The 56,312-nt window shown below is 68.8% G+C and carries 49 protein-coding genes and 1 pseudogene; 21 read left to right on the plus strand and 29 right to left on the minus strand.

The genetic code is table 11. The features are described from left to right. The 9 genes from SGCZBJ_RS06800 to cyoA form a co-directional block, all read right to left on the minus strand. A partial coding sequence (locus tag SGCZBJ_RS06800) for a beta strand repeat-containing protein (RefSeq protein ID WP_117590372.1) occupies nt 1–3,042 on the minus strand: 3,042 nt, incomplete at its 3' end. Nucleotides 3,043–3,459: 417 nt separating this feature from the next. Further along, a complete protein-coding gene (locus SGCZBJ_RS06805) occupies nt 3,460–5,610 on the minus strand; it encodes a TonB-dependent receptor plug domain-containing protein (RefSeq protein ID WP_133149205.1) in 2,151 nt (716 codons plus the stop codon). A 103-nt stretch (nt 5,611–5,713) separates the two neighbouring features. After that, complete coding sequence (locus SGCZBJ_RS06810) at nt 5,714–6,247, minus strand: response regulator transcription factor (RefSeq protein ID WP_101717274.1); 534 nt, start codon at nt 6,245–6,247, stop codon at nt 5,714–5,716. Further along, nucleotides 6,237–7,592: an ATP-binding protein gene (locus SGCZBJ_RS06815; protein WP_101717275.1), complete on the minus strand. Its 1,356-nt coding sequence runs from the start codon at nt 7,590–7,592 to the stop codon at nt 6,237–6,239. The genes SGCZBJ_RS06810 and SGCZBJ_RS06815 overlap by 11 nt, the downstream gene beginning before the upstream one ends. Next, nucleotides 7,589–8,332, minus strand: coding sequence for an SURF1 family protein (locus tag SGCZBJ_RS06820; protein WP_205685334.1), 744 nt, complete (start codon nt 8,330–8,332; stop codon nt 7,589–7,591). The genes SGCZBJ_RS06815 and SGCZBJ_RS06820 overlap by 4 nt, the downstream gene beginning before the upstream one ends. Next, nucleotides 8,329–8,727 (minus strand): cytochrome o ubiquinol oxidase subunit IV, encoded by a 399-nt coding sequence (cyoD, locus tag SGCZBJ_RS06825; protein ID WP_101717276.1) that lies wholly within the window; start codon nt 8,725–8,727, stop codon nt 8,329–8,331. The genes SGCZBJ_RS06820 and cyoD overlap by 4 nt, the downstream gene beginning before the upstream one ends. Continuing rightward, complete coding sequence (cyoC, locus tag SGCZBJ_RS06830; RefSeq protein WP_101717277.1) at nt 8,724–9,347, minus strand: cytochrome o ubiquinol oxidase subunit III; 624 nt, start codon at nt 9,345–9,347, stop codon at nt 8,724–8,726. Before cyoC ends, cyoD begins: the two co-directional genes overlap by 4 nt. Before the next feature lie 3 nt (nt 9,348–9,350). Beyond that, nucleotides 9,351–11,348: a cytochrome o ubiquinol oxidase subunit I gene (gene cyoB, locus SGCZBJ_RS06835; RefSeq protein WP_101717278.1), complete on the minus strand. Its 1,998-nt coding sequence runs from the start codon at nt 11,346–11,348 to the stop codon at nt 9,351–9,353. A 19-nt stretch (nt 11,349–11,367) separates the two neighbouring features. Then, on the minus strand, nt 11,368–12,405 hold the full coding sequence (cyoA, locus tag SGCZBJ_RS06840) for a ubiquinol oxidase subunit II (RefSeq protein ID WP_101717279.1): 1,038 nt from the start codon (nt 12,403–12,405) through the stop codon (nt 11,368–11,370). A 242-nt stretch (nt 12,406–12,647) separates the two neighbouring features. Here cyoA and SGCZBJ_RS06845 point away from each other — a divergent pair, with 242 nt between their 5' ends. Then, nucleotides 12,648–13,997 (plus strand): MFS transporter, encoded by a 1,350-nt coding sequence (locus tag SGCZBJ_RS06845; protein WP_101717280.1) that lies wholly within the window; start codon nt 12,648–12,650, stop codon nt 13,995–13,997. 24 nt (nt 13,998–14,021) lie between these two features. Here SGCZBJ_RS06845 and SGCZBJ_RS06850 read toward each other — a convergent pair whose 3' ends face one another. Next, nucleotides 14,022–14,471 (minus strand): DUF2147 domain-containing protein, encoded by a 450-nt coding sequence (locus tag SGCZBJ_RS06850; protein ID WP_101717281.1) that lies wholly within the window; start codon nt 14,469–14,471, stop codon nt 14,022–14,024. Here SGCZBJ_RS06850 and SGCZBJ_RS25835 point away from each other — a divergent pair. Further along, nucleotides 14,470–14,901, plus strand: a complete 432-nt coding sequence (locus SGCZBJ_RS25835; RefSeq protein ID WP_205685335.1) for a hypothetical protein — start codon at nt 14,470–14,472, stop codon at nt 14,899–14,901. The genes SGCZBJ_RS06850 and SGCZBJ_RS25835 overlap by 2 nt on opposite strands. Before the next feature lie 237 nt (nt 14,902–15,138). Here the strand turns inward: SGCZBJ_RS25835 and SGCZBJ_RS06860 are convergent, their stop codons facing one another. Next, on the minus strand, nt 15,139–15,612 hold the full coding sequence (locus SGCZBJ_RS06860) for a protein activator of alkane oxidation PraB (protein ID WP_101717283.1): 474 nt from the start codon (nt 15,610–15,612) through the stop codon (nt 15,139–15,141). Between the two features lie 207 nt (nt 15,613–15,819). Further along, entirely contained in the window at nt 15,820–18,783 is a 2,964-nt protein-coding gene (locus tag SGCZBJ_RS06865; RefSeq protein WP_101717284.1) for a TonB-dependent receptor, read from the minus strand. 272 nt (nt 18,784–19,055) lie between these two features. Here SGCZBJ_RS06865 and SGCZBJ_RS06870 point away from each other — a divergent pair, with 272 nt between their 5' ends. Further along, nucleotides 19,056–20,732, plus strand: coding sequence for an FAD-binding dehydrogenase (locus SGCZBJ_RS06870; protein ID WP_101717285.1), 1,677 nt, complete (start codon nt 19,056–19,058; stop codon nt 20,730–20,732). A gap of 3 nt (nt 20,733–20,735) precedes the next feature. Beyond that, the gene (locus tag SGCZBJ_RS06875; protein WP_101717286.1) at nt 20,736–21,641 is read left to right on the plus strand and encodes a bile acid:sodium symporter family protein; all 906 of its coding nucleotides are present in this window, start codon (nt 20,736–20,738) and stop codon (nt 21,639–21,641) included. Between the two features lie 72 nt (nt 21,642–21,713). Here SGCZBJ_RS06875 and SGCZBJ_RS06880 read toward each other — a convergent pair whose 3' ends face one another. The 7 genes from SGCZBJ_RS06880 to SGCZBJ_RS06910 all read right to left on the minus strand — a co-directional run bounded on the left by SGCZBJ_RS06880 (nt 21,714) and on the right by SGCZBJ_RS06910 (nt 30,608). Next, on the minus strand, nt 21,714–23,438 hold the full coding sequence (locus tag SGCZBJ_RS06880) for an AMP-binding protein (protein ID WP_101717287.1): 1,725 nt from the start codon (nt 23,436–23,438) through the stop codon (nt 21,714–21,716). Next, nucleotides 23,435–24,721: an acetyl-CoA C-acetyltransferase gene (locus tag SGCZBJ_RS06885; RefSeq protein WP_101717288.1), complete on the minus strand. Its 1,287-nt coding sequence runs from the start codon at nt 24,719–24,721 to the stop codon at nt 23,435–23,437. Before SGCZBJ_RS06885 ends, SGCZBJ_RS06880 begins: the two co-directional genes overlap by 4 nt. Then, nucleotides 24,715–25,575: a MaoC/PaaZ C-terminal domain-containing protein gene (locus tag SGCZBJ_RS06890; RefSeq protein ID WP_101717289.1), complete on the minus strand. Its 861-nt coding sequence runs from the start codon at nt 25,573–25,575 to the stop codon at nt 24,715–24,717. The genes SGCZBJ_RS06885 and SGCZBJ_RS06890 overlap by 7 nt, the downstream gene beginning before the upstream one ends. Before the next feature lie 2 nt (nt 25,576–25,577). After that, nucleotides 25,578–26,906 carry a 3-oxoacyl-ACP reductase gene (locus SGCZBJ_RS06895; RefSeq protein WP_101717290.1) on the minus strand — a complete coding sequence of 443 codons (1,329 nt, stop codon included), beginning with the start codon at nt 26,904–26,906 and terminating at the stop codon, nt 25,578–25,580. Continuing rightward, on the minus strand, nt 26,903–29,386 hold the full coding sequence (locus tag SGCZBJ_RS06900; RefSeq protein ID WP_101717291.1) for an acyl-CoA dehydrogenase: 2,484 nt from the start codon (nt 29,384–29,386) through the stop codon (nt 26,903–26,905). Before SGCZBJ_RS06900 ends, SGCZBJ_RS06895 begins: the two co-directional genes overlap by 4 nt. A 125-nt stretch (nt 29,387–29,511) precedes the next feature. Continuing rightward, nucleotides 29,512–29,940 carry a DUF2147 domain-containing protein gene (locus SGCZBJ_RS06905; RefSeq protein ID WP_101717292.1) on the minus strand — a complete coding sequence of 143 codons (429 nt, stop codon included), beginning with the start codon at nt 29,938–29,940 and terminating at the stop codon, nt 29,512–29,514. Further along, nucleotides 29,937–30,608, minus strand: coding sequence for a Coq4 family protein (locus tag SGCZBJ_RS06910; protein ID WP_240621439.1), 672 nt, complete (start codon nt 30,606–30,608; stop codon nt 29,937–29,939). The genes SGCZBJ_RS06905 and SGCZBJ_RS06910 overlap by 4 nt, the downstream gene beginning before the upstream one ends. Nucleotides 30,609–30,791: 183 nt before the next feature. On the opposite strand from SGCZBJ_RS06910, the gene SGCZBJ_RS06915 reads away from it, so the two are divergent. The 7 genes and pseudogenes from SGCZBJ_RS06915 to SGCZBJ_RS26045 form a co-directional block, all read left to right on the plus strand. Continuing rightward, nucleotides 30,792–31,427 (plus strand): TetR/AcrR family transcriptional regulator, encoded by a 636-nt coding sequence (locus SGCZBJ_RS06915; protein WP_101717294.1) that lies wholly within the window; start codon nt 30,792–30,794, stop codon nt 31,425–31,427. Between the two features lie 109 nt (nt 31,428–31,536). After that, the gene (locus SGCZBJ_RS06920; RefSeq protein WP_133149206.1) at nt 31,537–31,929 is read left to right on the plus strand and encodes a hypothetical protein; all 393 of its coding nucleotides are present in this window, start codon (nt 31,537–31,539) and stop codon (nt 31,927–31,929) included. Nucleotides 31,930–31,980: 51 nt separating this feature from the next. Next, entirely contained in the window at nt 31,981–33,246 is a 1,266-nt protein-coding gene (locus SGCZBJ_RS06925; protein WP_101717296.1) for a TolC family protein, read from the plus strand. After that, a complete protein-coding gene (locus SGCZBJ_RS06930) occupies nt 33,243–34,490 on the plus strand; it encodes an efflux RND transporter periplasmic adaptor subunit (protein WP_101717362.1) in 1,248 nt (415 codons plus the stop codon). The genes SGCZBJ_RS06925 and SGCZBJ_RS06930 overlap by 4 nt, the downstream gene beginning before the upstream one ends. A 14-nt stretch (nt 34,491–34,504) precedes the next feature. Further along, nucleotides 34,505–37,633 (plus strand): efflux RND transporter permease subunit, encoded by a 3,129-nt coding sequence (locus SGCZBJ_RS06935; RefSeq protein WP_133149207.1) that lies wholly within the window; start codon nt 34,505–34,507, stop codon nt 37,631–37,633. Between the two features lie 125 nt (nt 37,634–37,758). Continuing rightward, entirely contained in the window at nt 37,759–37,995 is a 237-nt protein-coding gene (locus tag SGCZBJ_RS06940) for a hypothetical protein (RefSeq protein WP_101717298.1), read from the plus strand. Between the two features lie 31 nt (nt 37,996–38,026). After that, nucleotides 38,027–38,125: pseudogene (locus SGCZBJ_RS26045) on the plus strand (hypothetical protein); the annotation flags it as partial. A gap of 11 nt (nt 38,126–38,136) precedes the next feature. Here SGCZBJ_RS26045 and SGCZBJ_RS25600 read toward each other — a convergent pair. The 3 genes from SGCZBJ_RS25600 to SGCZBJ_RS06955 form a co-directional block, all read right to left on the minus strand. Further along, nucleotides 38,137–38,331, minus strand: a complete 195-nt coding sequence (locus SGCZBJ_RS25600) for a hypothetical protein (RefSeq protein ID WP_165799266.1) — start codon at nt 38,329–38,331, stop codon at nt 38,137–38,139. 74 nt (nt 38,332–38,405) lie between these two features. Further along, nucleotides 38,406–40,853: a TonB-dependent receptor gene (locus SGCZBJ_RS06950; protein WP_101717300.1), complete on the minus strand. Its 2,448-nt coding sequence runs from the start codon at nt 40,851–40,853 to the stop codon at nt 38,406–38,408. Between the two features lie 108 nt (nt 40,854–40,961). Further along, nucleotides 40,962–42,134: an acyl-CoA dehydrogenase family protein gene (locus SGCZBJ_RS06955; RefSeq protein ID WP_101717301.1), complete on the minus strand. Its 1,173-nt coding sequence runs from the start codon at nt 42,132–42,134 to the stop codon at nt 40,962–40,964. An 88-nt stretch (nt 42,135–42,222) separates the two neighbouring features. On the opposite strand from SGCZBJ_RS06955, the gene SGCZBJ_RS06960 reads away from it, so the two are divergent. The 8 genes from SGCZBJ_RS06960 to SGCZBJ_RS06995 all read left to right on the plus strand — a co-directional run bounded on the left by SGCZBJ_RS06960 (nt 42,223) and on the right by SGCZBJ_RS06995 (nt 49,423). Continuing rightward, on the plus strand, nt 42,223–42,975 hold the full coding sequence (locus SGCZBJ_RS06960) for a helix-turn-helix transcriptional regulator (RefSeq protein ID WP_101717302.1): 753 nt from the start codon (nt 42,223–42,225) through the stop codon (nt 42,973–42,975). A gap of 139 nt (nt 42,976–43,114) precedes the next feature. After that, a complete protein-coding gene (locus SGCZBJ_RS06965) occupies nt 43,115–43,762 on the plus strand; it encodes a hypothetical protein (RefSeq protein WP_101717303.1) in 648 nt (215 codons plus the stop codon). Nucleotides 43,763–43,798: 36 nt separating this feature from the next. Further along, nucleotides 43,799–44,110, plus strand: coding sequence for a hypothetical protein (locus SGCZBJ_RS06970; protein WP_101717304.1), 312 nt, complete (start codon nt 43,799–43,801; stop codon nt 44,108–44,110). 235 nt (nt 44,111–44,345) lie between these two features. Beyond that, nucleotides 44,346–45,074 carry a response regulator transcription factor gene (locus SGCZBJ_RS06975; protein ID WP_240621440.1) on the plus strand — a complete coding sequence of 243 codons (729 nt, stop codon included), beginning with the start codon at nt 44,346–44,348 and terminating at the stop codon, nt 45,072–45,074. Further along, entirely contained in the window at nt 45,071–46,393 is a 1,323-nt protein-coding gene (locus tag SGCZBJ_RS06980; protein ID WP_101717306.1) for an ATP-binding protein, read from the plus strand. Before SGCZBJ_RS06975 ends, SGCZBJ_RS06980 begins: the two co-directional genes overlap by 4 nt. A 318-nt stretch (nt 46,394–46,711) precedes the next feature. Then, complete coding sequence (locus tag SGCZBJ_RS06985; RefSeq protein ID WP_101717307.1) at nt 46,712–47,407, plus strand: carbonic anhydrase; 696 nt, start codon at nt 46,712–46,714, stop codon at nt 47,405–47,407. Then, nucleotides 47,404–48,954 carry a SulP family inorganic anion transporter gene (locus tag SGCZBJ_RS06990; protein ID WP_101717308.1) on the plus strand — a complete coding sequence of 517 codons (1,551 nt, stop codon included), beginning with the start codon at nt 47,404–47,406 and terminating at the stop codon, nt 48,952–48,954. Before SGCZBJ_RS06985 ends, SGCZBJ_RS06990 begins: the two co-directional genes overlap by 4 nt. A 76-nt stretch (nt 48,955–49,030) precedes the next feature. Next, the gene (locus SGCZBJ_RS06995) at nt 49,031–49,423 is read left to right on the plus strand and encodes a Ros/MucR family transcriptional regulator (RefSeq protein ID WP_205685336.1); all 393 of its coding nucleotides are present in this window, start codon (nt 49,031–49,033) and stop codon (nt 49,421–49,423) included. 44 nt (nt 49,424–49,467) lie between these two features. Here the strand turns inward: SGCZBJ_RS06995 and gloA are convergent, their stop codons facing one another. From gloA to SGCZBJ_RS07010, 3 genes are read right to left on the minus strand one after another with little or no spacing between them, the layout of a single operon-like run. Then, nucleotides 49,468–49,905, minus strand: coding sequence for a lactoylglutathione lyase (gloA, locus tag SGCZBJ_RS07000; RefSeq protein WP_101717309.1), 438 nt, complete (start codon nt 49,903–49,905; stop codon nt 49,468–49,470). A gap of 42 nt (nt 49,906–49,947) precedes the next feature. Beyond that, the gene (locus SGCZBJ_RS07005) at nt 49,948–51,873 is read right to left on the minus strand and encodes an ABCB family ABC transporter ATP-binding protein/permease (RefSeq protein WP_101717310.1); all 1,926 of its coding nucleotides are present in this window, start codon (nt 51,871–51,873) and stop codon (nt 49,948–49,950) included. After that, a complete protein-coding gene (locus SGCZBJ_RS07010) occupies nt 51,798–52,619 on the minus strand; it encodes a hypothetical protein (protein ID WP_101717311.1) in 822 nt (273 codons plus the stop codon). Before SGCZBJ_RS07010 ends, SGCZBJ_RS07005 begins: the two co-directional genes overlap by 76 nt. Nucleotides 52,620–52,724: 105 nt before the next feature. Between SGCZBJ_RS07010 and SGCZBJ_RS07015 the strand changes: the two genes are divergently transcribed. Next, nucleotides 52,725–53,330, plus strand: a complete 606-nt coding sequence (locus tag SGCZBJ_RS07015; RefSeq protein ID WP_101717312.1) for an LOG family protein — start codon at nt 52,725–52,727, stop codon at nt 53,328–53,330. Nucleotides 53,331–53,398: 68 nt separating this feature from the next. Further along, nucleotides 53,399–53,704: a CC_3452 family protein gene (locus SGCZBJ_RS07020; RefSeq protein WP_101717313.1), complete on the plus strand. Its 306-nt coding sequence runs from the start codon at nt 53,399–53,401 to the stop codon at nt 53,702–53,704. A gap of 67 nt (nt 53,705–53,771) precedes the next feature. Here SGCZBJ_RS07020 and SGCZBJ_RS26050 read toward each other — a convergent pair whose 3' ends face one another. The 4 genes from SGCZBJ_RS26050 to SGCZBJ_RS07035 all read right to left on the minus strand — a co-directional run bounded on the left by SGCZBJ_RS26050 (nt 53,772) and on the right by SGCZBJ_RS07035 (nt 56,310). Then, complete coding sequence (locus tag SGCZBJ_RS26050; RefSeq protein WP_240621441.1) at nt 53,772–53,903, minus strand: hypothetical protein; 132 nt, start codon at nt 53,901–53,903, stop codon at nt 53,772–53,774. Nucleotides 53,904–54,168: 265 nt separating this feature from the next. Continuing rightward, on the minus strand, nt 54,169–54,567 hold the full coding sequence (locus SGCZBJ_RS07025; RefSeq protein WP_240621446.1) for a hypothetical protein: 399 nt from the start codon (nt 54,565–54,567) through the stop codon (nt 54,169–54,171). A 156-nt stretch (nt 54,568–54,723) separates the two neighbouring features. Beyond that, complete coding sequence (locus SGCZBJ_RS07030; RefSeq protein ID WP_101717314.1) at nt 54,724–55,869, minus strand: acyl-CoA dehydrogenase family protein; 1,146 nt, start codon at nt 55,867–55,869, stop codon at nt 54,724–54,726. 15 nt (nt 55,870–55,884) lie between these two features. Next, nucleotides 55,885–56,310 (minus strand): endonuclease domain-containing protein, encoded by a 426-nt coding sequence (locus SGCZBJ_RS07035; RefSeq protein ID WP_338065444.1) that lies wholly within the window; start codon nt 56,308–56,310, stop codon nt 55,885–55,887. Nucleotides 56,311–56,312: the final 2 nt, after the last annotated feature.

Below are 56,312 nucleotides of genomic sequence, written 5' to 3' on the forward strand. Positions count from 1 at the left end.
GTTCTCCAGGGCGCCGTCGCCGCCGCCGTTGGAATCGATCTCGGCCTGGGTGACCGTGTGTTTGGCCGTGTAGCCCCAGGTCTCGCCCACTTCGAGCAGGGCGTCATTGTCGCCCACCACATCAGCGCCGCGCATGATCGAGCCGGCGTCGGCATAGGGATCGGTGACCGTCACGCCGTCCAAGGTGATGTTGCCGGTGTTGGCCACGGTAATGACGTAGCTGATCTGTTCACCGGCTGCGTCGGCGGTTCCTCCGGGGACCGTCGCGTCCTTGGTGATGTTCAGGCTGGGCCGGCGATCGACGGGCACGCTGGCGTCGTCGGTGTCGGGCCCAGTCTGGTTGGAATCGGCCGTGGCCGTGTTCTCCAGGGCGCCGTCGCCGCCGCCGTTGGAATCGATCTCGGCCTGGGTGACCGTGTGTTTGGCCGTGTAGCCCCAGGTCTCGCCCACTTCGAGCAGGGCGTCATTGTCGCCCACCACATCAGCGCCGCGCATGATCGAGCCGGCGTCGGCATAGGGATCGGTGACCGTCACGCCGTCCAAGGTGGTGTTGCCGGTGTTGGCGACGGTGATGACGTAACTGATCTGCTCGCCCGCCGCGTCGGCCGTGCCGCCAGGGACAGTGGCGTCCTTGGTGATGTTGAGGCTGGGCCGCGGGGCGACCGGGACGCTGGCGTCGTCGGTGTCGGGGCCGGTCTGGTTGGAGTCGGCCGTGGCCACATTCTCCAGCAGTCCGTCGCCGCCGCCGTTCGAGTCGAGCTCGGCCTGGGTGACCGTGTGCTTGGCCGTGTAACCCCAGGTTTCGCCGACCTCCAGCAGGCCGTCGTTGTCACCGACGATATCCGCACCGCGCATGATCGAGCCGGCGTCGGCGTAAGGGTCGGTGACCGTCACGCCGTCCAAGGTGGTGTTGCCGGTGTTGGCCACGGTGATGACGTAGCTGATCTGTTCACCGGCCGCATCGGCGGTGCCGCCGGGGACCGTCGCATCCTTGGTGATGTTCAGGCTGGGCCGGCGGTCGACGGGCACGCTGGCGTCGTCGGTGTCGGGTCCGGTCTGGTTGGAGTCGGCCGTGGCCGTGTTTTCCAGCTGCCCATCACCGCCGCCGTTGGAGTCGATCTCGGCTTGCGTGACCGTGTGTTTGGCCGTGTAGCCCCAGGTTTCGCCGACCTCCAGGAGGGCGTCGTTGTCGCCCACGACATCCGCACCGCGCATGATCGAGCCGGCGTCGGCGTAAGGGTCGGTGACCGTCACGCCGTCCAGCGTGGTGTTGCCGGTGTTGGCGACGGTGATGACGTAACTGATCTGCTCGCCCGCCGCGTCGGCGGTGCCGCCAGGGACGGTCGCGTCCTTGGTGATGTTCAGGCTGGGCCGGCGGTCGACGGGCACGCTGGCGTCGTCGGTATCCGGTCCGGTCTGGTTGGAGTCGGCCGTGGCCGTGTTTTCCAGCTGCCCATCACCGCTGCCGTTGGAGTCGATCTCGGCCTGCGTGACCGTGTGCTTGGCCGTGTAGCGCCAGGTTTCACCGACTTCCAGCAGGGCGTCGTTGTCGCCGACCAGGTCAGCGCCGCGCATGATCGAGCCGGCGTCCGCGTAGGGGTCGGTGACGGTGACGCCATCGAGCATCACGTTGCCGGTATTGGCCACGGTGATCGTGTAGCTGATCTGTTCGCCCGCCGCGTCGGCCGTGCCGCCGGGGACGGAAGCGTCCTTGGTGATGTTCAGCGCCGGGTTGCGGGTCAGGGTCACGGTTTCCGGATCGCTGTCCGAGACCGAGATGCCGCTGGCCGACGAGCCCGTGGCCGTGCCGGTGTTGGTGTAGCCGCCGGCCTCGATCTCGGCCTGGGTGAACACGTGCAGCAGGCTGCCGGTCGCCGAGGCGCCGACCGCGAGGTCGTCGGCCTGGCCGTCGCCGTCCTGGTCGGTGAGGCCGGCCAGGACGATCGGGATGTCGTCGGCGGTGTTTCCGGGCGTGCCGTTGTCGTCCACCAGGGTGACGTTCAGCAGCTTGATCGTGCCGGTGTTGGTGACCGTGAAGTTGAACACCTGGGTGTCGCCAGCGTCGTCGCCATTGCCGTCGCCGTCAGTGCGCGTGCCGGCCGTCTTGACCACGTCCACCTGCGGGGGGATCGGCTGGTTGCCGATCTCGACATTGTAGGTCGTGGCCTGGCTGAGAGTGACGGTCTCGAAGGCGCCCGTGGTCTGGGTCCAGCCGTCCTGCAGCACCTCGTCGACCTGCACCGTGCCCAGCGACAGCGGCAGGCCGCCGATCTGGAACGTGCCGTCGGCCTTGGTGACCGTCGAGCGTTCGCCCGCGTCGAGCACGCCGTTCTTGTTTTCGTCGACGAAGATGGTCCAGCCGCCCAGGCCCGCCTCGCCGGCGTCCTTGACCCCGTCGCCGTCGGCGTCGAGGAACTTGACGCCGCTGATGATGGCGGCCTTTTCGGTGTTGAACTCCTCGAAGCCGTCGTCGGCGCCGTAGGCCGTGCCGGGCCGGCCGAATTCGGCGTACATAGTGATGTAGGCGGTGCTCAGGTCAGCGCCGCCGAACAGCGAGACCGGCACATAGAAGATGTAGTCGTCATTGCCGCTGCCCGACGAGAAGGCGTCCATCAGCAGCGTCTTGTCGCCGCCGGCGTCGAGGTCGAAGATTTTGGTGAAGGCCGCGCCCAGTTCCTGCGTACCGGCGTTGAAGTCCGCGCCGACGGCCGCGGCCGACGAATAGTAGATCTTCATCGCGTTCAGAGCGGTCAGCGGATTGGCGTTGGTCTCGTTGAGATCCAGCCGGAATTCCAGGTACTGCACGCCGTTGATCACCCGGATGGGGATCTGGTTGAAGGTCAGGCTGCTGGTCTTGCTCTGGTCGGTGTTCAGCACGCCGTTCGCGTCGGTGTTGAAGCCGTTCTCATTGCCGTCATTGTCGCCGATGGCGAGGAACGGGTCGTAGTTGCCGGTGCCCGAACCGATCGCGTCGCCGCGCGTGATGATCACGCCGTTTACGGTCGTCGAACTGCCTGGTGCGGTGATGTCTATGTCGGCCATGACTTGCTCCCGAACGCTCCGCGCGCGTCCCGTGAGGGCTCGTCCGCGCGATCCAAAACGAAGCCTCGATCACAACGTCGACGGGGGAGACGGATACCGGGTCCGGGGTCGGCGTCGGAGGCGTGCGCGCGGATCGGTGAAGTTTGCGGCCGGTTGTCGGGATGTGGCTTTTCGCCCTTCCCGCCGCCGATCGAAGACATTCCTGGAGCGCGAGGCGCCTACGCGAAGCGAAACAGCGGCTAGCGATCGGCTCAGTTCAGCTTCGCGTCAATCATCCGGCCTTAGCAATGACAAGTCGTCATGCAGAATTCATTATGGTGAATGCCTCAATGGCGGCCGCAATTATGTGATGCGAAGATAATCGTTGAAATTTACTAGGCTTTCGCCAGGGTGGAGCGCCTCGAAAACTCGCTGTGGTCAGAAACGACCGCGCAAGGTGACGCGTATGACCCTGCCGATCGCGTCCTGGTCGTAGCGGCCGTAGCCGGGAGCGGGTCGACCGTCGCCCAGCCTGGCGCGAAGGCGCGCATCCAGCAGGTTCTCGATTTCCAGGCCCAGACGCAGGCCCGAGGCGCGCGGCGTGGTGGCGGCGGCTCCAGTGGACGGGGGCTGTCTGGACGCGGGCGTGGCGAGCATATAGCCGAGCTTGAGGTCGATCCGGGTGAAGTCGGAGACCCGCAGGTCGCTTTGGCCATCGACGCCGGTGTCGCGGCGGGTGCGATAGGCCTGCCGCCACCGCGCGCTGGCGTTCAGCGTCCATTTGTCGCGGCGGGCGTCGAGCGTGGCCGAAAACTCGTTGTGCGCCGTCCCGCCCCCGTCGCCGGCCAGATGGTCCATCACGGGGTAGCCCGCGCGGATCGTGGTCGTCTTCTTCAGCTGCAAGGTGTGGTTCAGCGACGCCCTCAGGCTGGCGGCGCTTGGCGAAGGGGTCTTGCCGCCGAACGGTACATTGAAGTTCACGCCCGAGGCCAGGACCTCCGATCGTGACGACAGCAGGTTGATCGAGCGCTGGTCGATACCGGTCAGCCGCCCGTCGGCGTCCCGCTGGAAGCGTTCGGGAAAGGCCGCTTCGACCGCCGGAGTCACCCCCGGCAGGCTGCTGACGCCGTCGCGGCTGTCGGAGGTGCGGTAGTTGATGTTCCCCGCCAGCCGCCAGGGCGTGAACGGACCTGCCGACAGGCTCAGCGCGAACCGCTCGCTGGTCTGGCCCTTCAGGTTGGGATTGCCGCCGTACATCGGCAGGATCTCGACCGACTGGCCGGTGGCGAAGTCGAACACGACGATGGGGTCGCCGTAATAGGGCGCATCGAAGAGCTGCTGGTCCGACGGCGCGTCGTAGGTTCTCGACCACGAACCGTTCAGCCGCAGCTGCTTGACCGGCGACCACGAGAGCGCGCCGGTCAGGCCCCCTCCTCCGCCCGAGCCGGTCTGCCGGCGCAGGTTGCCGCTTAGGTTCAGCGAGGCGCCGCCAAGGTTGACGCGACCGGCCTCCTCGCCCGGCTGCGGGGCGCGCAGCAACGGGATCGTCAGCCCGCCGCGCATGTCGGCGGTGTCGGCCGTCCGCTCGGTCGAGGTCCCGTCGACGGCGCTGGTCGAGCTGGTCCGCGAGACGCGACCGCTGAGGTCCATGGTCAGCCGGCCGGCCGGCAGGTCGAGCAGGGGCCGGTCGGCCGACAGGTTGAGGGCGATGGTGCGGTTGTCGGTCTTGCGGTCGGTCAGCCCTTCCTGGCTGCCGCGCGAGGCCTGGCCGTCAAGGCCCACGCGTACCGACCAGCCCTTGATCTCGCCGTTGCCGCCGGCGCTGACGGTCACGCCGCGCTGCTGTCCGCGCAGGCGCGCCAGAGTGTCGTCGCGACGCGAGATCGACTGGTCGCTCTGGGCCCGCGCGCTGGCGCTGAACGCGCCCTGCCACTCTCCGAACCGACGATTGACCGACATGTTCGCCGTCACCGAGGTGCTCTCCGGCCTCAGGGTCGCGCCCTGGGCCTGCGGGTTGTCACGCAGGTAGTCCGGACGCTCGTCGGCGCGCAGCGAGGTGTCGCTGCTCAGGCGAACGCCCAGCTGGCTGGTGTTCCCGTTGGCGATCGCCGAGCGCCGAACGTCGGCCATCTGAGACGTGCGGCCGCCGGCCGTCGGGCGCGCATCGGCCAGCTGTCCGTCGCGGCTCTGGAAGTTGCGCTTGAGGACGATGTTGACCACCCGTCGCCCCGGATCGGCGCCGTAGAGCCCGGCGGCCTGCTCGGGCAGCAGCTCGACCCGCGACAGGGCGTCGGGCGGAAAGGTCATGTAGTCGCCGGCGTTCTGCACCCGGCGTCCGTTGACGATCACCACGGGCGGATCGGTCATGCCGTAGGCCGAACTGATGCGATCCAGCGCCTCGCTGATGTCGTAGGCGCCGAGGGCCTCGATGTCGTCGGGGGAGAGTTCGGTCTCGGGCGGCGTCTTCGCCGCGCCACGCCTCGCCTGCACCTCGACGCCGGACAGCCGGACGGCCGCGTCGTCGCCCTCCTCGACCGCGGCGCTCGCCGCGGCGGCGGCCTGCGGCGCGTCGGCAGGCAAGGCGGACATGAGAAGCAGCCAATACATCAAGCGCATCCAGCCGCATCACAGCCGCGAGTTGCAAGCCTCTTATGCACTTTGTTGTAAATAAAAGCGGGGCCGTAATGTGGCCTCAGGTGATCCGGCGCTTCTCCAGCTTGCGCGCCAGGGTCCGGCGATGCATGCCCAGCCGCCGGGCCGTCTCGGAGATGTTGAAGTCGGTCTCGACCAGGGTCTGGTGGATCCGCTCCCATTCCAGGTTCTTGATCGAGGTCGCGCGCTCGCCGATCACCGCGCCGGCGTCGCCCTCGCGCTTGTCGAAGGCGGCCTCGATGTCGTCGGTGTTCGAGGGCTTGGCCAGGTAATGGCAGGCGCCCAGCTTGATGGCCTCGACCGCGGTGGCGATGCTGGCGAAGCCGGTCAGCACCACGATCAGCATCTCCGGATCACGCCCGATCAGCGCCTGCACGCAGGCCAGGCCCGACTCGCCGGCCAGCTTCAGGTCGACCACGGCGTAGCGCGGCGAGAAGGTCTCCAGCGCCACCAGGGCCTCGTCCAGGCCATGCACGTGCACCACCTGATAGCCCCGCCGCTCGAACGACTTCTTGAGCGTGGCGGCGAACTTCTCGTCGTCCTCGACGATGATCAGCTTGCGCTCAGCGGGCATGACGCCTCCCGATCTGCAACGACGCCAGGGGCAGGCTCAGGACCACGCGCGCGCCGCCCTCGGGACGGTTGGCCGCGGCCACCTCGCCGCCCAGCTTGCGCAGCACGTTGACCACCAGGAAGAGGCCTAGACCGCCCCCTGCCCTGCCCTTGGTCGAATTGTAGGGCGTGCCGAGGTTCTCCAGGGTCTCGGCCGTGAAGCCTGGCCCCTGGTCCTCGACCGTGACGACGATCCAGCCGTCGGCGACGTGGGCGCCCATCCGCACCGCGTGGGGCGAGGCGTCCCGCGCGTTGTCGAGCACGTTGTGGATCACCTGCTTGAGCGTCGATTCCGCGACGATCGGCACGACGCCCGAGAGGTCCGGCGCGTAGGTCAGCACCTCGCCGTCGCGGGTGGCGCGCCACTCGTCGACCACCTCGTCGAGGAAGGCGCGCAGGGTGCTGGCGCGCACCTCGCCGCTGCGGGCCTCGCCGGCCGATAGCAGCACGCCGGTGACGATGTCCTTGCAGCGCTTGACCTCGCCACGCATGTCCTCGAGCTCCTGAGCCAGCTCCGGGTGCTTGGCGAACACCTTCATGCGCCGCCAGTCGCCCAGGATGACGTCCAGCGTCGCCAGCGGCGTGCCCAGCTCGTGCGCGGCGCCCGAGGCCAGAAGGCCCATGCGGACGATGTGGGTCTCTTCCGCCGCCCGCTGGCGCAGCTCGGCCAGGTGCGCGTCGTGGCGGCGCAGGTTGCTGTTGATGCGCGAGACGAAGGTCACCAGCAGCACCGCGTCCAGCACGACGCCCATCATCATCCCCATGATGAACAGGCCGAAGAACGCCTGGTCGCTGAGCCCAGTGGCGATCACCGGGCGGTTGGCGGCCACCAGCAGCAGGAAGCAGAAGCTGGTCAGGAACACGATCGCCCAGGTCGCCCAGACCTCGAGCAGAACCACCCCCAGGATCACGTGCAGCAGGTAGAGGGTCGTGAACGGGTTGGTCGCCCCGCCGCTGAAATAGAGCTGGGCCGTCAGGGCCAGGGAATCGAGCGCCAGGGCCAGGAAGAGGTCGTAGGGGCCGATCGGCTTGGCGCTCTTCAGGCGCAGCAGGCTGAAGAGGTTCAGCACCACCAGCGCCGCCAGCACCAGCATCATCGCCGCCAGCGGCAGGTGGAAACCCAGGCTGAAATGCACCGCCAGGATCGTGACCACCTGGCCGACCACGGCGATCCAGCGCAGGTGGATCAGCTGAAGCATGTTCTGGCGGGCGATGGCGTCGGCAGGCCCCGCCGCGTTGTCCGCGGCCCGCGCCCCCGAAAGCCAGCCCGACATGCCGGCGATCAGGATGCGGGCGGTCGGCGTCATGGGGTCTCTTTAACCCGGTTCCGGCGCGCGTCGAGCAGAACATAGACGGCCGCCCCGCCGGTCAGCAGCGCCAGGCCGAACCAGGTGAGCATGTAGACGAGGTGGCTGTTGGGGAACTTCACCACGGTCAGGCCGCCGATCGGCCAGCCGCCGGGATTGGGCGCGGCGTCGGCGTCGACGAAATAGGGCGCGAGGTTCGAAAGCCCCCTCGCCTGCCCGATGGCGGCGACGTCGCGCGAGTACCAGCGGTTCTCGGCCGGAGCGTTGGCGCGCAGGAAACCGCCGTGAGGCTCGGTCAGGCGCAGCAGGCCGACGACGCTCACCGGTCCTTCGACCTGGGCGGCCAGACGCGCAGCCGGCGCGCGGCGCTCGGCCGGGACGAAGCCGCGATTGACCAGGACGTCAAAGCCCCGGTCGGTATGGAGGGGGGTCATGACCCAGAAACCGGGGCCTTCGGTCGTCACGGCCTGGACCAGGGTCTCGCGGTCGTGGGCGAAGCGCCCGGTCAGGCGCAGGCGGCGATAGCCGTCGCTGGCCTGCGAGAGGCCCGCCCAGCGGCCTGGACCAGGCGGCGGGGCGGGCTCTGCGTGGATGCGCTGCTCGACCCGGGCGATCAGGTCGAGCTTCCAGGCCCTGCGCTGGACCTGCCAGCCGCCGAGCGCCAGGAAGATCGCCGTGAAGGCCAGGCAGAGCCCGACCAGGGCGATCGTCCGGGCGGCTCGGCCGCCGGACTTCGTCACGGAACTTCCCGCATGTCGTGCGGCATCGGCGCCATCATGTGGGTGTCGAGGTTGTGCATCACCCACAGCGACCCCGAGAGCGTGATCACCACCACGACCAGGGTGAACACCAGGGCCAGCATGGTCCAGCCGCCTTCCGAACGCGAGTTCATGTGAAGGAAGTAGATCATGTGGACCAGCACCTGGATCACCGCCAGGCCCATGACCGCCAGGGCGGTCATCTGGTGGCTGGGCAGCACGTCGGCCATGACCAGCCAGAACGGGATGGCGGTGAGGATCACCGCCAGCACGAAGCCGATCACATAGTCCTTCAGCGTGCCGTGGGCGCCGCCATCTTCGTGGCCGTGCCCGTGGTCGTCATGCGCTTCGTGCGCGTCGTGGCTGGCCGCGCTCATTTCAGGACTCCGAGCAGGTAGACGAACGAGAAGACGCCGATCCAGATGACGTCGAGGAAGTGCCAGAACATCGACAGGCACATCAGGCGACGCTTCATCTCGACGCCGAGGCCGCGCTTGGCGACCTGGACCATCAGGGTGACCAGCCAGATGCAGCCGAAGGTCACGTGCAGGCCGTGGGTGCCGACGAGCACGAAGAACGACGACAGGAACGCGCTGCGCTGCGGACCGGCGCCCTCATGGATGAGGTGGTTGAACTCGTACAGTTCCAGCGACAGGAACCCGAGACCCAGCAGGCCGGTGACGGCAAGCCAGGCCAGGGTCGGCTTCACCTTCTTGGCCTGGGCCGAGATCATGGCGAAGCCGTAGGTGATCGACGAGAACAGCAGCAGCGCGGTGTTGACCGCCACGATGGGCAGATCGAACAGATCCGCCCCCGAGGGGCCGGCCGCATAGTTGCGGCCGAGCACGGCGTAACAGGCGAAGAGGACCGCGAAGATCAGGCAGTCGCTCATCAGGTAGATCCAGAACCCCAGCAGGGTCCCGTTCTCCGGATGGTGGTCCTCGGTGAGGTAGAAGCGGTCCTTGTCCGCTTCGGTCAGGGCTTGGGCGTGGGCCATGGGTTACGCGAGGCTCCGCAGGGCTTCGGTGCGGGCGTCCTCGACACGGACGACCTCCTCGGCCGGAATGTAGTAGTCACGCTTGAAGTTGAAGGTGTGGATGATCGCCGAGGCCACGAGAGCCACGAACGAGATCACCGCCAGCCACCAGATCTGCCAGATCATCGCGAAGCCGACGACCACCGAGATCCCGGCCAGGACGACGCCCGCGCCGGTGTTCTTCGGCATGTGGATCGGGATGAACCCGGTCGTCGGGCGGACATAGCCGCGCTGCTTCATGTCGTGCCAGGCGTCGATCTCGTGGATGACCGGCGTGAACGCGAAGTTGTAGGCCGGCGGCGGCGACGAGGTCGACCATTCCAGCGTACGGCCGCCCCAGGGGTCGCCCGTCTTGTCGGCGTACTGCTCGCGCTTCATGAAGCCGACGACCATCTGCATCACGAACGAGATGATGCCGAACAGGATCAGCACGGCGCCGAAGGCCGAGATCACGAACCAGATCTGCAGGCTGTGGTCTTCGAAGTGGCTGACGCGGCGCGTCACGCCCATCAGGCCCAGCACGTAGAGCGGCATGAAGGCGAAGAAGAAGCCGATCTGCCAGAACCAGAACGACAGCTTGCCCCAGAACGGATCCAGCTTGAAGCCGAAGGCTTTCGGGAACCAGTACACGATGCCGGCGAACATGCCGAACACCACGCCGCCGATGATCACGTTGTGGAAGTGGGCGATCAGGAACAGCGAGTTATGCAGGACGAAATCGGCGGGCGGGACGGCCAGCAGGACGCCGGTCATGCCGCCGATGACGAAGGTGACCATGAAGCCGACGGTCCACATCATCGGCACTTCGAAGCGGATGCGGCCGCGGTACATCGTGAACAGCCAGTTGAAGATCTTCGCCCCTGTCGGGATCGAGATGATCATCGTCGTGATCCCGAAGAACGAGTTCACGCTGGCGCCCGAGCCCATGGTGAAGAAGTGGTGCAGCCACACGATGTACGACAGGATCGTGATGACGACCGTGGCGTAGACCATCGAGCTGTAACCGAACAGGCGCTTGCTGCAGAAGGTCGAGACGACTTCCGAGAACACGCCGAAGGCCGGCAGCACCAGGATGTAGACCTCGGGGTGACCCCAGATCCAGATGAGGTTCACGTACATCATCGGGTTGCCGCCGAAGTCGTTCGTGAAGAAGTTGGTGCCGAGGTAGCGGTCAGACGACAGCAGGGCCAGGACGGCGGTCAGGATCGGGAAGCTGGCGACGATCAGGACGTTGCTGCACAGCGAGGTCCAGGTGAACACCGGCATCTTCATCAGGCTCATGCCCGGGGCGCGCATCTTCACGATCGTGACGATCAGGTTGATGCCCGACAGGGTGGTGCCCACGCCCGCGATCTGCAGTGACCAGATGTAGTAGTCGACCCCTACGTCTGGACTGTACGCCAACCCAGACAGTGGCGGGTAAGCGAGCCAGCCGGTGCGGGCGAACTCGCCGACGAACAGCGACAGCATCACCGTGATGGCGCCGCCGACCGTCATCCAGAAGCTGAAGTTGTTCAGGAACGGGAAGGCCACGTCGCGGGCGCCGATCTGCAGCGGCACGACGAGGTTCATCAGGCCGGTGATCAGCGGCATCGCCACGAAGAAGATCATGATCACGCCGTGGGCGGTGAAGACCTGGTCGTAGTGGTGCGGCGGCAGGTAGCCGGCCGCGTCGCCGAAGGCGATGGCCTGCTGGGCGCGCATCATCAGGGCGTCGGCGAAGCCGCGTAGCAGCATGATGATGGCCAGGATGATGTACATCACCCCGATCTTCTTGTGGTCGACGCTGGTCAGCCACTCACGCCACAGGTAGCCCCAGACCTTGAAGTAGGTCAGGGCGGCCAGGACGGTGATCCCACCCAGGGCGACCATGGCGAACGTGCCGATCAGGATCGGTTCGTGAAGGGGGATGGCGTCCCATGTGAGACGGCCGAAGATCGTTTTTACGAGGTCCGGGGACATGAATGATCTCTAGGCTTGATCAGCGCGCTTCGGCGGGCGCGGACTTGGGGGCGCAGAGCGCGGCGATGAACGAGCGGATGCCGCCCTCCCCGCGCCGGGTCCGCTTGTCGTATTCGAGCGTGGTGACGTTGTAGACGCCCTCCATGCCCAGGCCGCCCGACTTGTCGATGGCCATCATGTCGTGCTGGCACATCTTGCCCGGCTCGACGCAGCGGTTGACCGCCTTGTCGAACAGGCCGGCCTCGACCGAAGCGAAGCGCTGGGGAGGAACCTTCTCGCTGGGCTTCTCGAGCACCAGGTAGCGGGTCCCGTCGAGGCGGTCGTTGCTCTTGCGAACGTCGTCAGCCCACTTCTGGAATTCCGCGTTGCTCATACCGTGGAACTTGAAGCGCATGTGCGAGAAGCCCTCGCCGCTGTAGTTGGCCGAGAAGCCGTCATAGACGCCCGGCTTGTTGATCACGGCGTGCAGCTTCGTGCGCATGCCCGGCATGGCGTAGATCTGGCCGGCCAGGGCGGGCACGTAGAACGAGTTCATCACCGACGAGGCGGTCAGGTCGAAGTCGATCGGGGTGTCGACCGGCGCAGCCAGTTCGTTGACCGTGGCGATGCCCAGTTCCGGGTAGATGAACATCCACTTCCAGTCGAGGGCGACGACCTGCACCTTCAGCGGCTTGACGCCTTCGGCGGTGCGGCCCGGGGCCAGGCGGTCGAGCGGACGGTACGGGTCCAGCAGGTGGGTGCTGGTCCAGGTCACCGCGCCCAGGATCATGATGATCACCAGCGGGGCGGCCCAGATCACGATCTCGAGCTTGGTCGAGTGGTGCCAGTCGGGATCGTACTTGGCCGCCTTGTTGGACTGCCGGTACTTCCAGGCGAAGAACAGGGTGAGGAAGATCACCGGCACGATGATGATCAGCATCAGCACGGTGGACAGGATGATCAGGTCGCGCTGCTGCGCGGCGATATCACCCGACGGATTCATCACCACCCAGTCGCAGCCGCTCAGCAGGAGCAGCACGGGCAACAGGGCGAGCTTCTTGAAGGAACTCGGTGTCATGAGGGACCTGGACTACGGACGTTGGCGGCGCCGTTAAGCCAGTCCGCCAGTGCGTGACATTGGACCATTTGTCCTAGGGGCAGCCTTAGCACACGAAGCCGTGTTCTCCGAGCGGAGCCGAAGAGGCCTCAAGACGTTTGCCAGAAAGGGTCAGTTGGTCCCATGCTCGGACTCAAGACCGTCGGAAAGGCGGCTTGAAAAGAGTTTGGGACGAAAACAACAGGAACAAGGCGCGTAGCTGCATGAACCAGGATTTTGCAATTCCGACGTCATCGGGCCTAGAGCGCGACGCACGGCGATTGCACGCTGATCACAAGGGCGTGCGCCCCGGCGAGATCGCCATCGGCGTGATCATCGGGCGGACCTCGGAATTCTTCGACTTTTTCGTCTACGCCATCGCTTCGGTGCTGGTGTTCCCGCAGCTCTTCTTCCCCTTCGTCGACCGATTGACGGGGGTGCTCTGCTCCTTCGCCATCTTCTCGCTGGCCTTCGTGGCCCGACCGATCGGCTCGGCGATCTTCGGGGCCATCGACCGCAACTATGGTCGCGGCGTGAAGCTGACCATCGCCCTCTTCCTGCTGGGCGGCTCGACCGCGGCCATCAGCTTCCTGCCCGGCTACGCCGTGGCCGGTCCGCTGGCCATCTGGGCGCTGGCGGCCTTCCGCATCGGCCAGGGCCTGGCGCTGGCCGGCGCCTGGGACGGCATGGCCTCTCTGCTGGCGCTGAACGCGCCTGAAAAGAAGCGCGGCTGGTACGCCATGATCCCGCAGTTGGGCGCGCCCTTCGGCTTCATGCTGGCCAGCGGCCTGTTCGCCTATTTCGTCGCCAGCCTGGGCTCGGCCGACTTCCTCGACTGGGGCTGGCGCTATCCGTTCTTCGCGGCCTTCGCCATCAACGTGGTGGCCCTGTTCGCCCGTCTGCGCATCGTCGCCACCGAGGAGTTCGGCAAGCTGTTCGAGAAGGGCCAGCTCAGCCCCGTTCCGATCACCAGCCTGCTGAAGGCGCAAGGCGGCAACGTGCTGATCGGCGCCTTCGCGCCGCTCGCCACCTTCGCCATGTTCCACCTGGTCACCGTCTTTCCGCTCTCGTGGGTCAGCCTGCATGACGACGGCGGCGAGGCGCTGAACTTCCTGCGCATCGAACTGGCCGGCGCGCTGGTCGGCGTGGTGGGCATCATGGTCTCGGGCTGGATCGCCGACCGCATCAGCCGCCAGAACCAGCTGGCCCTGTCGGCGGTGCTGATCGGCATCTTCAGCCTGGCCGCGCCCTGGCTGCTCGACGCCGGCAGCGTGGGCCAGACCATCTACGTGGTGGCGGGCTTCGCCATCCTGGGCCTGTCGTTCGGCCAGGCCTCGGGCGCGGTCAGTTCGGGCTTCCTGCGCCACTACCGCTATACCGGCTCGGCCGTGGTTTCCGACCTGTCGTGGCTGGTCGGCGCCGGCTTCGCGCCGCTCGCCGCCCTGGCCCTGGCCAGCTACTGGGGCCTTCCGGCCATCGGCCTCTACCTGGCCTCGGGCGCCGTGGCGACCCTGATCGCCCTCAGCCTCGACCGCCGTCGCCGCCTGCGCGCCAAGGCCAAGGCCGGCGCCTGACCAAGACCGTCTCCCCGCGTCGCCTCAGGCGACGCGGGTCCAGACCTGGGTCTTGCAGAGAAAGTTGCCCAGCACGCAGCCCTTGGCCCGCAGCTTGCCGGCGTCCAGCACCAGCACCCGGCCCGAGAACGTCATGTTGACGTCCGGCGCGAAGACCTTGCCGCGCCACTCGCCCTTGTCGCCGGGCGTGAAGTCCCTCAGCAGTTGCCGCCCCAGCAGTTCGCCGCCGGAGCCCTTGCGCGCGTCGGTACGGGCCTCTTCATTGGCCCAGACCACATAGCCGCAGACCTCCGGTCCGCACGGCTTGATCTCCACATGGACGCTGTCCTTGGGATTGCGCCAGACGCCGTAGATGCCGTCGGTCGCCGGCGCCTGCGCCGTGGCCAGGCCAGGACCGGCAGCCGCGATCGCCAGCGCCAACACAGCTGGAGCAGACCACCAGATCCCGCCCTTCCCTCGCGCTGACGACGACATGAACAGAGCCTCCCCCGACTTCGGCGACGACGATCGCCCGGTTTCCGGCGGCGAAGGTCAGCCGCCGGTCGCGCGGCGTCAAGTCGGGCGAGATGGTCAGAAGTTCAGCGTGCCCCAGAAGGTGCAGGCGTTGGGCGTGCCGGGCAGCGTGGCCGGCGCGGTCGACGGGACCACCAGGGACGACGTTGTCAGGCCGGTCGAGGTGAAGCTGCCCGAGCAGGCGCCGAGGATCGTGGTGACCCCGACGCCCGATACGGTGACCGTGCCCGGAGCCGATATCGTGACGCTCCACGGAAAACCGCTCGGCGTCACCAACCATCCGCACTGCCAGTCGCCGGCAGAAAACGACCCGCCGGTGATCACCGCCGATGTCCCGCTCGGCGCGACGATCGCGCGGAGTTGGACGACGCAGGCGACATCCACCGTCTGATGCATCTGCAGCGTGCCGGTGACCGCCACTTGGGCGTCCGCCTGGCCAGGGACCGCGACGATGCTCGCCAGGGCCATCGCCGTAAGCGCTAGACCGCCTTTCAGCATGAAGGCCTCCAAGGAAGGCGCCGCAGCGGCCGATGGCCGGATGCGGCCGTGTTTCCATAAGAAACGCCGGGAGTCCGCAAGGACTCCCGGCGAGAAGAGGGGAAAGGATCTAGGTCCGCTCCCGCGGCTCTTACGAGACCGTCAGCGAGGGGCTGCTGGTCAGGGTGCCGGTGATCGAGCAGGTGCCCGGCGAGCCCGGGATGGTGGCGCCCGAGAAGGTCACGCCGCCGCTCCAGTTGGTGGTGATCGAACCGGCGCAGTTGCCCAGGATCGAGTTGGCGCCGATGCCGCTGATGGTGATCGACGAACCACCGTTGAGCGTGACGCTCCACGGGAAGCTGCTCGGCGTCACCAGCCAGCCGCACTGCCAGTCGCCGGCGGCGAAAGAACCGCCGGTGATCGAGGCGCTGCTGCCGTCGGAGGCGGTCGTGCCGGTCAGGGTCACGGCGCACTCGACGGTCGTCGATTGGCTCATGGTCAGGTCGCCGCTGAGGGTGAAGCCCGTGCCGGCCGGGGTGATCGTGGCGGCCGAGGCGGAGCCAGCGGCGGCGAAGCCGGCGGTGGCCAGAATGGCGGCGGCGAGAACAGAAGCGCTCTTCAACATGACGTCTCCTCCTACGTTTATTTTTTCAACCTCTCATTGGAGGTCGAGCTACATGCAACTATCAATCGTGTAAGGAGTCAAACCAAAAATACATAAAATTCAAATACTTGCTACACATTGACGACGTCTCGCGACGCATCCCGCAGGGAAGCGCCGAAAAGGTCGCCGCCCCGGTTTCCCGAGGCGGCGAGTCACCGAGATCGCGCGCTAGAAGCGCTTGGAAACGCTGACCGCGACGAGGCGCGGATCTAGCGTGAAGACGTTGGTGGTCAGGCCCGTGTCGTCGCTGTTGGTGAAGGCGTCGGTGATCGGCGTCTTGTCGAACAGGTTCTTGACATAGGCCTGGATGACGAGGCCGTCGGCCGGACGCTCCAGCGTCGCCGAGATGTTGACGTTGTCCCACGACTTCAGGCGGTCGTAGGTGGTGTTGTAGACCCGGGCGTAGCTGGAGCCCTGGTAGTAGTAGTCACCGCGCAGGGTCAGCGCCCAGTCGTCGCGATGGAAGGTGTATTGGGCGCCGACATTGGCGGTCCAGTTGGGCGCGTTGGGCAGCTCGTTGCCGCTGAGGTCGGCCTCGAAGCCGCGCCCGCCGTTGGGCGCCTCGGTCAGCGGATTGTAGGTGAACCCGAAGAACTGAGGCAGATAAAGCGGCAGCTGCGAGGGGAACTGCGGGTTGAAGGAGCCCGTGCGCAGCGAACCGCCGCACAGGGCCTGCAAGCCCAGCATCGTCTGTTCCTGAGGCTTGTTGGCGGAGAGAATTCTCTGCACGTGCCTGGTCGGGGCGATGCAGTTCGACGGCACCTGCAGCCACGGCCTCAGGACGGTCCACTCGTCATTGCCCTGGGTGCGATCCATCACGTCGATGGACTTCTCGCCCTTGCCGATCTTGGTGTTGAGGTAGCCCAGATTGGCGTCGAGGCGGAAGTCGCGGGTCGGCTTGAACACCGCCTCGAACTCCAGGCCCCAGGTCCGGGAGTCGAAGTTCTCATTCAGCGAGATCCGGTCGACGATCTGCGAGACCTGGTAGTCGGTATAGTCGTAGTAGAACGCCGTGGCGTTCAGGCGCAGCTTACCGCCGGCCAGGGTGTTCTTGGCCCCGATCTCGAAGGCGTTGACGTATTCAGGCGCGAAGGTCTCGGCCAGCGGCTGATACTGGAGGACCGTGGGGTTGATATCGACCCGCGGCGGGTTGGCGCCGCCGCCCTTGTAGCCGCGCGAGTACGAGGCGTAGACCATGGTCTCGTCGGTGAAGCTGACGGTCGGCTTCCAGTCGACCACCAAGCGGCCGGTCAGGGCGTCCCACTGCTGGTCGATGTCCGGCAGGGCCGGATAGCCGCGGCTGACATAGCCGCCCGACGACGGACCTGGATTGCCGCGGTCGGCGCCCAGCAGCAGCTGGCTCGGATAGGGCGTGCTGACCTTGCGGTCGTCGGTGTAGCGCAGGCCCGCGGTCACGCGCCAGGTGGGCGTGAGGTCGTAGTAGGCCTCGCCGAACACGCCCCACGAGCGGGTGTGGATCTGGTTCTTGCTGCGGAAGTAGTTGTGGCCGTCGCCCGCCAGCTGATCCAGCGGCGTCGGGTCGACGTAGATGCATTCCTTGGTGGTCTGGGGCGTGCAGAGCTGCGTGCGCCGCCCCATGTTCGTCACACCGGGCACGACTAGGTCGTTGTAATAATACTCGGCCAGGAACGTGAACAGGTTGTTGAAGACGAAGTAGTCGTCGTTCGACTTGAAGTCGATGTAGTTGGCGCCGAGACTGAAGTTGAACCGCCCTTCATAGCTCGACTGCAGGCGAAGCTCCTGCGTCCACTGGCGGTTGTCGGAGCGCGACAGGTCGGCCGAGACCATCCGGTTGGACCGCCCCAGTTGCGGGTCGGTGTAGTAACCGCCCGGCGTCGGCGTGTTCGGATTGATGATCGGCTGGTTCAGCGTGTTGAACAGGCCGTCCGAGTTGCTGAAGATCGGGTTCGAGACGAAACGGTTGTAGTCCTGCGACGAATAGTAGTCGTCCTTGGCGTAGGCCGTCTGCGAGATGAGCTTCAGGTTGTCGCTCAGGTCGAATTCCATGTTGAACTGGAAGACGTCGTTCTTCACCCGGAAAATGGGATCGTAGCTGGTGGCGATCTCGCGCAGGTCCCGCGACTGGGTCAGGCCGGCATAGGGATCGGTGCCCAGCGGCACAGCGTTGACGGTCTGGCCGGCGGCGTTGCGGCCATAGGACAGCGAAGCCAGGAAGACGTGGGCGAAGGCCCCGCCGTTGGGCACGCCGTAGGCGGCGTCGTCATAGAGCGATCCGGGCAGGCAGCCCTGGCTCAGGCGGTTGCGGACCAGTTGCGAGGTGATGGCCACGCTGCCGACCTGGGTAGGGCCCGGATCGTTGGTGCACAGCTGCTTGCCGGTGCGCGAGCGCTGGTCGTCCTCCTCGAAGTGCTCCCAGATGAAATTGGTGCGGAAGCGGCTGGTCGGCTCCCAGGCGGCCGACAGGCGCGTCGACCACAGGTCGCGGTTGTTGACCTTGGTCTCGTTGAAGGTGTTGTAGTCGAACCCGTCGCGCTGGGTGGCGGAACCAGCCAGGCGCAGGGCGAAGGTCTCGCCCACGGGCACGTTGACCACGGCCTGCATGCGGCGGCTGTCGTAGTTGCCGACCTCGCCCTTGATGAAGCCTTCGAAATCCCGGCCCGGCAGGTTCGGGATCATGTTGACGACGCCGCCGGTGGCGTTGCGGCCATAGAGCGTGCCCTGCGGCCCGCGCAGCACTTCGACGCGCTGCACGTCAAGGTACTCCTGCTCGAACAGGCGGTTGCGGATCAGCGGCGTGGAGTTGAAGCTGACGGCCACGGCGGGGTCGCTGCTGGCCGAGATCGCCTTGGTCCCGACCCCGCGGATCGAGAAGTTGTACATGCTGAAGTTGGCCTTCGAGAACGACACGTTGGGCACGGCCCGCATCAGTTCCGAACCGCCCTCGATCTTCAGCTCGTTCAGGCTCTCCGACGACAGCGCCGACACGGCGATCGGTACGTCCTGGATCGACTCCGAACGCTTCTGGGCCGTAACGATGATGTCTTCGACTTGCGTCACTTCCTGCGCGAAGGCCTGGCCCGCCCCGGCGGCGAGCGCGAAAATCGACGCAGTGACAGCCAGACGCGCGCGAGCGCGGGCTGATGAAGCCATGCCCTATCCTCCCCTACCTCGACCCAGCTCTCCGTCCAGGCCGATGAACGTTTCCCCCGCCCCAAATCAATCTCCGACGGCATTGGCGGCTCGGCCGACGGTTGGGTTGTACGATCTACCTATTCACTAGCATGTCAATACATTACTTACACCGATGTTCAGTTCCCTGACGTAAGCTCCGTACGGCTACCTAGGGCCGCTCCGTGACGCCGAATTAATATTTACATCGCTGTAAAAACGACCAATGTCCGCGCAGCACGGGAGGGCAAGGAATGGACGCTGACGTCATCGTCGTCGGGGGCGGACTGGCCGGATTGGTGGCCGCCAACGAGCTGGTCCAGAAGGGCAAGCGCGTGGCGCTGGTCGACCAGGAGAACGCCGCCAACCTGGGCGGCCAGGCCTTCTGGTCGTTCGGCGGCCTGTTCCTAGTGAACTCGCCCGAGCAGCGCCGCCTGGGCATCCACGACAGCCTCGACCTGGCCTGGCGCGACTGGCTGGGCAGCGCCGACTGGGATCGCCTCGATGGGCCGCTGCCGCAGGACGAGTGGGCGATCCGCTGGGGCCGCGCCTATGTCGAGTTCGCCGCCGGCGACAAGCGCGACTGGCTGCGCCGGCACGGGATCTCGCTGACCCCGATGGTCGGCTGGGCCGAGCGCGGCGCCGGCCAGGCCCTGGGCCATGGTAATTCGGTTCCACGCTTCCACGTGGCCTGGGGCACCGGGACCGGGGTCTCCGAACCGTTCGCCGATCGCGCGCGCCAAGCGGCCGGCCGGGGGCTCTTGACCTTCCATCACCGTCATCGCGTCGACGCCCTGGTCGTCGAAGGCGGCCGGGTGACCGGCGTCTCGGGCAGCGTGCTGGCGGCCGACGACGCGCCGCGCGGGGCGCCGTCCAGTCGCCAGATCGTCGGCGACTTCACGCTGAAGGCCGGCGCGGTCGTCCTGGCCACCGGCGGCATCGGCGGCAACCACGACCTCGTCCGCCGCTATTGGCCCGAGCGCCTTGGCGCTCCGCCGAAAAGCATGATCACCGGGGTGCCGGAGTACGTGGACGGCCGGATGCTCGACATCGCCGCCGACGCCGGCGCACGCCTCGTGAACCGCGACCGCATGTGGCACTACGTCGAGGGCGTCCAGAACTGGAACCCGATCTGGCCCAGGCATGCGATCCGCATCCTGCCGGGCCCGTCGTCGATGTGGTTCGACGCCCTGGGGCGGCGCCTGCCCTTCCCCGCCCTGCCCGGCTACGACACCGTCGCCACCCTGCGCTACCTGCGCACGACGCCGGACCTGGCCGAGCACGACCACTCCTGGTTCATCGTCAGCCAGAAGATCCTGGAGAAGGAGTTCGCCCTCTCCGGCTCCGAACAGAACGGCGACATCACCAATCGCCGCCGCCTGTCGCTGCTGAAGTCGCGCCTAGGCAAGGGCGCGCCGCCGGAGGTCGACGCCTTCAAGCGCAACGGGGCCGACTTCGTGGTCTCGACCAACCTGGAAGAACTGGTCGACAAGATGAACGCCCTGACCGCCGCGCCCCTGCTCGATCCGGCCCTGATCCGCCGGCAGATCGAGGATCGCGACGCCCAGATGAGCAACCCCTTCGCCAAGGACCTCCAGGTCATGGGCATCCACAACAGCCGCCGGTCCCTGGGCGACCGGCTGGCCCGCACGGCGACGCCGCACCGGATCCTCGATCCGGCCGCCGGACCGCTGATCGGGGTCAAGCTGCACGTCCTGACCCGCAAGTCGCTGGGCGGACTGCAGACCGACCTCTCGGGTCGGGTGCTGACGCCGGACGGCCAGGTGCTCGTGGGACTCTATGCGGCCGGCGAGGCCTCTGGCTTCGGCGGCGGCGGGCTGCATGGCTACAACGCGCTGGAAGGCACCTTCCTGGGCGGCTGCATCTTCTCCGGGCTGGCCGCCGGCCGCGCCCTGGCCGGGGCGGTCTGAGCCATGGGCGCCCACGCCCTGGCATCGCCGCTGACCACAGGCGCCCTTCCGGCCGCCCTGGGCCTGATCATGTTCGGCCTGGGCCTTGGCCTGACGCCCGCCGACTTCGCGCGGGTCGGCCGGCGGCCGCGCGCCGCGGTCGTCGCCCTGGCCTGCCAGCTGCTGGTGCTGCCGGTGATGGGCTTTGGCCTGGCCCTGCTGTTTCGCCTGCCGCCCCAGACGGCGGTCGGGCTGATGCTGCTGGCGGCGTCGCCGGGCGGCACGGCGGCCAATCTCTACAGCCACCTGTTTCGCGGCGACGTGGCGCTGAACATCAGCCTGACAGCGATCAACTCGATCCTGGCCGTCCTCACCCTGCCGATCGTCGTCAACCTGTCGGTGGCCTGGTTCCAGCCCGGCGAGCTCTCCGTCGGCCTGCGGTTCTCCAAGACCGTCGAGGTGTTCATGGTGGTGCTGGGGCCGGTGGCGCTGGGCATGCTGGTCCGCCGGCTGCGCCCCGCTTTCGCCGACGCCATGGACCGGCCCGTGCGGGTGGTGTCGGTGGCCTTCCTCACCTTGCTGATCGGCGCGGCCGTCGCGGCGAACCTGGCGACTCTGAAGGACGAGGTCATCGGTCTGGCCGGCGTCACTGTCGTCTTCTGCCTGCTCAGCCTGACGGTCGGCTTCGTGGTTCCGCGCCTGCTGCGCGTGGCCCGCGACCAGGCTATCGCCAGCGCCTTCGAGGTGGGGCTGCACAACGCCGCCCTAGCCATCGTCGTCGCCCAGTCGGTGCTCCAGCGCCCTGAAATAAGCCTGCCGGCCGCCGTCTACGGCGTGCTGATGTTCCCGCTGGCGGCGGTGTTCGGGGTGGTGCTGACGCGGACGGCGGGCATGGCGCGTGATCCTCGTCCTTCGACGAGCTCAGGATGAGGATCAAGGTGAACGTCGAGCAGAAAGAAACCTCACCCTGAGCTTGTCGACGGGCGAGGTTTCCCGCCGCCCCTACTTCAACTCCCGCCGCAGCACCTTGCCCACCGGCGTCTTGGGCAGCGGTTCGGCGCGGAACTCGACGATGCGCGGGACCTTGTAGGCCGTAAGGTGCTCGCGGCAGTGAGCGATCAGCATCTCTGCCGTCAGCTCGGCCGAGCGGCGCACGACAACGACCTTGATCCGCTCGCCCTGCACCGGGTCTGGCACGCCGACGGCGGCGACCTCCTCGACCAGCGGATGGGCCGCGACCACGTCCTCGATCTCGCTGGGATAGACGTTGAAGCCCGAGACCAGGATCATCTCCTTGAGGCGATCCAGCAGCTTCACCCGGCCGTCGGCCTGCATGACGCCGATGTCGCCGGTCGCCAGCCAGCCGTCGGCCGACAGCACCTTGGCCGTCTCGTCGGGATGGCCCCAATAGCCCTTCATCACCTGCGGGCCGCGCACGCACAGCTCGCCGGGCTCGTCGACGCCGCACCAGGCGCCGTCGTCGCGGCGCATGCGCACTTCGGTCGACGGGACCGGCAGGCCCACCGTGCCGTCGAAGCCCATGGTCTCGGGCTTATCGATGTCGACATAGCCGATGCAGACGACCGGCGAGCATTCGGTCAGGCCATAGCCCTCGATCACCGGCGCGCCGGTGACGTCCTGCCATTCCTCGGCGACGCTGCGCTGGGTGGCCATGCCGCCGGCGATGGTCAGGCGCAGGTCCGAGAAGTCGCGGCTGCGGAAGGCCTCGTTGTTCAGCAGGCTGGTGAAGAGCGTGTTGAGACCCGTAAGCCCCGTGAAGCGCTCGTTGCGCAGCACCCACTCCACCCGTTTGGCGTCGCGCGGGTTGGCGATCAGGATGTTGCGCCCGCCGACCCCCACAAACATCAGGAGGTTCGCGGTCAGCGAGAACACGTGATAGAGCGGCAGCATCGTGACGTTGCCGACGGCCTGGTCCTGCGGGATCTGGGTCATGATCCAGGCCCGGCCTTGCAGCACGTTGGCGATGATGTTGCGGTGGGTCAGCATGGCGCCCTTGGCCACGCCGGTCGTGCCGCCCGTATATTGCAGGAAGGCCAGGTCTCCGGGGCGGATCTCCACCGGCGCCTGCTTCAGTCGCCTTGCCCTGCGCATCATCGCCGGCCAGCGCAGCGCGCCGGGCAGCCGCCACTTCGGGACCAGCTTCTCGACGTGGCGCATCATGGCGTTGACCGCGACACCCTTGGCCGGGCCCATCATGTCGCCCATGGCGGTGACCACCACCTGCCTGATCGCCGTGCCTTCGATAGCCTGTTCCAGGGTGTGGGCGAACATCTCCATGGCCACGATGGCCACTGCGCCGCTGTCCTCCAGCTGGTGGTGCAGCTCGCGCGGCGTGTAGAGCGGGTTGACGTTGACCACCACGGCGCCGGCCATCAGCGTCCCGAACAGCGCCACCGGATACTGCAGGCAGTTGGGCATCATCAGCGCCACGCGCTCGCCCTGCCGCACCCCGACCGCCTGCAACCACGCGGCGAAGGCCTTGGCCTCGCCCAGCGCCCGCCCGTAACTGACGCCCGTGCCCAGGCTGACAAAACCCGTCCGATCGGCGTAGCGACTGGCGTCGGCCTCGAACAGCTCGCCGACCGAGCGCCACAGGGCCAGCTCGTCGTCGATCGTGGCCGGTACGTCGGCGCGGTAGCTGCGGGTCCAGAAGCGTTCAGCCCACAGGCGATCGGCGTCGGCGGCGAGGGTCTGGGCGTCGGTCATTTCTCGAGCACCGCCACCACGCCCTGGCCGCCAGCGGCGCAGATCGAGATCAGGCCTCGGCCGCTCCCCTTGCGGTCCAGCATGGTCGCCAGGTGCGCCAGGATCCGCCCGCCCGTCGCCGCGAACGGATGCCCGGCGGCCAGAGAGCTGCCGTACACGTTCAGCTTCTCACGGTCGATGGCCCCAGGCGCGCGATCGAGGCCCAGGCGCGTGCGGGCGTAGTCGTCGTCCTCCCAGGCCTTCAGCGTGCACAGCACCTGGGCGGCGAAGGCCTCGTGGATCTCGTAGTAGTCGAAGTCCTGCAAGGACAGGCCCAGCTTGCCCAGCATGCGCGGCACGGCGTAGGCCGGGGCCATCAGGAGGCCCTCGTCGCCCTTGACGAAATCGACCGCCGCCGTCTCGCCGGCGCGTAGGTAGGCCAGCACCGGCAGCCCCCGCGCCTTGGCCCACTCTTCGCTGGCCAGCAGCACCGTCGAGGCGCCGTCGGTCAGGGGGGTGGAGTTGGCCGCCGTCAGCGTGCCGTGCTCGCGGTCGAACACCGGCTTCATCGTGGCGATCTTGGTCGGGTCGATGTCGGGCCGCAGGTTGTTGTCGCGCTCGAGGCCACGGAACGGAACCACCAGTTGGTCGAACAGCCCGTCGGCATAGGCCTTGGCCATCCGCTGGTGGCTGCGCACGGCCAGGGCGTCCTGCTCGGCCCGGGGGATGTTCCACTGCTTGGCCATCACCTCGCAGCTTTCGCCCATCGACAGGCCCGTGCGCGGTTCGGCGTTGCGCGGCGGCTCGGGCCTGAACGGCGCAGTCAGCCCCGCGCCCAGCAGGGCCTTGACCTTGCCGCCGTTGGTCTTCTCGCGATTGGCCGCCAGCAGCGCCTTGCGGAAGCCTTCGTTCAGCGCGATCGGCGCGTCCGAGGTGGTGTCGACGCCGCCGGCCACGCCGACGTCGATCTGGCCCAGCGCGATCTTGTTGGCGACCAGGATGGCCGCCTCCAGCCCGGTGCCGCAGGCCTGGACGACGTCGTAGGTCGGAGTGTCGTGGCCGATCGTCGTCGAGAGCAGCGCCTCCCGCGTCAGGGCGATGTCGCGCGAGTGCTTGAGCACCGCGCCCGCCGCCACCTCGCCCAGGCGCAGGCCATGCAGGGAAAAGCGGTCGGCCAGGCCCTGCAGGGCGGCGGTCAGCATGTCCTGGTTGGAGGCTTCGGCATAGGCGGTGTTGGAGCGCGCGAAAGGAATGCGGCTGCCGCCTAGGATGGCGACGCGCCGGGGCGCTGGCAGGGTCAGCATGAAGGGTCCTGTGTCTTGAGGTCCAGGCGGCCGCGCAGGTGAGTGCGCGCGCCCTGGGCGTCCTTGATTTCGAAAGCGCGCTCGGCCCCGGCGGGACCCGCGAGCAGCTGGATTTCGCCGGGCAGGAACACCGGCGCGCGGAAGGCGACCTCGACCTCGCCGGCCTCGACGGCGGCGCCTTGCGTCAACGCCGCCACGGCCCGGGCCTTGACCCACATGCCGTGGGCGATGGCGCGCTTGAAGCCGAACAGCCTGGCGCCCAGCGCCGAGGTGTGGATCGGATTGGCGTCGCCCGACACGCGGGCGTAACGCCGGCCCAGGTCCGCCGGCAGCGTCCAGCGCTCGACCGGCGTGTCGGTCGCGCCGCCTTCGACGGTCGGCGCAGGCTCGCCCTGTCCCGGCCCGCCCAAGCGCAGATAGACGCTGGTTCCCTCCCAGACGACCTGGCCGTCGCGGCGGGCCGTGGTCTCGAGAGAGAAGGCCTGGCCCTTGTCGTGGGCCAGCAGGCGCCCCGTCCGCACGGCGATCGCCAGCCGGTCGCCGGCCTTCAGCGGCGCGTGCTGCCGGATACGGTTCGAAAGGTGCACCAGCCCCATCACCGGATAGGGAAAGTCGCCCGCCAGCATCAGCCGCATCTGCAACGGAAAGGCCAGGATGTGCGGGAAGGTCAGCGGAACCCCGGCGTCGGCGGCGAAGCCGCAAGTTTGAGCGTAGGCGTCGATCGCCTCGCGCCGCAGCCACACGCCGCCTGCCTCCAGCGTCGCGTCGGGAAAGGCGCCGCCGCGGCGCAGCAGCCCTCGCAGGGCCCCGCCCGCGAGGGCCAGGGTCGAGACCGGCTCGGCCATGTCGGTCATGGTCAGGCCCCGAGCAGGCTCTGGCCGCAGACGCGGACCACCTGGCCGTTGACGCCGCCGCTGGCCGGATGCGCCAGCCAGGCGATGGTCTCGGCAACGTCGACCGGGCTGCCGCCCTGCCCCATGCTGTTCATCCGCCGCCCGGCCTCGCGGATGGCGAAGGGAATGGCCGCCGTCATGCGGGTCTCGATGAACCCAGGCGCCACAGCGTTGATCGTCACCCCCTCGCCCAGGCCGTCGCGGGCCAGGCGGCTCACGGCGCCGATCCAGCCGGCCTTGGACAGGGCGTAGTTGGTCTGGCCCATGTTGCCGGCCACGCCGCTGAGCGACGACACCGCCACGATGCGGCCGTTGCGGCGGATCGCGCCGGCGTCCAGCAACGCCCGGGTCAGGGCCAGCGGCGCGCCGAGGTTGACGGCCATCACGCTGTCCCACTCGCGCTGGTCCATCCGCGCCAGGGTGCGGTCACGGGTGATGCCGGCGTTGTGCACCACCACGTCGAAGCCGCCGGCCGCCCGCGCCGCCGTCACCAAGGCGTCGCCGGCCTCCGGCGTGGTGATGTCGAGGCCGAGCGGCCGCACGCCCAGCTCCCCGGCCAGCTTTTCCAGGTCCTCGCGCGCGGCGGGCACGTCCAGCGCCGTGACCTGCGCGCCCTCGCCGGCGAACAATCGCACGATCGCCTCGCCGATGCCGCGCGAGGCGCCGGTGACCAGCAGGTGTCTTCCGGCGTGACCCAGCCTGGCGTCACCCGCCACGCCGGGCGCGGCCACCCGCACCACCTGGCCCGAGACATAGGCCGAGCGCGGTGACAGCAGGAAGTCCAGCGTGCTGGCCGCGGCGTCCTCGTTGCCGGGCGCGACGTAGAGCAGCTGCACCCCGATGCCCCGCCGCGCCTCCTTGGCCAGCGAGCGGACGAAGCCTTCGAGGCCGCGCTGGATCGCCTCGGCCTCGGCGGTGGCGGCCGTCTCGGGCGGAACGCCGATGACCACGATCCGGCCGTGCTCGGCCACCGAACGCACCGCCTGGTGGAAGAAGCCGTACAGCGCCCTGGCCGAGGCCACGTCCACGCAGTCCGAAGCGTCGAACACCAGTCCGCCATAACGCTCGTCTACCGACCAGCGTCGGCGCAGCGGCGCGCCCGAGGCGGTTGCGACCCGCTCCAGCACCGGCCCCATCCGCCCGCCGCCGGCCGATTCCAGCAGCAGCGGATGCAGGGCGACGGCCCCGGCCTCGGCGCGCCGTTGCAGCGGCGCGGGCTTGGGCAGACCCAGGGCCCCGACCATCCAGCCGCCCAGGCCGCTGTTGGCGAACTCCAGGTAACGGTCGGTCATTGGGCCACCTTCTCGCGCTTGGCGGCGCGCTTGCCGCCCCGGCGCGCCAGGCCCTCGGCCAGGCCAAAGTCTTGTGGGAAGTCGTCGACCTGGATGGCCATGTCGGCCAGCACCGCGAAGCGGGCGAAGAGGTCGCGCTCGGCGCCCGAGATCAGGCCCTTGGCCTGCACCTCGCCGGCCCAGGCGTCCAGCAGGGTCAGGTTCTGGGGCGCGCGGGCGATGCGGCCGGCGGCGATCTCGGGCTTGAGGCGGCGCTCGACGGCTTCCACCTGCGGATGGAGATCGAAGGCCACGGCGGTGGCGGCGATCGGATCGACCTCGATGCGCGGCGTCCACGAGCCGGCCAGCAGGCGGTCGCGCGCCGGACCGTGGCGCTGGATCAGGCCGGCGACCTCGGCGGCGACGCGGTCGTTCGGACCCGCCCGGCCGAGACCGGCGCCGACGATGCCCAGCACAAAGGCGACGACGCGGCTGGGATGGTTGGCCAGCAGGCTCCGCCAGGCCTCGCCGGTGCGCGCCAGGGCGTCCTGGACGGCCCAGTGGACCAGCGGCAGATCCTCGGCCGGACGCCCTTCGTCCTCGAAGCGCTTGAGCGCGCTCGACAGGATCAGGAGCTGCGAGAGCATGTCGCCCAGGCGCCCGGTCAGCGCGCCCTTGCGCTTCAGCGCGCCGCCGACCGTGGCCATCGACAGGTCCGAGGCCAGCGCCAGCAGGGTCGAGAAGCGGGTGGCGGCGCGGTAGTAGCGACCCAGCTGGGGCGCCGCCCCGGCCGGCTTGCCGATCAAGAGGCCGCCGGTCGCGGCGAAGGCGGCCGCCCGGGCAAGATTTCGGAACAGGAAGCCGACATAGCCGAACAGCGCCGCGTCGAAGTCCTTCAGGTTCTGCGTCTGGGCCGTCCGCATCAGCGTCAGCACGTAGGGATGGCAGCGGATCGCGCCCTGGCCGTAGATGATCAGGGTGCGGGTCATGATGTTCGCGCCCTCGACCGTGATGGCGATCGGGATCTGCTGGTAGGCGCGGGCCAGGAAGTTGCCCGGGCCCATGCAGACGCCCTTGCCGCCGACCACGTCCATGGCGTCGTTGACGACGATCCGGGCACGTTCAGTCACGTGATACTTGGCGATGGCCGACACGACGGACGGCTTCTCGCCCTGGTCCAGGGCCGCAGCCGCCAGGCGGCGCAAGGCATCTGAGGCGTAGAGGTGGCCGGCCATGCGGGCCAGCGGCTCCTGCACGCCCTCGAAGGCGCCGATCGGCATGTTGAACTGCCGGCGGATGGCGACATAGGCGCCGACCATGCCGACGGCCAGCTTGGACATGCCCACGTTGGACGACGGCAGCGAGATCGCGCGGCCCGCCGCCAGGCACTCCATCAGCATCCGCCAGCCGTTGCCCACCTGAGCCTGGCCGCCGATGACCATCTCCATCGGCACGAAGACGTCGTCGCCGGTGATCGGGCCGTTCTGGAACACCGCGTTCAGTGGCCAGTGGCGGCGTCCGATGTTGACGCCCGGATGGTCGCGCGGCAGCAGCACGCAGGTGATGCCGGGCTCTGCGCCTTGGCCCAGCAGGCCATCGGGATCGACGGCGCGGAACGCCAGGCCGATGACCGTCGCGATCGGGGCCAGGGTGATGTAGCGCTTGCGCCAGCTGACGCGGAAGCCCAGCGTCTCGCGGCCGTTCCACAGGCCCCGACAGACCACCCCGGTGTCGGTGATCGAGGCCGCGTCGGAACCGGCATAGGGATTGGTCAGGGCGAAGCACGGGATTTCATCGCCCCGCGCCAGGCGCGGCAGGTAGTGGTCCTTCTGGGCGTCGGTGCCGTAGTGCAGCAGCAGTTCGGCCGGACCCAGCGAGTTGGGCACCATCACCGAGACGGCGGCGGCCGAGCAGCGGGTCGACAGCTTCTGGACCACCTGGCTGTGGGCGTAGGCCGAAAAGCCGAGCCCGCCGTAGCGCTTGGGGATGATCATGCCCAGGAAGCCCTTGTCGCGGGCGTAGTCCCAGGCCGCCGGCGGCAGATCCTGCCAGACCGAGGTGCTTTCCCAGTCGTTGGACAGGTCGCAAAGGTGCTCGGCCTCGATGTCGAGGAAGCGCTGCTCCTCGGCCGACAGCGCCGGCGCGGGCGTGGCCAGCAGGCGCTTCCAGTCGGGCTTGCCCGCGAACAGTTCCGCGTCCCACCAGACGTTCCCGGCCTCGACGGCGGCCTGCTCGGTGGGGCTCATGCGCGGCATGATGCCGGCGAAGGCCTTCATGGCCGGGGCCGACAGCACCGCGGCGCGCAGCGGGCGGAAGGTCGTCAGCACCGCGATCGGCGCGGCGACCGCGGCCAGCACCAGTGTGGCGGTCGAGCCGATCACGCCGGTCGCGAAGCCGGCCCCTATCCATAAGGCCGTGGCGGCCGCCCACAGGGCGGCCCTGGCCTGCACGAAGATCAGCACGAAGGCGATGAGCGCGGCGGCGCCAATCCAGATCAGCATGGTCGCAATCCCCCGACCGGCGGGGCGGCCCCCGTCGGCTCCAAGAAGTCGGCTGGTGTCAAAGTCGGTTACGCGGAACGCGGGGACGGCCGGCGGACCGTCCGGTTACTCAAATTGAGCGGCGCTCAGCGCACGCGTTTCCAGGTCTGGGTGCGGCACAGCAGCGGAGCGATGCAGCCCTTCACGGCCAGGGTGTCGTCATCCAGAAGGGTCAGCGTGCCGGTCGAAGCGCCTTGCCCCGTCTCCGGGTCATAGAGCGGCCCGCCGGACCACGAACGCGGTCCGCCGGAGAAGTTGGCCAGCACCGTCAGGTCCTTCAGCTTGCGGGCGCGCAGCTCGGCGTTGCGATTGCGCACGTCCCGCTGGTCGGGGTCGGCGCGCAGCGGCGCGGCGTCCTTCAGGCGGCCGCAGAAGCTCTCGCCGCAGCGCTCGATGGCGACGACCCCGTTCTCGGCGGAGGTGCGCCAGCGCCCGGCGAGGCCGACGTCCTGGGCCAGGGCCGGCGCGGCGATCGCACAGGCCGCCAGCGATGCGGCGGCGAGCAGCCGGCTCATCCCTGGCCTCCCAGATAGGCGTTGCGGGTCTGCGGCGGCACCCGCTCGTAGAGCGTCGGGCGCGGGATGCCCAGTCTGGCCCGCGCGGCCTCCAGCGGCTCGGCCATCAGGGCCTCGTAATCCTCGCCCGGCAACCAGGAAGCCTTGCGGCCGTTGCGCCAGGCCTGCAGCACCGCGCGTCCGCACGGGTGGCCGGTGCGGGCCCGCATGAACTGCACGGCGGCCCCGGCGGCGATCAGGCCAAAGCCGGTGCTGCGGGTCTGGGGCAGCGAGAACGCCACCACGCAGGCCTCGCCCAAAGCATCGGTCTGGTAGCCGGTCAGGACGTGCCAGATGTCGTGCACGTCGCGGATGCGGCGGGCGTACCAGGCGCGCGGGTGCGCCGCCTCGATCTCGGTGTCCGCGACCTTGGCGCTCTCCTCGGCCAGGCCGTAGGCAGACAGGTTGCGGCTGTCGATGAAGGCCAGATAGGCGGCCCCGACCGTGCCGTCGGCGAAGCTCGACAGCCAATCGCGGTCCTGCAGGCGATCGGAGAGCTCGACCTGCTGATAGGCCTGGATCCCGCCCTGCGGCGTGTCCATCAGACGCTGATAACCCCACTCGATCGAACGGCCCGCCAGGGCGTTCATGATCTCGAACACCTGGCGGGTGTCCTCCTTGTCAGCCACCAGTCGACCGAAGGCCCGCATGGCCCGGACGGGTTGGATGCGGCGTCTAGCCGCATGGGAAGGCGCGCGATTCTGGCCGTGAACTGGCCGCAGCGCGGGCGCGGATTGCGCAGCTTGCACTTGCGGTTCCCCTTGTTGGAGCCTAAGGAAAAAGCCTTATCTACATGAATGTCATTTACATCGATGTCAATTGAGAAAAGCGCAACCCGCCGTCGACGCCGCGTGCCCGAAGAAGCACGCCGCGAAGCGATCGCCTCCGCGCGCGCCCTGCTCCTGAAGGGCGGACCCGATGCCGTGACATTGTCGGCGGTCGCCGGCGAGATCGGCGTGACCCACGCCAACCTGATCCACCACTTCGGTTCAGCCGCCGGGCTGCAATCGGCGCTGATGGGCTCGATGGTCTCGGACCTGACCCAGGCGCTGGACGAAGCCATCGCCCGTCTGAAGACCGACGACGGCGCGCCGCTGGAGCTGGTGAACGCCGTTTTCGACGCATTTGACACCGGTGGCGCGGGCCGCCTGGCCGCCTGGATCACCCTGTCGGGGGATCTTTCGCATCTGGAGCCCGTCCGCGCGGCGGTCCAGAACCTGGTCGAGGCCATCGCCGACAAGATGGGCGCCCAGGACGCCCAGGCCCGCGAGGGCGTCGGCGCGGCGGTCCTGTTCATCGCGCTCAGCGCCTTCGGCGAAGCCTTGATCGGCCCGCCGCTGCGCGACATGCTGAACCTGCCGGACGGCGCCGGCCGCCGCGTGGTCGCCAGCCTGCTGCCCCGCTTCCTCATCCCCAAGGCTCCGCAAGGCGCTGCTTCGGCTACGTAAGGCGGCCCGCCCTCTTGCGAACGGTTCGCGCAGCAGCGACATTAGGCTCGATTTGGGAAAGCAAGGGGCGTCGGTGACCTCTGCCTTGGGCGCATGGACAGGACGATGGGTGGCGGCTCTGGCCGCCATGCTCGTCGCCGTGTTCATCGTACAGGGTCCGCTGACCGGCCTCGACCGCGCGCTGCACGGCCCGCCCAGCGCCCTGGCCGCCCTCGACGAGGACCACGACCACGTCTACCAGGGCCGCCTGACCTCGATCGACGTCCATTTCGACGCCTCGATCATCGCCGCCGACGGCCTGGGCGATGATCCGGTCGCGCCGCACCACCACCATCACCACCACGACACCCCCTCGGTGTTCGGCGCGCTCGACGCCCTGCCGCGCCCGGCCGCCCGCCATGTCGACGACGGCCTCTGGGCGCTGGCCCAGCAACGGCTGACCGGTATCGGCGGCCCGCAGCAGGAACGCCCGCCCAAGGAAATCCTCGCACACGTCGCCTGAAGCCGCGCGGCCGCCGCGCCGCGCTCTTTCGACCTGTTTCGAGGACCTTTCATGCAATCCGCTATCCAAGGCCGCCGTGCGCGGTCCTTGCTGCTCGCCACGGCGCTCGCCCTGGCGACGCCTCTGGCCGTGCAGGCCAGCCCCCTGACCCTGGGCGAGGCGCTGGGACGCGCCGCCGCCGCCGATCCGGCCCGCCCCGCCCTCGCCGCCCGCCTGTCGGCCGCCGAGGCCGGCGTGCGCCAGGCCGGCGTCCGTCCCAATCCCGTCGTCGGCGTCGACGTCGAGGACGTTGCCGGTTCGGGTCCCTACTCCCTGATCGATCGCGCCCAGGCCACGCTCTATTACGAGCAGACCCGCGAGCGCGGCGGCAAGCGCGCCGCCCGCGTGGCCCTGGCCCGGGGCGACATCGCCCTGGCCCGCCTGCGCGACGACGTGCGCGTGCTCGACCTGCTGCACGAGGCCGACCTGGCCTGGGTCGAGGCCGTGTTCGGCGAGGCCGAGGCCGCCCTGGCCGCCGACCGCCTGGCCCTGACCGAGCGCGCCCGCGCCGAAGTCTCGCGCCGGGTGAAGGCCGCCCGCGACCCGCTGTTCGCCGGCGCCCGCGCCGACGCCCAGGTCGCCGAAGCGCGCCTCGCCCTGGCCCAGGCCCGCACCCGCGCCGCCGACGCCCGCCGCACCCTGGCCGCCTACTGGGGCGGCGGCGAGGTCGAGATCGACGCCGCCGCGCTGGAGGACTTGTCGGTCGCCGGCCGCGTCGCCGGTCCCGCCTCGCCCGTGGACCTGGCCCTGCTCGACGCCCAGCGCGACCTGGCCGGGGCCCGCGTCCGCGTCGAGGAAAGCAAGGCCGTACAGGATCCGACCTGGCGCGCCGGCCTGCGCTACCTCAACGACGACGGGGCCGTGGCCGCCGTGGTCGGCGGCTCGATCCCGCTCGGCCGCTACGACACCAACCGGGGCGCCATCGACCAGGCCCGGGCCGAGCGCCAGGCCGCCGACCTCGACCTGGCCGGCGCGCGCAGCGTGCTGGAGCGCAGGATCGCCGCCACCCAGGCCGCCCTCGCCCAGAAGGCCGCCGAGGCCCGCCGCATCCAGGACGAGGTCGTTCCGGCCAACGCCCGTACGGTAGATCTGGTCCGCGACGGCTTCAACCGCGGCGGCTTTTCCTATCTCGACGTGCTGGACGCCCAGAAGGCCCTGATCGAGGCCAGGAGCCGCCGCCTCGCCGTGCTGAAGGCCTTCCAGGTCGACCGCGCCCAGCTCGACCGTTTGACCGGCGCCCATGCGCGCCTGATCCCTGCTTCGGAGTCCGCCCGATGACCCGCCGCTTCATGCGCGTTTCCGCGCCCCTGGTCCTGGCGATCGCCGGCGCCCTGACCATGTCGGCCTGCGGAAACGCCCCAGCCAAGTCCGAGAACCACGCCGAAGCCGCCGAGACCCGCGGTCCTCATGGCGGCCGAATGCTCTACGACGGCGACCTTTCGGTCGAGATCACGATCTTCGAGGACGGGGTCGAGCCGGAATTCCGGGTCTACGCCTATCGCAAGGATCGGCCCCTGGCGCCCAAGGACGTCCAGTTGACCATCACCCTCACCCGTCTCGACGGCGAGGTGAACCGCTTCGCCTTCAAGCCCGAGGGCGACTACCTGCGCGGCCAGGGCGTGGTGGCGGAACCGCACTCGTTCGACGTGGCCGTCACGGCCGCTGTCGGCGGCAAGACCAGCAACTGGCGCTACGAGTCCTACGAGGGCCGCACGGCGATCTCGGCCCAGGCCGCCAAGGCCGGCGGCGTGCGCACCGAGGTCGCCGGTCCCGCCCCGATCGCCCAACTGGTCGACATGGCCGGCCGGGTCGAGATCACGCCGGAGGGCAAGGGCGAGGTCCGCGCCTGGTATCCGGGTCGGATCATGAGCCTCAACGGACAGCTCGGCCAAACCGTCCGCAAGGGCCAGGTCCTGGCGCGCGTGGAGTCCAGCGAGAGCCTGCAGACCTACTCGATCCCCGCCCCGATCAGCGGCGTGATCATCGAGAAGAACCTCAATGTCGGCGACGTGGCCATGGAGCGGCCGATCTTCGTGATCGCCGATCCCACCAAGCTTCACGCCGAGTTCTTCGTCTATCCGCGCGACGCCGAGAAGGTGCGCGTCGGCCAGCCGGTCGAGGTTCGCAGCCTTTCGGGCGACACGCGCCTGACGGCGGAAGTCGAAGCCGTGCTGCCGACGGCCGACCTGGTCAGCCAGACCCTGCTGGCCCACGTCCACCTGCCCGGCGGCGCCGACAGCGCGTTTCGGCCCGGCATGGGCGTTGAGGGCTCGTTCCAGGTCGGCGCCCAGGTCGCGCCCCTGGCCGTGCGCACCAAGGCCATCCAGCGCTTCCGCGATTTCCAGGTCGTCTTCGTCAGGGTCAAGGACACCTACGAGGTGCGGATGCTCCAGATCGGCCGCCAGACGCCCGAATGGACCGAGGTGCTCTCGGGCCTCAAGCCCGGCGCCGAATACGTCGTCGACGGCGCCTTCCTGATCCGCGCGGACATCGAGAAGTCCGGCGCGAGCCACGATCACTGAGGGAGGCGAAGATCATGCTCGAACGTATCGTCGCCGCCGCGATCCGGCTGCGCTGGGTCGTGCTGGCGCTCGTCGCCGTCGCGATCGCCGTCGGGGTCTGGAGCTTCCAGCGCCTGCCCATCGACGCCACGCCCGACATCACCAACGTCCAGGTGCAGATCAACACCGAGGCGCCCGGCTTCTCGCCGCTGGAGGCCGAACAGAGGGTCACCTTCCCGGTCGAGACGGCCATCGCCGGCCTGCCGGGCTTGCAATACACCCGCTCGATCTCGCGCTATGGCCTGTCCCAGGTCACGGTCGTCTTCAAGGACGGGACCGACATCTATTTCGCCCGCCAGCTGGTCGGCGAACGGCTGCAAAGCGCGCGCGGCCAGCTGCCGCCGGGGCTGACGCCGGAACTGGGGCCCATCTCCACGGGCCTGGGCGAGATCTTCATGTATACCGTGGAGGCCAGGCCCGGCGCCCGCCGTCCCGAAGGCAAGGCTTGGGGTCCCGAGGACCTGCGCACCTTGCAGGACTGGGTGATCCGGCCCCAGCTGCGCAACACGCTCGGGGTCACCGAGGTCAACACTATCGGCGGCTTCGAGCGGCAATACCACGTCACGCCCCTGCCCGAACGGCTGTCGGCCTACGGCCTGACCATGGGCGACGTCGTGGCGGCGCTGGAGCGCAACAACGCCAATGTCGGGGCCGGCTATCTGGAGCGCTACGGCGAGCAGGTGCTGGTGCGCGTGCCCGGCCAGGCCTCGGGGATCGCCGACCTGTCGGCGGTCATCGTCGCCAGCCGCAACGGCGCGCCGATCCGCGTGGCCGACGTCGCCGACGTGGGGCTGGGCCAGGAACTGCGCACCGGCGCGGCCACCGAGAACGGCCAGGAGGTGGTGCTGGGCACCGTCTTCATGCTGGTCGGCGAGAACAGCCGCACCGTGGCCCGCGCCGCCGCCGCTCGCCTGGAGGAGGCCGCCAAGGCGCTGCCGCCCGGCGTCATGGCCAAGCCGATCTACGACCGCACCGACCTCGTCGACCGCGCCATCGCCACCGTCGAGAAGAACCTTCTCGAAGGCGCGCTGCTGGTCATCGTCGTGCTGTTCCTGCTGCTGGGCAACATCCGCGCGGCCCTGATCACGGCGGCGGTCATCCCGCTGTCGATGCTGCTGACCATCACCGGCATGGTGCAGGCCGGCGTCTCGGGCAACCTGATGAGCCTGGGCGCGCTGGACTTCGGCCTGATCGTCGACGGCGCGGTGATCATCGTCGAGAACTGCCTGCGACGCCTGGGCGAAGCCCAGCATCGCCAGGGACGCCTGCTGACCCGCGACGAGCGTTTCGCGCTCGTGGCCTCGGCCGCCGGTGAGGTGATCCGGCCCTCCCTGTTCGGGATCCTGATCATCACCCTGGTCTATGTGCCGATCTTCGCCCTCACCGGCGTGGAGGGTAAGATGTTCCACCCGATGGCCATCACCGTGGTCATCGCCCTGACGGCGGCCCTGGTGCTGTCTCTGACCTTCGTCCCCGCCGCCGTGGCCATGTTCGTCACCGGCAAGGTCGAGGAGAAGGAAAGCCGCATCATGGCCGGCGCCCGTCGCCTCTACGAGCCGGCGCTCGATGCGGCCCTGCGCCTGCGGGTTCCGTTCGTGGCCGGGGCTGCGGTGCTGGTGGCCGTGGCGGCGCTGGCCGCCTCGCGCATGGGCTCGGAGTTCGCACCCAGCCTCGACGAGGGCGACATCGCCATGCACGCCATGCGCATCCCGGGCACGAGCCTCTCCCAGGCCGTGGCCATGCAGGCGGCGCTGGAGAAGCGGATCGCCCGCTTCCCCGAGGTCGAGCGGGTCGTGGCCAAGATCGGCACCGCCGAGGTCGCCACCGACCCGATGCCGCCGTCGGTCGCCGACACCTTCATCCTGCTGAAGGACCGCAAGGACTGGCCCGATCCACGCAAGCCCAGGGCCAAGCTGGTGGCCGAGCTGGAAGCCGCCGTCGCCGAGGTGCCCGGCAGCAACTACGAGTTCACCCAGCCGATCCAGATGCGGTTCAACGAACTGCTGTCGGGCGTGCGGGCCGACGTGGCCATCAAGGTCCACGGCGACGATCTCGAGCAGCTGCTGGCGGTCGGCGAGAAGATCGGCGCGGTCGTCGAGGGCGTCTCCGGCGCCCAGGACGTCAGCGTCGAGCAGGTCACCGGCCTTCCCGTGCTCCAGATCACCCCCGACCGCGCCGCCCTCGCCCGTCTTGGCCTCAATGTCGACGACGTGCAGTCGGTGGTGGCCACCGCCATCGGCGGCACGGTCACCGGCCAGGTGTTCGAGGGCGACCGGCGGTTCGACGTGGTCGTGCGCCTGCCCGAAAGCGAGCGCGGCAAGGTCGACGACGTCGGCCGGCTGCGCATCCCGCTGCCGGGAAGCCTCGACCAGCCGCGCGGCTTCGTCCCCCTGCAGGACGTCGCGCGGATCGAGACGGTGATCGGTCCCAACCAGATCAGTCGCGAGGACGGCAAGCGCCGCGTCGTGGTCACCGCCAATGTGCGCGGCCGCGACCTGGGCTCATTCGTCGACGAGGTGCGCCAGAAGGTCGGGGCGCAGGTCGAGGTTCCGCCCGGCTACTGGATCACCTATGGCGGCACGTTCGAGCAGCTGATCTCGGCGGCCAGGCGGTTGCAACTGGTGGTTCCGGCCGCCCTGCTGCTGATCTTCGGCCTGCTCTACGCGCTGTTCCGCTCGGCCAAGGACGCCGCCATCGTCTTCTCCGGCGTGCCCTTGGCCCTGACCGGCGGCGTCGCGGCCCTGCTGCTGCGCGGCCTGCCGATGTCGATCTCGGCCGGGGTGGGCTTCATCGCCCTCTCAGGCGTGGCGGTGCTGAACGGCGTGGTGATGCTCAGCTTCATCCGGTCGCTGCGGCAGGACGGGATGGAACTCGACCAGGCCATCCGCGAGGGCGCCCTGGCGCGGCTGCGGCCGGTGCTGATGACGGCCCTGGTGGCCAGTCTCGGCTTCGTGCCCATGGCCTTCAACGTCGGGGCCGGGGCCGAGGTGCAGCGGCCCCTGGCCACGGTGGTGATCGGCGGCATCGTCTCGTCGACCCTGCTGACCCTCCTGGTGCTGCCGGCCCTCTACCGGCTCGCCCACCAGGTCAGACTGCGGCCTTAAGCCGCTGTTCAGGCGCGATTAATCTCGAAAAGCCGATCGTGGGATTCGTACCCGCCCCTGGATCCCGGTTTCGCCTCGAAAGGCGCTAGCCGGGGTCCAGGGCCTCAGCTTTCGGAACCCGCGCCATGCTTCGCCGCAAACCCAAGAAGACGCCCTTTCCGGTGGCGGACGGCGACACCGTCGAGCTCGTCCTCCGCTGCGGCCACCGCGCCCGCGCCTCTGTGCTCGGCTCCAGCGGCGGCCTGGTCGAACTGGCTTACCGCAAGGCCGACGACCGCTGCGGCCACGCCTATGTCGACGCCGCCACCCTGCAACCCGGCGAAAACGTCCGCTGGGCCTTCACCGCCCGGCCGCCGGTCTAGGTCGCCGTGCTACGAACCGCCCTGCGTGGCCTCGCCCTTCGACAAGCTCAGGGTGAGGACCATTCACGGACTTGGTCGCAGGAAAAACCTCATCCTGAGCTTGTCGAAGGACGAGGTTTTCGCGCAAGCGCCAATCACGGGTTATCGTTGCCCAGCCGCCGCCTTCGTCGCCCAGACGATCACCGCCGTCGACAGCAGCACCCCGCTCAGCAGCGCCCCGACCGCCAGTATGCCCGCCGGCGTGACGCGGACCTCCGCGCGATAGCGCAGGGGCCCGGCCTCGAACTCGGCGACGGCCGTCTCCGGGCCGTGATCGGCGGGCAGGTCGTAGGGCATGGAGGTCCGGCGGCTGGAGGCGGCAAGGCCTTGCGACCTTAGCGCGATCGACCGCCGGCGTCGCGCGCTTCCCTTCAGAACCGCCAACTCAGCGCCGCGCCCCAGGTTCGGGGCTTGCCGGGGAAGCGCACCACGGTGTTGGCGTTGCTGCTGACGGCCGTCCAGTAATACTCGTCAGTCAGGTTGCGCCCCCACACCGACAGTTCCCAGCCCTGGTCGGGCGACGAGATCCCGACGCTGGCGTTCAGCAGGCCATAGCTGTCGATGACGAACAGCGGATTGCCCTCCAGGTCGGCGCTGGACTTGTCCTGCCAGCGACCGTTGAGCGCCGCCTGAAGTTTAAGGCCATTGGCCAGGTCGTGGTCGAACAGGGCCGTCAGGCCGCCCTGGAACTTCGGGCTGTATAAAAAGGGCCGTCCGTCGAAGTCCTGGGGCTGACCGGCGCCGTTGATGCCGGTGTAGCCCTGGACCTCGGTGTGCAGCCAGGTCGCCGAGGCGAGGAAGGTGAGAGACTTGGTGGCGCGCCAGGTTATGTCGCCGTCCAGGCCGCGGGCCATGCCTTCGGGCACGTTGGCCAGCCGCGACAGGGCCGTATAGATCGGGTCGGCGAACGACACGCTGAGCTGCTTGTCGGTGTAGTCGTAGTAGAAGACGCCCAGGTTGGCCTGAACGCGTCGCTCGAACAGAGCCGCCTTCACGCCCACCTCATAGGCCGTCAGCAGCTCCTGCCGCGCCGGGGCGTTCTGGGTCGAGATGTTGGCCGCGTTGATCGGCGTCGCCCCGGCCTTGGCCCCGCGCGAGATCGAGCCGTAGACCAGCACGTCGTCGCTCGCCCGCCAGTCCAGCGCCACGCGCCAGGCGAAGTTGTCCTCGTCCAGGGTCGAGCGCACGAAGCCGAAGCTGGCCGTGGCCGGATCGAAGGTGTTGCACGAGCCTTGCGTGATCGGCGCCACCAGGCCGTAGACCCCGAAGAACAGCGCCCGGTTCACGACATTGACGTTGGGCAGCATGTTGCCGTTGAAGTCGCGCGAGCAGCCCACGTAGTCCTGCTTGTCCTGGCTGTAGCGCAGGCCGACGGTCAGCTTCAGAGTTTCCGTCAACTGACTGTCGGCATTGGCGAAAAGGCTCCAGGTGTCGGTCTCGATATTGCCCACGTCCTCGTAGGTGCGGAACGCCTGGCTCATCTGCAGCGCGGTGTATCCGCCGCTGTTGAACGGCGTGGCCAGCAGGGTCGAGCCGTAGAACCGGATCAGGCCGACATTGGCGTTCTGACCCAGGATCGTGCGGTTCATGTCGAGGATCTCGTCGTGGGCGATATAGCCCCCGACCAGCCAAGAGCCCTTTTCGGTGCGCCCCTCGAGCCGCAGTTCCTCGGCCGTGGACTCGATGTCGCCGTGCGCCTTCTGGACCAGAATCTCGTAGGGCGCGCCGCTCCAGTCGAACACCGCATCACGCCGCAGCTTGTTGTAGCTGGTCAGCGAGATCAAGCTGACGTCGTCGGAAAGGCGCCAGGCCAGCCGCAGCTTGGCCGCGTCGAAGCGGTCGTCCTCCTCGGCGGGATCGCTGATCCCCAGGCCCGAGCCGACGTCCGCGCCGCGCACCGACAGCGGCGCCCAGTCGGCCTGCGCAGCCTTGGTCGGCTTGTTGGCGGCGATATAGTTCACGAGGCCCGCCGCGTTGAACGGGCTGGCCGCCGTCGCGGGCGTGAAGCCGATAGCCTGGGCGGCCACGGTGTCGGACCGGTTGCGCCAGCCGGCGTAGGAGAAGTCGATGTCGACCTTCTCGCTAGGCTGGGCGGCCAGCGACAGGCGCCAGCCCTGGCGCTCCACCTCGCCCAGCCGCTCGTCGCGGCTGTTGCTGACCTGCCAGCCCTTGCCGCTGTGCTCGGCGCGGAAGGCGACCCGGGCCTGGACCTTTTCGCCCAGCGGACCGCTGAAATAGCTTTCGAGGTTGCGGGTCTTGTAGTTGCCCAGCTCGGCCGTCAGCCCCGCCTCGAACTCTTCGGTCGGCTTGTTGGTGACGAAATCCACCAGGCCCGCCGTCGTGTTGCGCCCGTAGAGCGTGCCTTGCGGGCCCTTCAGGACCTCGACCCGCTCCAGGTCGAACATCGGGCCGGTGTTCATGAACGGATAGGCGTAGGCGACCTCGTCCACATAGGTCCCGACGGTCGAGGTGGCCGACAGGTTGATGGTGTTGAAGCCGATGCCGCGCAGCGTATAGGTCGGAACGCCCTGGTAGCTCTGGCTGACCGTGAAGCTGGGCGCGACGGTCGACAGGTCCTTGGGATCGGTGACCCTAAGTTGCTGCAAGGCCTGGCCGCTGAAGGCCTGGATCGGCATGCCGATGTCGTTGGCCGCTTCCTCGCGGCGCTGGGCCGTGACGACGACCGTCTCGATGGCCAGGCTGTCCTTCTCGTCCTGGACGGGCTTGGCCGCCGGGGCCTGGGCCCAGACGGGCGCGGCCATCGACAGGGCCATGGCCGACACCCCCAGGGTCAGCGCCAGGCGCAGTGGTCCTTGCATGCGAAACCTCCCTCCGGCCGCGCCTTCATTGGACGTTGGCTCTATCGGAGCGTGCGGGTCGCCCGCTCCTCTAACAAGCTATCGGAACTGATAGGGTGCAGAGGCCGCTCAGAGCCCCAGCACCAGCCTGGCGATGATGTCGCGCTGGATCTCGTTGGAGCCGCCATAGATCGAGGCGGCGCGGTTGTTGAGGTAGCGGGCCACCGTGGTGCGGCCATGCTCAGGGCCGATCAGGGCCTCGTTCGAGCCCGCCTCGCGCGGGGCGGGCTGGTGCACCGCGGCCCACGCGCCCAGATGCGCCACCGCCAGCTCGTCCTGCCTTTGCAAGGCTTCCGAACCCTGCGCTTTCAGGATCGATGAGGCCGGTCCAGGGTTGGCGCCGCCGGCCAAGGCGCTCAACACCCGCCGCTCGGTGACGTCGATGGCCAAGGCCGCGATCTCGGCTTCGGCCAGGCGTCGCCGCTGGTCGGGATCATCGGCGACGCCCGCCTCACGCAGCCTTGAAAGGCCTGCCTCCAACCCCGCCGCATAGCCCCCGCCCCGCTCGAACTCCAGGAGGTGCTTGGCCACCGTCCAGCCCTGGTTCTCCTCGCCCAGCCGGTCGGCCTTGGGCGTGCGGACCTCGTCGAAGAACACCTGGTTGACCTCGTGCTCGCCGGCCAGGGTCAGGATCGGATCGACCCTGATCCCCGGCCGGTCCATCTCGACCAGCAGGAAGGTGATCCCGGCCTGCGGCTTGCCCTCCGTGCTGGTGCGCACCAGGCAGAACATGTGCGTGGCCCAATGGGCGTGGGTGGTCCAGATCTTCGAGCCGGTGAGCACGTAGTCGTCGCCGTCGGGCGACGCCTTCATCCGCAGCGAGGCCAGGTCCGAGCCTGCTCCGGGCTCCGAGTAGCCCTGGCACCAGTAGTCCTCGCCCGACAGGATCCTGGGCAGGTAGCGGGCCTTCTGCTGCGGCGTCCCGAACCGCATGATCGCCGGCGCCACCATCCGCAGGCCCATCGGCGCCAGGCCGGGCGCGCCGGCCCGCGCGCATTCGGCCTGGAAGACGTGGCGCTGGATCTCGCTCCAGCCCGGCCCGCCGTGCTCGACCGGCCAGCTCGGGGCGGCCCAGCCCCTGGCGTGCAGGATCCTCTGCCAGGCCAGGCTGTGGTCCTTGTCGCAGAACACGCTGGTCATTCGCCGCCCGGCCTCGCGCAGTTGCGGCGTCAGTTCGGCGTCCAGGAACGCGCGCACCTCGTCGCGAAAGGCCAGGTCTTGGGGCGACAGTTCCAGGTCCACGCGCACGCTCCATCCAACGTCGGGGAAACTTGCGAAAGCCGGGGCCCGGTGCGCAAGCTATCGGAACCGATAGGGAAAGAGCGCCCGCATGACGGCGACGACGGGGGAGCATCGCGAGCGTCTGGCGCGGGTCATGGACCAGGCGGTGCGCGTCCGCGACCTGGGCGCCGAGATCGGCCTGCCCTACGTCGCCGCCAGCGCCGACATCTCGAGCCCCGAGCCGATGCTGGGCCCCGACGGGCTGCCCCTGGCCGAAACCACCTTCCAGTGGCTGGACGCAGGCCTGCGCTACTGGCGCGACCGGTCCTTCGCGCTGCGGGCCCCGTTCATCCTGGCCGCCCGCTATGCCGCCGAACCCTTCTTCTATCACCAGGGACGCTTTTGCAGCTGGCGGCCCCTGCCCAGGCTCGAGGCCATTCCGGTGGCCGAGGCGGCGCAGGACTTCGGCGTCGCCGCCGCGGTCATCGCGCCCGCTTACCTCACCGGCGGGGTGATCGGCGCGGTGGTCTGGGCCTCGGACGAGCCGCTGGCCGACCTGCCGGCGCTCTATGCCGCCCATGCCGATCGGCTGCACGGCGCGGCCCTGCGCCTGGTGTCGGCCTATCGCGACGGGATGGCCGACGACGGTCCGCTGGCCCGCTTGACCAAGCGCGAGATCCAGTGCCTGAAATGGGCGGCGGCCGGAAAGACCGACGCCGACATCGGCCAGATCATCGGCATCTCGGGCCCCACGGTCCGTTTCCACGTCCAGAACGCCGCCCTGAAGCTGCGGGTGGCCGGACGGGCCCAGGCGATCCATCGGGCCACGGGCCTGGGCTATCTCGGATCCGCCGCATTCTAAGGCGCCGGCGCCCCCGATGATGCGCGGCAATGCTTTGTCACGAACGAGATGCACAGCCGCAAGGCGGCCTCTCCACCTTAAGACCTGTCAGAGGCGCCCGCCGAACGAGGGATCGGCCCGCGCTTCACAGGAGAAGACCATGAGCAAGACCCGCTATCGCCTGCTGGCCCTGACCGCACTGGGCGGCCTGGCCATCGGCGGCGCGGCCGTCGCCGAAACCGTGAAGCTGCCCGCCCGGCAGGTCGCCCTCGGCGTCGATCACTTCCAGGCCAAGACCCAGGTCATCGACGACCAGCTCGACGTCGAGACGGTTGTCAGCACGCAGGCCGGCTTCCAGACCGGCAAGGGCCTGTTCCGCAATCCGTCGAACGACAACTACCTGCGCGCCGTCGTCGACAAGCGCACCGGCGCGACGCGTTACGAAGTCCGCCAGACCCTGATGTACCAGGGCGCGATGCGCGAGTACGACACGGTGGCCTACGAGACCTCGGCCTGGCCGGTCCAGGCCCAGGCGATCAAGATCCGCGACAACGCCGGCCGCTGCTTCCTGTTCGAGGCGCCCGAACTGTGCACGGAAGAAGTCGCCTTCTCGATCAGCGAGAGCGAGCTGCGCAAGGTCGCCGCCAAGCCGCAGGCCTGGGGCTTCAAGTTCAAGTCGCCCAAGGGCTACGAGCACCGCACGGCCATCACCCAGGCCGAGATCACCGGCCTGCTGAACAGCGTCGAGGCCTATCGCGCCACCCTTCCCGCGGTCCAGGCGCAAGCCGACACCGCCACCGGCGGCTGAGCCGTCGCGTCCCCGTATCCGGAGTAGTTTTCCATCATGAAGTTCGCTGCTGTTATCGCCGTGGCCGCCGGCCTCGTCGCTTTCCCCGCCATGGCCGGTCCGGCCGGCCACGGCCTGACCTTCACCGAAGAAGTCGCCAAGAAGAACCTTCAGAAGCGCACCGTGAAGATCGCCGCCGCCGCCTCCTGCGCCGCCCCGGCCGCCGTCGAGCTCGCCAAGCGTGGCGACGTCGCCGCCGCCAAGGCCAAGGAAGGCGTGGTCCGCGTCGTGTTCCACTCGGCCGACGCCGCCGCGGCCCAGGAAGGCGCCGTGCGCGCCGCCGTCACCGACATCTGCCGCGCCGCCTAAGGGGCGTCCGGCATCCAAGACGGCCGTTTCGGCGGCCGGCCCTCGCGCGAGTCCTCTTCCCCCGAAGTGCGCGCGAGGGCATCCCTTTTTCAAGCGAACGATGCAATCTGGCCTGGTATTGGCTTGAAGTCGGTGGAAAACAGCCGCTTTCTACCTTGCTCGCGGCCGCATCGTTCCTAGATAGCCCAGGCATATGGATAGCTCAGGTAACGGACTGAACGCTTTGCAGCGGGAGTTGGCGACGGCCCCCGTGGCCCCGACCGTGCTCATCGTCGAGGACGATCCGGCCCTGCGCACCCTTCTGATGCGCCTGCTGCGCGAAGAAGGCTTCCAGCCGCTCAGCGCCGCCCACGGCGGCGAGATGGCTCGCGTCCTCGAAACCAACACCGTCGACATCATCCTGCTCGACGTGATGATGCCGGGCAGCAACGGCTTCCAGCTGTGCCGCAGCCTGCGCAAGGAAAGCGACGTGCCGATCGTCATGCTCAGCGCGCGCGACGACGAGAGCGACCGCCTGATCGGCCTTGAGCTCGGCGCCGACGACTACATCGGCAAGCCCTTCAGCAAGAAGGAGCTGATCGCCCGCATCCGCGCCATCCTGCGCCGCACCCAAGGCGGGGCCCAGGCCAGCCAGCCCCGCGGCGCCCAGCAGATGGTGTTCGCCGGCTGGCAGCTCGATCCGGGCCGCCGCGAGCTGCTGTCGCCCGACGGCGCCTTCGTCGACCTGTCGGGCGCCGAGTTCGACCTGCTGCTGGCCTTCCTGTCGTCGCCCCAACGAGTGATCGGTCGCGAGCGCCTGCTGGAAATGTCGCGCGCCCGCATTTCCGACGCCTCGGACCGCAGCATCGACGTGCTGGTCAGCCGCCTTCGTCGGAAGCTGGCCGTCAGCGGCCAGGCCGAGTCGCTGCTGCGCACCGTGCGCGGCATCGGCTACATCTTCACCGCGCAGGTGGAGCGGCGATGAAGCCTTTGCGGCTATGGCCGCAGCGTCTGGTCGGCCAGGTCACCCTGGTCCTGATGCTGGCCGTCGCCCTGGAATTCATCGGCAGCTCGATCCTGTTCGAGAACAGCCGCATCTACCCCAACCGCAACAACCAGGTTCAGCGCGCCGCCGAACAACTGGTGACCGCCGAAGCCATCCTTGAGACCCGCCCCGAGCACGAGCGCATCAGCCGCGCGGCGGGTCTTTCCAGCCGCTCCAGCCAGCTGGAATGGACGCCCCTGCCCCACCTGGTCGACCGCGAGCGCTCGGCCGAGCGCAAGCTCAAGGACCAGTTCCGCGCCGCCGAGCCCAGCCTGGCCCGGCGCGAGCTGCGGATGAACGCCGAGATCGACCGCACCCTGCCGCGCGACACCCACCTGAAGGTGGCGCTGAAGATGCGCGACGGCACCTGGCTGACCATGAAGACCAAGATCCGGGCCGCCCCCTGGGCGGTGCTGCTCAGCAGCGTCGGTTCGGCCTTCATCCTGGGCCTCGGGGTCATCACCGCCGCGGCCCTGGTGCTGCGCAACCTCAGCCGTCCGCTGCGGGCGCTGGCCGAGGCGGCCGACAAGGTCGGCCAGGGGGCCAGGGTGCGGGTAGCCGAGACCGGGGCCGGCGACCTCAAGATGGTGGCCCAGGCCTTCAACGCGATGCAGGACCGCATCGCCGGCCTGCTTCAGGCCCGCACCGAGGCGCTGGCGGCCGTCGGCCACGACCTGCGCACGCCCCTGGCCCGCCTGCGCCTGCGCGCCGGCTTCGTCTCCGAGACCTCGGCCCGCGAGGCGCTTGAGGCAGATGTCGACGAAATGACCGGCATGCTCGACTCGCTGCTGGCCTATCTGGGCGGCCAGGAAGATCCCGAGCCCCCCCGCCGCACCGACATCGCCGCCATCGCCATGACCCTGGTGGACGACGCCACCGACTCCGAGCGCATCGCCACCTATGACGGGCCCGAGCACCTGCCGGTGCGCGCCCGCCCGCTGTCGCTCAAGCGGGCCATCAGCAACATCGTCCAGAACGCCCTGCACTACGGCGGCGAGGCCGCCCTGACCCTGACCCGCGAAGGCCGGATGGTCGTGCTGGCGGTCGAGGACAAGGGCCCCGGCATCCCCGAGGCCGAGCTCGCCCACGTCCTCGAACCCTTCCACCGCCTCGACAGCGCCCGCGCCCGCAACACCGGCGGCCTGGGCCTTGGCCTGACCATCGTCCAGCAGATCCTCAAGCGCGAGGACGGCGAACTGATCCTGCGCAACCTCCCGCAAGGCGGCCTGCGCGCCGAGATCCGGCTTCCGGCGCTGTAACAAAGGTCCTCCCCCTCTGGGGGAGGTGTCGCCAAAGGCGACGGAGGGGGGCGTTTTCGGCTTCCGGGCCGTTGGTCGGTTTCCCACCAATTCCCCCACCGATCGCTACGTGATCGCCTCCCCCACAGGGGGAGGTTCCTTGCATCCAAAGGTCACCACGAGAAAGCCCCGTCTCGGAAACCCTTTGTCACAAAACCCGCTGCGTCGCAGCAAAGACGCCACCCCACCTTCCATGTTGCGTGGCGGTTCAGGCCGCGCGCGCCGCGGCGTCCGTTACCCCTTTCCCCGGACGCCGCGGCCATCGCATGGAGGTTCCTCTTGGAACAGTTTCTCGAACGCGCCGCCCTCTTCCGCGGCCAAGTCTTCCCGGCTCAAAGCGCGCTGTACGAGCGCCTGGCCAGCCACGGCCAGAGCCCCTCGGCCCTGATGATCTCGTGCGCCGACTCGCGCGTCGTGCCGGAGCTCATCACCCAAGCCAATCCCGGCGACCTGTTCGTCTGCCGCAACGCCGGCAACATCGTCCCGCCGTTCAGCCAAGCCAACGGCGGCGTCTCATCGGCCGTTGAATACGCCGTCATGGCGCTCGGCGTTCGCGACATCGTCGTCTGCGGCCACTCCGACTGCGGCGCCATGAAGGCGTTCTCGAACCCAGCCGCCCTGGAAAAGATGCCCAACGTCGCCGCCTGGCTGCGTCACGCCCACGCCGCCCACAGCGTCGTCTGCAACGCCTATCACGGCCTCGACGAGCACGGTAAGACCCGCGCCCTGTCGCTGGAAAACGTGGTGGTCCAGATCAATCATCTGCGCACTCACCCGTCGGTGGCCTCGGCCATCGCCCAGGGCAAGCTGACCCTTCACGGCTGGTTCTTCGAGATCGAGACCGGCCAGATCCAGGCCTATAACGGCGACACCGGCCAGTTCGAGCAGGTCTACGAAGGCCAGCCCCTGCCCGTCGCCCAACGTCCGGCCAAGCGCATGGTCGCCGCCGACCATCTGGGCATCGCGGCCGAATGAGCAACTCCGCCGTTTCCTCCCCGAACGGCGCGAAGTCCGGGTTCGGCGCGATCTTTTCGCGTGACCTGACGGCCTCGATCGTCGTCTTCCTCGTGGCGATGCCCCTCTGCATGGGCATCGCCGTCGCCTCTGGCGTTCCGGCCGAACGCGGCCTGATCACCGGCATCATCGGCGGCATCGTCGTCGGCGCCCTCGCCGGCTCTCCCCTGCAGGTCAGCGGCCCCGCTGCTGGTCTCGCGGTCATCGTGTTCGAGATCGTGGCCAAGCACGGCCTGTCGACCCTCGGCCCGATCCTGGTGCTGGCGGGCCTGGTCCAGCTGGCCGCCGGCGCCTTGCGCATGGGCCAGTGGTTCCGCGCCATCTCGCCGGCCGTCGTGCACGGCATGCTGGCCGGCATCGGCGTGCTGATCGTCGCGGGCCAGTTCCACGTGCTGTTCGGCGACAAGCCGCGCGCCAACGGCCTGGACAACCTGCTGGCCATCCCCGGCGCGATCACCGGCCTGTCGGTGTCGACCTTCGGCGCCGCCGAAGCCGCCCTGCTGGTCGGCGTGGTCACCATCGGTTCGATCCTGCTCTGGGAGAAGATCCGTCCGGCCAAGCTGAAGCTGGTTCCCGGCGCCCTTCTGGGCGTGCTGGCCGGCACCTTCGTGGCCATGGGCTTCGGTCTCGACGTGCAAAAGATCGCCGTTCCGGAATCGATCGCCGGCGCGATCGCCATCCCGGGCATGGCCGACTTCGCCAAGCTCGCCGATCCGATGATCATCCTCACCGCCGTGGCGGTGGCGTTCATCGCCTCGGCCGAGACCCTGCTGTCGGCGGCCGCCGTCGACCGCATGCACGATGGTCCGCGTACGAAGTACAACAAGGAGCTGGGCGCCCAAGGCGTCGGCAACCTGCTGTGCGGCCTGGTCGGCGCCCTGCCGATGACCGGCGTGATCGTGCGCAGCTCGGCCAACGTCCAGGCCGGCGCCGTCACCCGCGCCTCGGCCATCCTGCACGGCGTGTGGATCCTGGCCTTCGTCGCCCTGCTGCCCTTCGTCCTGCGTCAGGTCCCCAGCGCCGCCCTCGCCGGCGTGCTGGTGGTCACCGGCTGGAAGCTGGTCAGCCTGGACCACGTCCGCCACCTGTTCGCCCGCTACGGCCTGCTGCCGGCGCTGATCTGGGCCGCGACCTTCGTCATGGTCGTCGCCACCGACCTGCTGACCGGCGTGCTGGTGGGCCTGGCCCTGACCGTGGTCGAACTGCTGCCGAACCTGAAGCGCATGCGCCTCAAGATCGCCCAGCAGGACGTCGGCGAGAAGGAACAGGAAATCCGCCTCGAGGGCGCGGCGACCTTCGTGCAACTGCCGAAGATCACCAAGGCCCTGGACGCGGCTCCCGACGGCGGCGTCGTCCGCCTCGACACCCGCGCCCTGACCGTGCTCGACCACACCACCACCGAGGTGCTGAGCGAGTGGGTCAAGAGCAAGGAGCGCACCGGCTCCAAGGTCGAGCTGCCCAACGCCTGCGTGTTCGGCGAACGGCTGCGGGCCGCCGGCGCACACTGACCTCACCCAGTCGCCCCGGGACCGAGTCCGCTCGGTCCCGGGGTTCTTTTTGATTGAAGACCGCCAGAGACTTTCGATGAACAAGGCCCAGGAACGCGCCGCCGACATGGCGGCCCAAGTGCTTTGCGCCTACCTCCAGAACAACGTCGTCTCGGCCGACGACCTGCCCGATCTCGCCGCCCGCACCTATGCGGCCCTGGAGGCGGTGTTCTCGACCCCGGCCGCCGAGCCGGTCGAGCGCCCCAACGCCGACGAGATCGCCGCCAGCGTCACCCAGGACGCCATCGTCAGCTTCGAGAACGGCCGCCGCTATCGCTCGCTGAAGCGCCATCTCAACAGCCTGGGCCTCACCGAGGAGGAGTATCGCTCCAAGTGGGGCCTGCCGGACGACTACCCCACGGTCGCGGCCAGCTTCTCGGACCTGAGGTCCAACGTGGCCCGCGCCAACCGTTTCGGCTCGCGCCGCTAGAGCCCAAGAAAAAGGCCCGCCGATCTGGCGGGCCTTTCGCGTTCTTACCAGGCGCCGGTGTTGGGCATCGAGACCCACGGCTCGGCCGGCTCCAGGTGGCCGTCCTGCAGCAGCTCCACCGAGATGCCGTCGGGCGAGCGCACGAACGCCATGTGGCCGTCGCGCGGCGGACGGTTGATGGTCACGCCCTGGTCGGCCAGGCGCTGGCAGGCCGCATAGATGTCGTCGACCTGATAGGCCAGGTGGCCGAAGTTGCGGCCGCCCTGATAGTCTTCCGGGTCCCAGTTGTAGGTCAGCTCGACCAGCGGGGCCTTGCGTTCCTTGGCCTTGTCGGCGTCGCCCGGCGCGGCGAGGAAGACCAGCGTGAACCGGCCCTTCTCGTTCTCCATCCGATACATCTCCTGCAAGCCCAGGCCCTCGCAGTAGAAGCGCAGCGAAGCGTCGAGGTCCTTCACGCGGACCATGGTGTGCAGATAGCGCAAGGCGGCCTCCAGATGTTGCGAAGCGCCGATATAGCCGATCGGCTACTGCACCGCGACCTTGCCGCGCGTCTGGCGCCGCCACAGGGCCGCGTACTCGCCGTCGGCCGCCAGCAGGGCCGCGTGCGGACCGCGCTCGACCACCTTCCCCCGGCGCAGGACCAGGATCTCGTCGGCGTCGGCGATGGTCGACAGCCGGTGGGCCACGACCAGGGTCGTGCGCCCTTCCCTGGCCTTGCGAAGCGTCGCCTGGATCGCCGCCTCGGTGCGGCTGTCGAGCGCGCTGGTCGCCTCGTCGAGGATCAGGACCCGCGGATCGGCCAGCAGGGCCCGGGCGATGCCCACCCGCTGGCGCTCGCCGCCCGAAAGCTTCAGGCCGCGTTCACCAACCTTGGTCGCCATGCCCTCGGGCAGAGATCCGATGAAGTCGCCGAGTTCGGCGGCGCGGGCCGCGCCCCAGACCTCGTCCTCGGTCGCGTCCGGGCGGCCGAAGGCGATGTTGGCGGCGATCGTGTCGTTGAACAGCGCCACGTCCTGCGGCACCAGGGCCACCGCCCGCCGCAGCGAGGCCTGCTTCAGGGCCTTCAGGTCATGGCCGTCCAGCGTCACACGGCCAGCCTGCGGGTCGATCATCCGCAGGGCCAGGCGCACCAGCGTCGTCTTGCCCGCGCCCGAAGGGCCGACGATGGCCACGGTCTGGCCAGGGGCGGCGGTGAAGCTGACGTCGCTCAGCCCGTCCGACCGCGCGCCGTGGCGGAACGAGACGGCCTCGAAGGCCACGGCCCCGCCCCGGCGGTCGCCCGTGGGCGGCAGGTCGACCGCGCCCTCCATGTCGGCGACGTCCGCGCCCTGCTGACGCAGCTCCATCATCGACTCCATGTCGATGAAGGACTGGCGGATCTCGCGATAGGCGAAGCCCAGGAAGTTCAGCGGCTGATACAGGTTCACCAGGATCAGCACGACGGCGGTGATGTCGCCCGGCCCGATGCGGCCGTGGGCGGCCTCCGAGCCGGCCAGCACGGCCATGACCGCTAGGCCCAGGCTCATGATCAGCGACTGCACCACGTTGAGCAGCGACAGCGAATTGGTCGCCTTGATCTGCGCTGCGCCATAGGTCGACAGCGCCCGCTCATAGGCGCCGACGGCGCGGTCTTCGGCGCCGAAGGTCTTGACCGTCTCGTAGTTCAGAAGGGCGTCGACGGCGCGGCCGGCGGCCTCGGCGTCGGCCTCGTTCAGTTCACGCCGATGGGCGATCCGCCAGTTGGAGATCGAGAAGGTCAGGACGCCGTAGATCACCACGGTGACGATCGCCGTCGCCGCGAACCGCCAGTCATAGGCCCGCGCCAGCACCGCGCCGGCCAGGATCAGCTCGACGATGGTCGGGGCGATATTGAAGACGAGACCCCGGATCAGGAAATCCATGGCCCGCGCGCCGCGGTCGATGGTGCGCGACAGCGCGCCGGTGCGCTTGGTCTGGTGGAAGTCGATCGACAGCGACAGGGCGTGGGCGAAGGTTTCGGTGGCCGCGCGGTTCTGGGCGGCCTGGGCCACCGGCGTGAACACCGCGTCGCGGGCCTGGGGCGCTGCGGCGGCGATGAAGCGCACGCCCGCCCAGCCCAGGGCCAGGGCGGCGAAGGACAGCGTCACCTGGGCCGCCGCGCCCTGCCCGGCCGTCAGCCGGTTCACGGCCGCGCCGAGCAGCAGCGGCGCGACCACGCCCAGCGCCTTGCCGACGAAGGTCAGCGCCAGGGCCGCCACCAGGCGCCAACCCAGGCCCGGCGCGCGGGACCGCAGGACCAGCCGCAGCAGCTCGGCCAGCGCAGCCCATCCGGAGACGGGCTTGGCGGCGTCGGGAGCCGTTCGGGCGCTGTCGCGGCCAGCCGAGGCGTAACCCCTCACCGGGCCTCTCCGGGCGCATACAGCACCGTGGTCTGGACGCCGCCGCCGGGCGTCATCCAGTCGGCCCGCCAGCCGCTCTCCACCCGCTCGGCATGCAAGGGGCCCGCGGTCAGCGGACCTGGCGCGGAGACATCGATCCTGACCAGGTCCTCGCCGCCCTCGCCGGCCACCTGCACGGCGTGCTCGCCACGGGACAGCGGCTGGGTCAGCGAGAAACTGAAGCGCCCTTGAGCATCGACCTTGCCCTCGGCCTGGGTGACGCGGTCCACGCGGACGCCAAAGCCCGCACCCGGCCGTCCGACGCCCGAGATCACCGCGCCGCCCTCCTGGTCGTAGTCGACAGCCAGGATGCGCAGGGAATCAGACGCTCCAGCCAGCGGTTCGGAGCCCCCGCCGGCCTTCAGCAGGGCGACGGCGCCTTCCGGCGTGACCAGCACGTAGCCTTCGGCCTGGACCGTCCGCCCTTCGCGGGTCATCGACAGGCCGAACAGCCGGGGCTCGACGGCGCCGGGAACAACCGCGCGCCACAGCCCTGCGGCGTCGGCCTCGACGCTGATGGCCTCTCCGGTCGGCGACCCCAACCGCACCGAGGCGCCGGCGGTGGCCGATCCCGACAGGGCCACGCCGCCGCCCTGGACCGCCGCGGTGACCACCTTGGGCGGGGCCAGATAGGCCGCCTCGGGGTCACGCGCCGGCTGGGCGGCCGGCGCGGTGCGCCCCCAGTCCCGCCGTCCGTCCTCGCCGCAGGCCGAAACGGTCGCGACGAGGGCCAGGGCCAGCGGCCACGGCTTGAAAGCGGCCTTGCGAATCCCGATCATGCGCCTTCCAAATCCTGGGCTGGTCGCTAAGACCAAGGCCCGAAACGCCATGGCGCGCCCTTCCCGACCGGAGCCGCGCCTTTTCTTTTGTTGGAGTGGACGACGATGCCCGACCTGTCTAGCCGCCTGGGATCGGTCTGCGTCTACTGCGGCTCTTCGAACACGGCCGATCCGGCCTATCTGGAAGCCGCCCACCAGATCGGCGGCGACTTCGCCCGCGCCGGGCTCAAGCTGGTCTATGGCGGCGGCGGCGTCGGCCTGATGGGCCAGGCCGCGCGCGGCGCGCACCAGGCCGGCGGCAAGGTCCTGGGCATCATCCCGGATTTCCTGCGCGGTCGCGAAAAGCCGTTCGACGACGTCGAGACGGTCATCGTCACCTCGATGCACGAACGCAAGATGCTGATGTTCGAGCGCTCGGACGCCTTCGTGGTGCTGCCCGGCGGCATCGGCACCCTGGAAGAGATCATCGAGCTCCTGTCCTGGCGACGCCTGGACCTGCACCGCAAGCCGATCGTGTTCCACAATCCGGACGGCTTCTGGGACCCGCTTTTCGCGCTTCTGAAGCACACGATCGACAAGGGCCTGACGCCCCCCGCCCTGTCGACGGCCTGGGTCTCGGTCGAAGCGGCCGAGGATGTCACTCCGGCCTTGCTGGCGTGGGGTTTGGACGTTGATCGCGATCGCGAGATCGACGTTCGGCGATTGACTTAGTTTTCAATAACAACGAACAATGTGATCAGCGTCCACTTATAAATAGGACGCGGGGATAGGAGATGTCCATGCGTATGCTTCTGCTCGGCGGTCTTGCCGCAGCTTCCCTCGTGGGCGTGGCTCAGGCCGCGTCTTCGGAAGGCGCCATGCTTGTTCTGAAGGCGCCGCCGGCCAAGGCCGAACTGATCCAGGACGGGGCCCTGTGGCGCTGCACCGGCACGGTCTGCAAGGCGCCGACCGTCAAGGCCATGCCCGCCGTCCGCAGCTGCCGCAAGATCGTGGCCGAACTCGGCGCCGTGTCGGCCTTCACCTGGCGCGGCGAAGCGCTCGACGCCGCCGGCGTCGAAGAGTGCAACACGGCCGCCAAGCCGTAAGCGCTCCTCGCGAACACGGAATTCGTCGCCATCCCGGCCCGTCCGGGATGGCGTTTTCTTTTGAGCGCTACTTCCGGTCCGAGGTCTTGGGCGGCTGCGACTGCTGCGGCGGCTTGGCGGCGCCGGGGCGAGGCCCCACCAGCAGTCCGCCTATCAGGGCGAAGGACAGCATGGCGTGGCTCATCTTCGTTACGTTCATGGCGGCGTCTCCTTGACCAGCCAGGAGCGCCGAAAGGCGCCCCACGTGTTACGGGACCGGCTCTGCGACCGGTCCAGCCAGAAAGAGACGCGCGCGGCTTACAGGGGCTCGCACCCTCCTAGTCGTCAGCGCGTCCAGGCAAGGATGCGCCGCGTCCGCCGCATGACAAGCGAAATATTCCGAATACGGATGATGTCCGTGCTCTGACGATCGACTTGAAGATCGCCTGAAGCAGACTTGCGGATACTATCCGCTCACGCACCAGTCAGTGCAGCGTCGCGCCCTCACGCTCTGGCAGATCCGCGGCCGGAACCACGTCCCCCTGCCCCGGCTTGCCGGCCGAGGCGATGATGTTGGCCGCGGCGCGCAGCATGACGGGCTCGATGCGCTCGGCCTCGCAGCCGACCAGTTCCGCCGCCAGTTCCGGCAGGTCGGCGCATAGCCGCAACTGGCCGGCGATCCGTTGTAGGGCGAAGCTTTCCTCGAGACCGGGGTCATTGGCCACGACCCCCACCAGCAGCGACAGCGCGGTCTCCAGCTTGTCGGCCCGCGCCTTGGCCTCGCGCGCCTGATCGAGCAGCAGCCGGGCGCTGGAGTCCATGGCCTCCAGGGTGTCGGCCAGCTTTTCCGGAGAAAGGCCCATCAGCATTTCGGGGCGGAGCATCGTGTTCACCGTGCAATCCATCGAGTGTTCTGCTGCGTTGAACGGTCGCACCCCGTCACGCGGGGCGGTGAAAGTGGCGCCCGGACGAAAAAGGCCGCCCGCGTCGGCGTGACGCAGGCGGCCCTGGTTCGAAGCATCGGGCGTTCAGTAGGCGGCTTACGCCGCCGCGCCGAACGACAGGCCTTCGTAACGGCGCAGGTGGTGATCGACCGAGCCGAACAGGCCCTCGATGATCGTGCCGCGCTTGAAGTAGTGGCCGATGGCCAGCTCGTCGGTCATGCCCATGCCGCCATGGATCTGGATGGCGTTCTGGCCGACGAACTTCAGGGCGCGGCCGATGCGCACCTTGGCGGCCGAAACGGCCTTGGCGCGTTCGGCGTCGCTTTCGTCGAGCTTGATGGTGGCCATGTAGGTCATCGACACCGACTGCTCGAGCTCGATGAACATGTCGACCATGCGGTGCTGCAGCACCTGGAAGTCGGCGATGGCGCGGCCGAACTGCTTGCGCTGCTTGGCGTAGTCCAGGGTGCCTTCATGCAGCTTGCGCAGCACGCCCACGCCTTCGGCCAGGCTGGCGGCGGTGGCTTCGTCGATCACCTTCTCGACCAGCGACAGGCCATTGCCTTCATGGCCGACCAGGGCGTCGGCAGGGATCGAGACGTTCTCGAAATAGACTTCCGAGGCGCGACCGCCGTCGACGGTGGGGTAGTCGCGGGTGACGACGCCCGGCAGGGTCTTGTCGATCAGGAACACCGACACGCCCGAGGCCTCGCGCTGGCTTCCGCCGGTGCGGGCGGTGACGACCAGATGCGTAGCGAACGGCGCGCCGACCACCACGGCCTTGTGGCCGTTGAGGGTCCAGCCCGAGCCGTCCTTCCTGGCCGTCGTCTTCAGGTCGCTCCAGGTGTAGCGCCCCTGCGGTTCGGCATAGGCGAAGGCGATGGTGGTGGTCCCCGCGACAATCCCTTCGATGACCGAGGCGGCGCCGGCGTAACCCGAGTGCTTAATGAAGCCGCCGCCGATGACGACCGTGCCCAGATAGGGCTCGATGACCAGTGCTTTGCCGAACTCCTCCATGATGATCATGTTGTCGATTGCGCCGCCGCCCAGGCCGCCCAGGTCCTCGCTGAACGAGGCGCCCAGGATGCCGAGCTCCTCGGCGAAGGCCTGCCAGTAGTCGACGCGCCAGCCGCTCTCGGAAGCGACGATCTTGCGGCGGGTCTCGAAGTCGTACTTGTCCTGCAGGAAGCTCGCGACCGTGTCGCGGACCATCGACTGCTCTTCGGTGAAGTTGAAGTCCATGAGGGCGGTTTCCTCTTATGGTTCCCCTCCCCCTTGCGGGGAGGGGTTAGGGGTGGGGGTGTCAGCGCCGATGGTCGAAAGTACGCGCTGAACAGCCGAATGTGGGTCGTAGATCGCTAGCTCGTTGGGGACTCTGATCAAGGTATAACCCCGCGCCTCCAGCCAGGCTTGGCGTTCAGCGTCGCGGGCGGCCACCGCGTCCAGAGCATGGATCCCGCCGTCCACCTCGACGATCAGCCGATGGTGATGGCAGACGAAATCCACGACGTAGGGCCCGAAAGGCGCTTGGCGGCGAAAGTGAGATCCTGGGATCTCGGCCTTCCTGAGCACCTTCCAGAACAGCTTCTCCGCCAGTGTCGGCTCGCGGCGCATCCTGCGGGCCGATCGGTCGGCCCTTTCGGATGTGTGCAGAGCTCCTGGCGTTCGTGCTGACACCCCCACCC

Origin of the sequence: Caulobacter zeae (assembly GCF_002858925.1) — a bacterium.
GTDB lineage: Bacteria > Pseudomonadota > Alphaproteobacteria > Caulobacterales > Caulobacteraceae > Caulobacter > Caulobacter zeae.

Excerpts from the sequence above, each read along its gene's own strand:
- cyoD (WP_101717276.1), bottom strand. The coding sequence starts at position 8,727 with ATGAGCGCGGCCAGCCACGACGCGCACGAAGCGCATGACGACCACGGG.
- SGCZBJ_RS06980 (WP_101717306.1), top strand. The coding sequence starts at position 45,071 with ATGAAGCCTTTGCGGCTATGGCCGCAGCGTCTGGTCGGCCAGGTCACC.
- SGCZBJ_RS26050 (WP_240621441.1), bottom strand. The coding sequence starts at position 53,903 with ATGAACGTAACGAAGATGAGCCACGCCATGCTGTCCTTCGCCCTGATA.
- SGCZBJ_RS07015 (WP_101717312.1), top strand. The coding sequence starts at position 52,725 with ATGCCCGACCTGTCTAGCCGCCTGGGATCGGTCTGCGTCTACTGCGGC.
- SGCZBJ_RS06865 (WP_101717284.1), bottom strand. The coding sequence starts at position 18,783 with ATGGCTTCATCAGCCCGCGCTCGCGCGCGTCTGGCTGTCACTGCGTCG.
- SGCZBJ_RS06935 (WP_133149207.1), top strand. The coding sequence starts at position 34,505 with ATGCTCGAACGTATCGTCGCCGCCGCGATCCGGCTGCGCTGGGTCGTG.
- SGCZBJ_RS25600 (WP_165799266.1), bottom strand. The coding sequence starts at position 38,331 with ATGCCCTACGACCTGCCCGCCGATCACGGCCCGGAGACGGCCGTCGCC.
- SGCZBJ_RS06995 (WP_205685336.1), top strand. The coding sequence starts at position 49,031 with ATGAACAAGGCCCAGGAACGCGCCGCCGACATGGCGGCCCAAGTGCTT.
- SGCZBJ_RS07010 (WP_101717311.1), bottom strand. The coding sequence starts at position 52,619 with ATGATCGGGATTCGCAAGGCCGCTTTCAAGCCGTGGCCGCTGGCCCTG.
- SGCZBJ_RS06960 (WP_101717302.1), top strand. The coding sequence starts at position 42,223 with ATGACGGCGACGACGGGGGAGCATCGCGAGCGTCTGGCGCGGGTCATG.
- SGCZBJ_RS06805 (WP_133149205.1), bottom strand. The coding sequence starts at position 5,610 with ATGTCCGCCTTGCCTGCCGACGCGCCGCAGGCCGCCGCCGCGGCGAGC.
- SGCZBJ_RS06890 (WP_101717289.1), bottom strand. The coding sequence starts at position 25,575 with ATGACCGACATGGCCGAGCCGGTCTCGACCCTGGCCCTCGCGGGCGGG.
- SGCZBJ_RS07025 (WP_240621446.1), bottom strand. The coding sequence starts at position 54,567 with ATGCTCCGCCCCGAAATGCTGATGGGCCTTTCTCCGGAAAAGCTGGCC.
- SGCZBJ_RS06895 (WP_101717290.1), bottom strand. The coding sequence starts at position 26,906 with ATGACCGACCGTTACCTGGAGTTCGCCAACAGCGGCCTGGGCGGCTGG.
- SGCZBJ_RS25835 (WP_205685335.1), top strand. The coding sequence starts at position 14,470 with ATGAACAGAGCCTCCCCCGACTTCGGCGACGACGATCGCCCGGTTTCC.
- SGCZBJ_RS06990 (WP_101717308.1), top strand. The coding sequence starts at position 47,404 with ATGAGCAACTCCGCCGTTTCCTCCCCGAACGGCGCGAAGTCCGGGTTC.
- cyoC (WP_101717277.1), bottom strand. The coding sequence starts at position 9,347 with ATGGCCCACGCCCAAGCCCTGACCGAAGCGGACAAGGACCGCTTCTAC.
- SGCZBJ_RS06860 (WP_101717283.1), bottom strand. The coding sequence starts at position 15,612 with ATGTTGAAGAGCGCTTCTGTTCTCGCCGCCGCCATTCTGGCCACCGCC.
- SGCZBJ_RS06905 (WP_101717292.1), bottom strand. The coding sequence starts at position 29,940 with ATGAGCCGGCTGCTCGCCGCCGCATCGCTGGCGGCCTGTGCGATCGCC.
- SGCZBJ_RS06870 (WP_101717285.1), top strand. The coding sequence starts at position 19,056 with ATGGACGCTGACGTCATCGTCGTCGGGGGCGGACTGGCCGGATTGGTG.
- SGCZBJ_RS06965 (WP_101717303.1), top strand. The coding sequence starts at position 43,115 with ATGAGCAAGACCCGCTATCGCCTGCTGGCCCTGACCGCACTGGGCGGC.
- SGCZBJ_RS06930 (WP_101717362.1), top strand. The coding sequence starts at position 33,243 with ATGACCCGCCGCTTCATGCGCGTTTCCGCGCCCCTGGTCCTGGCGATC.
- SGCZBJ_RS06900 (WP_101717291.1), bottom strand. The coding sequence starts at position 29,386 with ATGCTGATCTGGATTGGCGCCGCCGCGCTCATCGCCTTCGTGCTGATC.
- SGCZBJ_RS06970 (WP_101717304.1), top strand. The coding sequence starts at position 43,799 with ATGAAGTTCGCTGCTGTTATCGCCGTGGCCGCCGGCCTCGTCGCTTTC.
- SGCZBJ_RS06915 (WP_101717294.1), top strand. The coding sequence starts at position 30,792 with ATGTCAATTGAGAAAAGCGCAACCCGCCGTCGACGCCGCGTGCCCGAA.
- SGCZBJ_RS06810 (WP_101717274.1), bottom strand. The coding sequence starts at position 6,247 with ATGCCCGCTGAGCGCAAGCTGATCATCGTCGAGGACGACGAGAAGTTC.
- SGCZBJ_RS06880 (WP_101717287.1), bottom strand. The coding sequence starts at position 23,438 with ATGACCGACGCCCAGACCCTCGCCGCCGACGCCGATCGCCTGTGGGCT.
- SGCZBJ_RS06875 (WP_101717286.1), top strand. The coding sequence starts at position 20,736 with ATGGGCGCCCACGCCCTGGCATCGCCGCTGACCACAGGCGCCCTTCCG.
- cyoA (WP_101717279.1), bottom strand. The coding sequence starts at position 12,405 with ATGACACCGAGTTCCTTCAAGAAGCTCGCCCTGTTGCCCGTGCTGCTC.
- SGCZBJ_RS07020 (WP_101717313.1), top strand. The coding sequence starts at position 53,399 with ATGCGTATGCTTCTGCTCGGCGGTCTTGCCGCAGCTTCCCTCGTGGGC.
- SGCZBJ_RS06815 (WP_101717275.1), bottom strand. The coding sequence starts at position 7,592 with ATGACGCCGACCGCCCGCATCCTGATCGCCGGCATGTCGGGCTGGCTT.
- SGCZBJ_RS06940 (WP_101717298.1), top strand. The coding sequence starts at position 37,759 with ATGCTTCGCCGCAAACCCAAGAAGACGCCCTTTCCGGTGGCGGACGGC.
- SGCZBJ_RS07030 (WP_101717314.1), bottom strand. The coding sequence starts at position 55,869 with ATGGACTTCAACTTCACCGAAGAGCAGTCGATGGTCCGCGACACGGTC.
- SGCZBJ_RS06950 (WP_101717300.1), bottom strand. The coding sequence starts at position 40,853 with ATGCAAGGACCACTGCGCCTGGCGCTGACCCTGGGGGTGTCGGCCATG.
- SGCZBJ_RS06850 (WP_101717281.1), bottom strand. The coding sequence starts at position 14,471 with ATGTCGTCGTCAGCGCGAGGGAAGGGCGGGATCTGGTGGTCTGCTCCA.
- SGCZBJ_RS06885 (WP_101717288.1), bottom strand. The coding sequence starts at position 24,721 with ATGCTGACCCTGCCAGCGCCCCGGCGCGTCGCCATCCTAGGCGGCAGC.
- cyoB (WP_101717278.1), bottom strand. The coding sequence starts at position 11,348 with ATGTCCCCGGACCTCGTAAAAACGATCTTCGGCCGTCTCACATGGGAC.
- SGCZBJ_RS06925 (WP_101717296.1), top strand. The coding sequence starts at position 31,981 with ATGCAATCCGCTATCCAAGGCCGCCGTGCGCGGTCCTTGCTGCTCGCC.
- SGCZBJ_RS06845 (WP_101717280.1), top strand. The coding sequence starts at position 12,648 with ATGAACCAGGATTTTGCAATTCCGACGTCATCGGGCCTAGAGCGCGAC.